Below are 40,626 nucleotides of genomic sequence, written 5' to 3' on the forward strand. Positions count from 1 at the left end.
ACCGAATTCGGCAACCCGTCCAGTTCCCATTGGTACGGTATCCGCCCCAAAAGAGCGGTGGAAAAAGCCCGACAACAGGTGGCTGGTTTGCTCAATTGTCAAGCAGAGGAAGTGTTCTTTACCTCCGGCGGTACCGAATCCAACAACCATGCCATCAAAGGAATGGCCAGGGCCCTGAAGGGAAAAGGCCGCCATATCATCACAAGTACGGTGGAGCATCCGGCGGTTCTGGAGGTCTGCGAATACCTGAAAAACGAAGGGTTCCAGACCACCTGCGTGGATGTGGATGATACGGGCATGGTGAGGATGGAAACTGTTGCTGCCGCCATTCGTCCGGACACGATATTGATCACCATCATGCATGCCAACAACGAAGTGGGCACGATTCAGCCGATTAGCGAAATCGTCGCTTTGGCAAAGGAAAAAGAGATCTGCATCCACACCGATGCGGCCCAGAGCGTGGGCAAGATCCCCACGGATGTTCAAGCGATGGACGTGGATCTGCTCTCAATGGCCGGGCATAAAGTTTACGCCCCCAAGGGCATTGGTGTGCTGTATGTGAAGAAGGGGCTGCTGCCGGAAAAACTCTGCCACGGGGCGGGGCAGGAGACGGGATGGCGGGCAGGCACAGAAAACGTGCTGGCGATTGTGGGGTTGGGCAAGGCCTGCGAGATGGCTGAGCGCAGTATCGACTATGCCGGACAGCACCTGAAGGCCATGCGGGATCGGCTGCACAAGGGCTTGGAGGAGCAAATGAAGGATATCCGCCTCAACGGCCATCCTGAAAACCGTCTGCCCAACACCCTGAGCCTTTCTTTCAAGGGGCTGGTGGCCAACCGTATTTTAGAAGAGATCGGACTGGAAGTGGCCGCGTCGGCCGGTGCCGCATGCCATTCGGACACCATGATCCTGTCCCACGTCTTGGAAGCCATGCGGGTGCCCGTTGAGTGGGCCAAAGGAACGGTTCGCTTTTCGACAGGCCGCATGACCACGAGCGAACAGATCGATCGTGCCGTCTCTGTGGTGGACATAGCGGTGAAGCGGTTACGGATGGAAGGACAATGAATACCGTTGTAAAGGAGGACTTTGTGAGAACCGGGAAAAAAGCGCTTGACCCGAAGATATTGAGCCTCATCAAGGCGTTTTGCGACGCGCATTTGAACGATGAATATCATTCCTATGCGATGGGACTGATGGCTCGGATTACCTGCCAGCCTGATTTGAATTTGTCGCGGGGGCGACCAGAAATTTGGGCTGCAGCCATCGTTACCATTATTGCCCGCCTAAATTTCCTGTTCGACAAAGCCGATCCCGATGCAATTACCATGGGGGACATCAGCTCCTTTTTTGGTACAGTCAAGAGTACCACCGGCAACAAGGCTACTGCCCTCGAAAAGGCTTGCAATATAGGTATGTGCGAGCCGGGATTGTGTCGTGATGAAATAGCAGAGGCATTAACATTTTATGAAACCTCAAAAGGCTTCATCGTCCCAGTGGGCATGCTTAACGGCAGGCGTGAGGTTGTTAAGTCTACTGATGTAAGGGAACAAACACCAAAAAACAGCCCAACCAAGAACAAAAATAGGCAACCCGCCAAAAATAAAAAGGATGCCGGCGGAGATGATCGTCAACTAAGCTTGTTTGGCGATTTTTAGCTTTTAGAAGAACAGATACTGCCTGCCTGGGGACGGGGCTGCTTTCCCCATCTGTCGGGCGAGGTCCAGCGGGTGGTGATGATTCGGATGGTTGGTCTGGTCAGCTGGATAAATTGGAGGTGATTTACTTCATGCAGTTCTTGCAGATGCCATCCACGCGGACTTCCACCTTGTCGATGCGGCCGGGAAAGGTTTTCCACAATTCGTCGCTATCCACATTCAGGCTGTCCGGGGTCAAACAGTCCATCTGGCCGCAACGCTTGCAGTAAAAATGGGGATGGGGATGGTGGTTGGCATTGGGGGCCATGCCATAGTAAAAAGCCCGGCCGCCGGTGCTGATTCGATCCACCAGTTCATGTTCCACCAGCAGGTCCAGGATGCGGTAGACGGTAACCCGGTTGATGCTGCCGTTGCGTTCCAGGGTGTTGTAAATATCGGCGGCGGACAGGGGGAAGCTGTTGTTGCCGATGACTTCGAGCACACGAATCCGATTGTCGGTTGTATCCAGACGAGCGGCGTTCAGCAGGTCCTCATAATTACATTGATTGCACATGCTAGCTCCTCTGCGGATCCACTGCGCTGTTTTCTTCCGGGATCGGGGATGTCATTAACTTTCTTGGCTTGGGGACCAGCCGCTCAACCAGCAGGTTCAGGAAAAAAAATAGGCCGGCCACCATGATGATGGAAGCCCCCGAGGTGAGGTCAAAAGCGTAGGAAATCCACAGCCCGGCAACAGTAAACACCACGCCCAATACGCTGGATCCGATCATCATCTGCAACAGCGACCGGGCATGCTTTTCCATAATAAAGGGAGGAATGGTCAGCAGCGCAATCACAAGGATCAGTCCCACCACCTGGATCACCATCACCACGGTCACTGCCAGCATGCCGATGAGCAGAAAGTACAAGGCGGTTACCGGCACCCCGCGAATGCGGGCGAACTCTTCGTCGTAGGAGAGCGCCAGCAGGTCCTTGTAGTAGACCGCTACCAGGGCAACGATGCAAAAACCCATGACCATCATGATCCACAGGTCGGTGTCCGGTACGGTCAGGATGCTGCCGAACAGGTAGCTCATCAGATCCACGTTGTAGCCGGGGCTAAGGTCGACCAGGATGATGCCGCAAGCCATGCCCAGGGCCCAGATGACCCCGATGACGGTGTCGGCCCGGTGGCGGGCCTTCAGGGTCACGGCAGCCATGATCATGGCTGCTCCCAGTGAAAATCCCAGGGTCCCCGCCAGGTATGGCCAGCCGAAGTAAAATGCCAGGCCGATGCCACCATAGGCGGCGTGGGCGATGCCACCGGAAAGGAAAACGATACGGTTGACCACCACCAGGGTGCCCATGATGCCGCAGATGATGCTTGCAAGCAGACCGGCGGCCAGTGCATTGCGCATGAATTCGAACTGCAGGGCCTCGATCATCGATCACTCCTTGTGGTGCTGCAGCACCCGGTGGGGCAGGTGACCGTGGGTCACCAGTTCCACGGGGCAGACCTCTTCGACGGTGCACGGGTACATGGTCTCGAGCATGTCACCGGTGATTTCGGCCTGCCGGTGGTAGTGCAACCGGCCGTTCACACAGGCCACAGACTTCACGTAGGTGGAGATTACCAGCAGGTCGTGACTGACCACAATAATCGTGATGTCCCTGTTCAGCCGTTTGAGTAATCGGAAAAAGTCCGTCTGCCCCTTGGAATCGATGCTCGCCGTGGGTTCGTCCAGCAACAGCAGCCGGGGCCGGGTGACCAGGGCCCGGGCGATGAACACCCGCTGACGCTGGCCACCGGACAGTTCGCCGATGCGGCGATCGGCCAGGTCGGCCATGTCGATACGTCCCAGTGCCTCCAAGGCATCCCGGCGGTCCTGCTGCGCGTTGGTTGACCATCTTTTCCCGGGGGCCAGCTTGCCCATGAGCACCACGTCCAGGGCAGTAATGGGAAAACTGCGGTTGATGTGAACATCCTGGGGCACATAACCGATGTGATGGGAGACCCGTGGTGCCGGTTTTCCCATGACTCGGATCCGGCCCCGCTCCGGCTTGAGCAGTCCCAGCATGAGCCTGAGCAAGGTGGTTTTTCCGCCGCCATTGGGACCGATCATGGCGATGAAATCTCCCTCCCAGACCTCCAGATTGACGTTCTGGAGCACGCGCTGCCCGTTGTAGGCAAAGTCGAGATCCGAGATCTGGATGATGGGATCGCTGTTTGAGTGATTATTCGAAGGCATTTTTAAATTCCTCGGCCACCTGGCGCAAATTGTTTGCCCAGTCCTGGGCCAGCGGGTCGACCACGGCTACCCGCCCGCCGATCGCTTTTGATATCTGTTGAGCGCTTTTTGACGAGAACTGGGGCTGCGCGAAAACAACCTTGATCCGGTTCGACCGCGCCCGTTCGATCAGATCCTTGAGTTGCGCCGGTTTAGGGCTTTTGCCTTCGATTTCGATGGGTACCTGTTTCAGCCCGTAGGTGTGGGCAAATGTTCCCCAGGAGGGGTGAAACACCATGAACGGGGATCCCTTCAACCCGTCAAAGGTCGCTCTCAATTGATCATCCAGATCGACGATTTCCAGGATGAACGCCCGGTAATTGGCTTCGTAGGCCGACCGATGGGCCGGGTCAACGGCTTGAAGTGCCGTGAGGATCGACCGGGCCTGCAACATCACCAGGGGCGGCGAGAGCCAGATATGCGGATCGAGACCGCCCTGGTGATGATCGTCGCTATGCTCATTTTTCGTGTCGTGGTCATCATGGGGCGCCATGGGCAGCTTCATGATATCATGATCGGTGTGAACCACCTGCATGCGAGGATTCACGGCGGATATTTTGGCCAATTTTGCGGTCTCAAACTCGATGCCGATGGCAAAATAGAGCACCGTCTTGGACAGAGCAACCATCTGCTGAGGTTTGGGTTCATAGGTGTGCGGATCGGCGCCGGGTTCCACCAGCACATGCACATCGACAAGGTCCTTGCCAATTTGTTGCACGAAGTACCCTTGGGGGGCAATGCTGACGAACACGGGAACTCGTTCCGCCGCCCATCCGCTGGCTACAAGACCGCATATAAGAGCAGAAAAGATTAATATCGACCCTTTAATGTATTTCATTGCTCACCCTGCATGACGGGTTACGTTTATTTGTCTGCGGAACCACATTCAATGCAAATGTATTGCATTGAATGGGCCTTGGCAAGGTCTGATGGGAAAAATGCCTGATCATAGGGTTGGGCATAGGGATGCCCACTGTTTTCATTTTCAACGACATGTGGGAGGCAATCAGATTATTCCGGCTTCAGACCTTTTCACCCAGCCGATCTTATCCTCGGTGTAGCGGATGAGCAGGCGGGTGTCGGTTTCACGCTCGACGCGGACTCTGGTGCCGGCGTGCAGGACGAAAAGCTGGGTGGCGGTGTCTGTGAAACCGGAACGAACGGCTGCCTGTTCGGTTAGAATGACTGCGTAGCGCTCCTGGATGGCTTCGACATAGTTGAAGGCGGCAGTGGCGCAAAAAATCACCGTGGCGGCGGCAGTCAGAACGACGGAGGGGTGCAGGAGGCGTTTTTTCCGGACGACCAAAATCGACAGGGCAATCCATAGGGCCGCGTTGAGGAGAATGGCTATCCAGCCGACAGTTGAAGGACTTAACTGGTATTTCCAGAAAAAAAGGATACGCGACAGGGGCGAGTCCTTTTCGCCCCGTTCGTCTTTAGTCAGTGTCAGGGCGTATTCGTAGTTGAAGCGCAGATCCGGGTCATCCGGAATATGTTTCAGGGCCCGTTCGTACCACATCAGGGCTCGGCCCAGGTCATCGTTTTTCAAATAGGCATTGCCCAGGTTGTAGAAGAGCTTGCCACTGTTCACCCCACTCTCGGCAAGTCTTTCAAAAGCGGCGATGGCGGCCGGCCAGTCCCCGTTGCGGTAGGCTTCGGTGCCGTCCATGAAGGTTCGGGCGCTTTGCGTCGCCGGGGCAGTGGCGGCAACCGCCAGGAGCAGCGCGAGAATCCCGGCTGTCAGTAAAAAGCGCTTCATCGGGCCAGTCTCCGCACAGCCTGCCGGGTTCGACCCATCAGGTCCGTCCGCTTTTCTTCCTTGAGCCTGTCCCCGGAGTAGTTGAACGATTCGATCTCCTCCAGGAGCCGCGCAGCGGCGGTGGCATCATCCGCATTCCACCCAATTTTCAGCAGTTGATCGCTGGCCTCCGACCAGGTGAGGGAGGTGCCCATGACGCCCTGCCGGCCGAGGATGGCCGATACCAGCGCCCGGTAAAGGGCAGAGAGAAATTCGCCATCCGTGCTGTCGGCAGGGGCGGCGGATTTAAGCGCCTGTGTGGCCCGATCGGCCATGATTCGGCCCGGCGAGTCGTCTTTTTGGGCCATCTGCATTACGGTTCGGGCAGCCAGAAATACCAGCATTGGGATCGCCATAAAAAGGCCAAACCACAAGGGCGGCAGTGATCGTTGGGGTTTCAGGGCTTCCAGTCCCTCCTTCAGCGGGAGGATGTCCCTGCCGGTAAACTCGACCCGTTTTTTGAGCGAAGGGGTTTGCAAGGGGGTGCCCCGGAACACCTCGATGTCGGCCGACGCCGTCTCGGAAGGCGAGACGGTGACATCGAAAGCCGATGTCGATATGTCACGGTAACCACCAGTGTTTAAGTCGAAATAGGTCAATCCGACGGGGTCGATGCGATATCGGCCCGGCTGCACGGGGACCAGGGCCGTGCGGAAGATCTTGTTGCCTGAATAGCCTTGGGGGCCCGGTTTGATCTGCGTTTCGGGGTTGTCGGCATAGGCCTTGAATTCAGCCGGCGCGGGAATGGCCGGTTCAGGGGTATCCATGATGTTGCCGGTACCGCTGACGGTGACGGTCAATGTGGTTGAATCGCCCACCCGCAAGGCCGTCTTGTCCAGGCTGGCAGCCATCTCAAACCGGCCCACCAGACCGGAAAAGGAGGTTCCCGGCGGTCTTGGCGGCAAGTCTTTGACATGGACCGCAATGGGGTCGGTTTCCAGGATGCGGGTGGTCATTTGGCTGCGCCCGAAAAAAGCGTCCATTCCCGAGAAGGGCCGCGGCTGACGGTTGCGCTGCAGCATCCCCACCTGAAGCACCGCCGGTTCAATTTCCAATGTGCCCGTTTTAATCGGCACCAGGATGAACACCACGTCCGTTACGATGAACTCCCGTCCGTTGACCACCGTTCGATGGGATTGGCGGTCCTCCCGTTCCTCGGCGGTGAACCCATTGAATTCCGGGGCCTGGAACTTGGCGTCGGCCACCTGGACGGCGTTGAAAAGCCGGAAGGTATAGACCATCTGCTGACCGACCCACGGCGACGGATCCGACACCTCGGCGGTCACGTAGACATCGAGCTGGCCGCTGTCGGCCGGGGGGTCTCTGGCAATCGTGACGCCGATGGGGGTCGTATAATGAATCCTGCCGTCGATCGTCACCGGGATGGCCGGGATATTCAGATTGCCGGCTTTCAGGGGAATCAGAGCATAATTGTGGATCAGCTGGCGGGAGGTGCGGCCGTTTATCATCTGGAAGCTGCTGCTGGTTCCGTGGGAGACGGTCTTGAAATCGACGAGCCCGGAAAGGTCCACTTCACCCTCGCCGCCGTCGATGGCCACCTGCAGAGCGATGGACTCCCCCACGGTGGCCTGGTTGCGATCCACCACGGCACGCACGGCGGCGGCATCGGCGAATGCCGCGGCCGCCAGCAAGATCATTACAGTGATGGTAAGCGTTTTTCCCACTGATATTCTTATAAAAATTTGGTTGTCAGACGGTGTTGTAAAAAGTTCAAAATCAAGGCTTGCGGGCCGCTATAAAGCGAGCTTGAGCGAGCGAACAGCAAATCGATCTTCATCCTTACGGCGAACATTCATGTTCCATCCCGAAGAATGAGGCGTACATCATGTACACCGCAGTGACGAGGGATGAAGCGTAACGCCGATATTGAGCTTTTTTCGACGCCGTCACCAATCTTTCTCCACCGTCCGTCTGCCGGTGGCGGGCATGAGGGCCCGTCCCGGCTGATCTTCAAGGCGGTTCAGCATCCGTTCGGCCTGCTCAGGGTCGCCGGCCGCCTCACCTGGCTGGGCCGATTGAGGCTGGGCTGGTTGTTGCCCATTATTTTGGGGTTTATCGGCCCGGGCCTGCTTTTGTTTTTGTTGCTCGTCCATTTCATCGCCGAACTCGGGACGTTGCTGCTGCTGTTCACCATCCGGTCGGTTTTCCCGGGCGCCATCCTGTTCCTGATCCTCGGTTGATTGCGCATCCCCATCTTCTTTGGGTTGGGTTTCATTCTCCTGGCCCTGATCCTTCTTGTCCTGATTCTTCCGGTCGTCTCCCGATTGCTGCTGTTGCTGCTCCATGATCTTTTTTACGAAGGCCAGGTTCTCTTGGGTCTGTCGGTCGTCGGGATCGATGGCCAGCGCCGCTTTATAGTGGCCGATGGCCTCCTTGGCCCTGCCCCGTCGAAATTCGGCGTTGCCCAGGTTGTAAAGGGCCCTGCGTTTCAACTGCGTATCGTCGGTTTCCAGCGCCTGTTTGTAGTGTTCGGCCGCCGCATCGAAATTGCCGGTTTTATAGTAGCCATCGGCCACATTGTAAAGCGTTTCAGGCTTGTCCGGGGCATTGAGCTGGGCATCGGTGAAGTGCTTGAGGGCCTGTTCGAAGTCCCCTTTCTCATAGGCGGCAATGCCGTCTCGGGTGTCGCTGGCCTCGGCCGGCTGCTGCAATCCGAGTATCAGCATCGCCAATAGCGAGACAAGTAGGGTTTTGCGGGCAACGGGCAGCATCAGTTCGATCGCGAGGCAGAGCAGTGCCAGTGCCAGGGGCCACTGGAATCGATCCTCCCAGACCTGCTTGCGTCCCGAGGAGACCGTTTTCGCTTCCATCGTCCGACGGATTTCATCGGTGTAAATGGCGTCGAGGTCCATGTCCCCGGCTACGGAACGCACGTAGGTGCCGCCGGTGACCACGGCCATTTTCTTGAGCGTGTTTTCATCCAGACGAGAGAGCACAATTTGTCCGGAGCGATCTTTTTTGAATCCGCCGTCAGGTTCGGGAATCGGCACCCCGTCGCTGCTGCCTACACCGATGCAAAACAGTTTGATTTTATTTTCTTTCAAGGTCTCGGCCGCCTTCAACGGTTGGCCGCCGCCCGTGTTTTCACCGTCGGTGATCAGGATCACCGCTTTATCAGAAGCACTTTTCGGATCGAAGCTGTCCAGGGCCGTGGCCAGTGCCCTGGTAATGTCGGTGCCGCCCACCGGGAGATAATCGGGTGACAGCGAATTCAAAAACAGATTGAAGGCATCGTAATCTAAGGTTAGCGGACACTGCAGGAAGGCCGTGCCGGCAAAGGCCACCAACCCCACGCGGTCACCTTTCAGCATGGCCAGCAGGTCAAACACTTCACGTTTGGCGCGCTCCAGGCGGTTCGGTTGGATGTCGGCGGCGATCATAGAGCGCGAGCAGTCTAAAGCGATGATGATGTCCACCCCCTGCTGGCGGATCTCCTGCCAGCGATAGCCATATCTGGGCCCGGCCAGGGCCACGGCGGTGAAGAGTACCGTGCCCATGAGCAGGGATGCCTTGACCCACCGCCGGCTGCCGACGGTGTCCGGGGCGATCACGTCGAGGCCGTGGGCGGAGGAAAAACGGTGCATGATTTCACGCCGCCGTCGCGTCCCGTAAACGATCACCAGAAACAACACCGGCACGGCCCAGATGAAAAACAGCATTTCGGTTCTGAAAAAAGTCATGGCTTAAAAAACATCATGGAATGATTAGGTACCTCGTGTTGCGCAAGATCACGTAAAGGGTCAGCATCGCCAGTGCCGGAATCAACAGCCAGGGGTAGATTTCGTTGTATTCGGCAAAGATGTCCACCTTGACCGCGGTGGTTTCCATGGCGTCGATGGTGTCATAGATCTGTTGCAGGCCTTCCAGGTTCTCGGCCCGGAAATAGAGCCCCCCGGTCTTGTCGGCAATGGTGCGCAGGGTGTCTTCGTCGATATTTACCTGCTGGTACACGTAGCGTTCGCCGAACAGGGGGTCCTTGAACAGATAGGGTGCTTTTCCCCGGGTGCCCACACCGATGGTGTAGATCTTGACCCCTTTTTGCGCGGCGATTTCGCCGGCAGTATCCGGTGAGAGCTCGCCGGCATTGCTCTGCCCGTCGGTGAGCAGGATGATGATATTGGACCGGCTCTCGATGTCGGCCAGCCGTTTCAAAGAGATACCGATGGCATCGCCGATGGCCGTGCTTTTGCCGGCGGCACCGATCTCCAGGCGGTCCAGAATGCTGACCAAGGTGTTATAGTCCCGGGTCAGGGGCAGCTGCGTGTACGCATGGGTGCCGAAGACCACCATGCCGATGCGGTCACCGCTGCGCTTGGAGACGAATTCCTGCACCACCCCTTTGACCGCCTCCAGCCGGTTGACGACGCGTCCCTTTTTCTTGAAATCGAGGGCGGCCATGCTTTCGGACAGGTCAAGCGCCAGCACGATGTTGACGCCTTTGGTGAGCACTTCGGTGCGTTCGGTACCCCACTGGGGCCGGGCCAGGGCCACCACCATCAGGCAAAGGACCGCGTATTTGATGGCCGGCACCAGGCGGCGCAGCCGCAGGGCCGGAGATGCCGGGATGCCCGCTGCGGGGAACAGGGCGCTGCTGGCCATGGTGGGCGTCCGGTGCCGCAGGTAACGATACCAGATCATCGCCGGTAAAAGCGGCATGAGCAAGAGAAAATAGGGTGATGCGAAGCGTAACATAAGTATCTTAAATCACAATAATCAAAATACAAATAACAAATAAATCACAACTGCCCAAAACTCAAATTCCAAACCACATGATCTTGCAATGATCTCGGTTGCCAATTGAAAATTGAAGTTTGGGATTTATTTGAGATTTGGGATTTGTTTTTTGGAATTTTCATAATTTGATGAGAGCAAGGTGTTTTCTTCCATACCATCCTCTTTATCATTCCCATTGACCGTAAACGTGGTTTTACGCACAAATTCCCGGGCAAACAACAGATCCGTTTCCATCTGTTTTTCCATTGCCGTTTCGCTGCCGAACTTGACCGGATCCATGGCCCGGCAAAGGACTCTCAGTCGTTGGGCCAGACCTTTGTCCATGTTCAACCGATCGATGCGGGGTATGAACTCTTCGGTGGTCATCTCCGGCGCGCCCACCGCGAAGCGTCCGAAAACATATTGCCGCAGAATTGCTGAAAGTCGAAAGTAAAAGGTTTTGCCGTCCAGCCGTCGTACATCGGCAATGTGATCAAGGGCTTGCATGGCCGTCAGCTCCGGTGGCAGTTCGGGCACGATGGTTTCGACGGCCCGGTTCTTATTGCGTTTTTTCCAGAACCACCAGCCTGCTGCCAGAATTAACGCTGCGGCCAGGGCCAGCAGTGAAGGGACCAGCCAGGGTGCATCGATGCCCACCGATACCGGTGGCTGGATGTCGTGGATGTCGGTCATCGATGCCGGGGTCTTTGGGGGGGGCGATTCAGTTGCCGCCAGCGGGCCGGCAGGGGCTACTGTTTCCTCGCCCGTAACCTGAGCCACTTGAAGGAAAGTAAACAGAAAGAAAACAATCCCGGCTATATAGAGTTTAAGATAGTGTTTTTGGCAAGGCCAGAGGGAGAACGCTGTATTAGAAATACCGCGACGACTGATAACGCAGTCCAAAAACAGTATCTCAAATGCTAACATCATCGCCGCCGCCGCTCCCGGTATCTGAAATAGCGCACCAGGGCATCTGCCGTATCGCCGTCAGTGGGCATTTCGATACAGTCCATGTCCATGGTCTTATGGGTTTGTAAAATCCGTTCGTGTACCGCCTGTCGGCTGGCCTGGAAACGCTCACGGGTGGTCCGGTCCGAGGCGTCCAGGTAGCGCACGACTCCGGTTTCAAGGTCCTGAAAGGCGACAATGCCCCCGTCGGGCAGCTGAAATTCCCCGGGATCGGTGACCAGGACGCTGATCAGTTCGTGTTTCCTGGCGGCCGAACGTATCCGCAGGGTGGTGTTTCGGCCGAAATCCTCGGTCAGAAAATCGGAAACCAGGAAGGCCACGGTGCGTTTGCGGCAGACCCGGGCCAGAAAATCCACCGCTTCGACGATATCGGTTCCGGCGTGCTCAGGCTGGAAAGTGAAAATTTCACGGATGAGCCGCCAGACGTGGGCCGACCCTTTTTTGGGAGGGATGTAGCGCTCCACCTGATCGGTGAACAGAATGGCCCCGGCCTTATCGTTGTTACGGATGGCGTTGAAGGCCAGGATGGCGGCGATTTCCGCGGCGGTCTCCCGCTTGATGCTCTGCGTGGTGCCGAAGCGGCCGGAGCCGCTCATGTCTACCAGAAGCATGACCACCTGCTCTCGCTCCTCCCGATAGCGTTTGATGAAAGGCTTTCCCATGCGGGCCGACACCTTCCAGTCAATGCTTTTCACCTCGTCTCCGGGCGTGTACTCACGCACCTCTTCAAACTCGATGCCAGCCCCACGAAACACCGAACGGTACTGTCCGGCCATCATCGTGTTGACCATGCGGCCGGTTTTGATGTGGACTTTCTTGATTTTCTTGATGAGATCGGAGGAAAGCATGATTGTCGCTGGCGCTCGAAAATGCAAATTGAAGGATTAAATTCGTTTATATTCAAAAACAGACCGGTTACTTGTTTTGAACCCTGAACCCTGAACCCTGAACCCTGAACCCTGACCTTACGGTACCTCCACCGAATCAAAGATGCGGCCGATGATTTGATCCGTGCCGATATCCTCTGCTTCGGCCTCATAAGTCAACAGGATCCGGTGGCGCAGCACGGCCGGGGCAATGGTCTTCACATCCTGGGGCGTCACGTAGGCCCGGCCCTGCAAAAAGGCGTAGGCCCGGGCGGCCAGGCTCAGGAAGATGGTGGCCCGGGGCGAAGCCCCGAACTGGATGTAATGGGAGACATCGACATGGTAGGCTGCCGGGTTGCGCGTGGCAAAAACCAGGTCCACGATGTAGTCTTTGAGCTTTTCGTCCATGTACACGCCGTTGATCAAACCACCGATAGCGATGATCTCCACCGGGTCCAGCACCGGCTGAACGGCTTTCGGGGCGTCGAAGCCGACCCGATTCATGATCTCCTTCTCCTCGACCTTGTCCGGGTAATCGATCAGAATCTTGAGCATGAAGCGGTCCACCTGAGCCTCGGGCAGCGGGTAGGTGCCCTCCTGTTCGATGGGGTTCTGGGTGGCCATGACCAGAAAGGGGTCGGCCAGCGGGAAGGTGGTGTCGCCGATGGTGACCTGGCGTTCCTGCATGGCTTCCAAGAGCGCCGATTGAACCTTGGAAGGGGCCCGGTTTATTTCGTCGGCCAGGATGATGTTGTTAAACAGTGGGCCTTTTTTTATGCTGAAGTCACCGGTTTTGGGGCGGTAGATCTCCGTTCCCACCAGGTCGGCCGGCAGCAGGTCGGGGGTGAACTGGATGCGTTTGAAGTCGGCGTGAACCGTGTCGGCCAGGGCCTTGACCGCACTGGTTTTGGCCAGGCCCGGTACGCCCTCGATCAGAATGTGCCCCCGGGTGAACAGCCCCATGAGCAGGCCGTCGATGAGATCCCGCTGGCCCACCAGAACTTTGCCGATCTCTTCCCGGATCCGGTTGACCACGAGATGCTTTTCTTCAATCTGAGCTTTCAGTTCTTCCAGTGGCACGACATTCTCCTTTAGCCCAATGGTCGGGTATTTGTGCAAGTGGATTCCCGGCAGAGGCCCGTCGGGATTTAAATCAAGGGGAAAATAGATGAGGAACCCGGTATTGTCAAGGTGCTTGAAACCGATGGTAGTGGACCTGCGGATCATGACGCGCTATTTGAACGGGGTAGCAAAAAAGCGGTAAGCGGTTTCGGAAAAGATGTCTCAAGGACCGGTTGGCGGATGTGCCGGATTCTTTTTGCCGAAGCCAATCCTCGGTCTATGCAGGCCTGTGATGTCGCATCGCCAGCAGCGTCATCTTGCATGCCTGTGGTCGCTAATTTGTCTGATCGAATGAAGGTCAACTTCGTTCTTTGACATGCGAACAACGAACAAGTGCGCGTGGTGCACGTGAACTATATTTTGCTTGCTGACCCGCGTTGTGATATGTAGAAACATCTGTATTCCCCGATGATTCGGCAGTCAACGCCCAAAATAATTTGCATCATGAAAGTCACCAGTATCCAGTTGGGAAGGCGGGAGGTATCAAAAGCGGAAGCGACGGCGCATGCCCTGGCGTTGGTGGATCAGGCATCGTCGAGTGAGCTGATCCTTCTGCCGGAAATGTGGCCTTCCGGTTTTTTCCGTTTTGACCGCTACCCGGTCGATGCCGAACCCATTGACGGGCCTGTCGTCCAGGCGTTCAGGGAAAAGGCCGCGGCGATAGGACGCCACATTTTGATGGGCAGTTTTGTCGAACGGAGAACGGAAGGGCTGTACAATACCAGTTTGCTGATTGACTCCCAAGGGAACGTGACCGCCGCTTACCGCAAAATTCACTTGTTCGGCTACCAGTCCAGCGAGCGCGACCTGCTCACCCGCGGCACAGAAGTAGTCGTGACCGACACGCCGTGGGGGAGAGTCGGATTGGCCACCTGCTACGATCTGCGGTTTCCGGAACAGTTTCGCAAAATGGTCGATCTCGGTGCGGTTTTTTTTCTGGTGGTTTCTGCTTGGCCGGCGGTTCGCCTGGAACCCTGGGTCCTTTTCAATCGTGTACGGGCCATGGAGAATCAGGCTTTTCTAATATCGTGCAACTGCGCCGGTATGGATGCCGGATCAGCCTACGCGGGTAACAGCATGATGGTCGACCCGTTGGGAAACGTCCTGGCCCAGGGGAAAGATAAAGAATGTCTGATTACGGTGGAAGTCGACATTGATCAAGTGGCGTCTGTGCGCAAAGAGTTCAGTGCGCTGCATGACCGGGTCGATCTGGGATAGATTTTGCCCAACTTAACCAATTTTGAAAGGAGTCCTCTCATGTCAAAAAAACTGTGGGTAGCCTTTGGTCTGGTCTTGTGCGTTGTGTTGATCGGAAATCCTGCGGCGGCCGTCGTGGAACTGAACATCGCTACCACTTACAGCGGCGCCAATATGCACGCCGAAACCTGCCGCGAATTTGCCAAGCGGATCAACGAGGCACTGACTGGAGAAGTCCTCATCACGGTGCACGAAGGCGGGGCCCTGGGGCTCAAGGACGAAGACCGCTTCACGGCCGTAGCCGACAGCATTGTGCCGATTCAGAGCGTGCTGATGGGTGCCGCCGTGGGAACGTCGCCGATTTTCGGTCTCAGCACCTCGCCTTTTCTGATCAAGGGTTTCAAGGAGGCCAAACTCCTCCTGGAAATCGTTCGGCCGCATTACGATGCGGAGGCCAAAAAATTCAACCAGATGATTCTGTATACGGCGCCCTGGCCACCCAGCTCAATTCATGCCAACCGGCCGATCAAAAAATACGAGGATCTGCAAGGGCTGCGTATCCGGACCTATGACAAGAACGGCACTGAGGTCCTTAAAAAGGGCGGGGCAAACGCCGTCGTCATGTCATGGGGGGACGTTTATCCCGCTCTGGCGACCAAAACCATCGACTCGGTTCTGACGTCGTCCCAGAGCGCGGTTGCCGGCAAATTCTGGGAAGTACTTTCGGACACCACCCGCGTCAACTTCGCCATTCCGCTGAACATGATCAATATCAACCTGGACAGCTTCAATGCTCTGACCCCCAAACAGCAGGCGGTCTTTGTGAAGATCGGCAAGGAGATGGAACTCCGCCAGTGGCAGATTGCCGAAGAGGCTATGGTCAACGATGAGAAAACCTGTGCCGATAACGGCATGACCATTACCACCGAGGTGCCCGACGAACTGGCCGCCAAACTTAAGGCCAGCGGTCAGGATGTCATTAACGACTGGCTGAAAAAGACGGGCAAGGTCGGTAAGGAAGTTCTGGCAACGTTTGACAAAGAAAGCAAAAAACTCAAATAGGAACGATCGATTTCTCCACGGGGGCCGTGATTTTCGGCCCCTGACAACCTGTGTGTTTTCAGTCCCCCCGGCTAACGGCCGCAAATGCCCGACGCCGGCATCAGCGAGGTGGGCTTGCAGGCACCAACCCATGGATATTGCCATGAACGCGCCACCCGAGGAGAAAAAACATCCGCTTTTTGCGGTTCTGGTGAACCCGATCAACCGGCTTTCCGATGTCGGCGCTACCCTGTCGGCCCTGATTTTTTGCGGGATGGTCCTGCTGATCCTGTCCGAGGTCATTCTCAGAAACTTCCTGGGATCCTCCACTGAGGTTTCCGGTGAGTATTCGGGGTACGCTCTGGCGGCCATGATTTATCTCGGTATGGGATTCTCTTTCAGGGAGGACGCCCATATACGAATCACCTTTTTACGGGAAAGACTGGGGGCCATGAGCGCCTTTGTGCTGGAGATCGGCTGCCTGGTGTTCGTGATGATTTTGTCCGGTCTGTCATGTGTTTTCATCTGGGAACTGGTCCTGACTTCCAAAGCCCGAAATCTCACGGCCTACACGCCGGCCGAGACACCCCTGTATATCCCGCAGGCCATCATCCTTGTGGGGATGGCCCTGCTGACCCTCCAGATCTTCGCCCGTCTCACCGCCCTGATCGTTGGAGGATTCCAACAATACAAAGTCGCCCACGACGCCGGGAAAAATTGATGAACGTCACGCTTGTTACCGTAATGTTACTGCTTTTCGGGCTGCTGGGGTCCGGGGTTTGGATCGCCATGTCGCTGATTGCCACCGCCGGCATATCGATGCAGCTCCTGACCAACATGCCGGTGGCCAAGATCTGGGCGCAGGCCATGTGGAACAGCTTGAACAGCTGGTCCCTGGCAGCCTTGCCGATGTTCATTTTTCTCGGAGAGATGATTCTGCGAACGAGGATGTCCGACCTGCTTTTCGAGGGTTTGCGACCTTTTGTTCAAATCATTCCCGGCCGCCTGCTGCACATCAACATTCTCGGTTCGGCGATTTTTGCGGCCGTTTCGGGATCGTCGCCGGCCACGGCGGCCACGATCGGTAAAATCACCCTGCGCCAGTTGAAAGAAGATGGTTACGACACGCAGCTCAGCCACGGTTCCCTGGCCGGGGCCGGGACCCTGGGGCTGCTTATCCCCCCCAGCATCGTGCTGATCATCTACGGGGTGCTGGCCGAAGAGTCCATCGGCCAGCTGTTTATGGCCGGTGTAATTCCGGGGTTGATGGTCGCCGGACTTTGCATGAGCTACGTCATCGTCCGGGTCTTGCTCAACCCGAGCCTGGCCCCGGTTAAAAGGCAAAGATTCGATCTCAAGGCCAAACTCCTGGCGGTGGTCAAGCTGTTGCCGGTGTCGACATTGATTCTGTTCATCCTGGGCTCAATCTATTCCGGCCTGGCCACACCATCCGAGGCCGCGGCTGTCGGTGCCGTGGGGTCTGTGATCGCGGCGGCGCTGCTGGGAGACCTGAAGTGGTCGAACCTGGTCGAAGCCATCAAGGGAACGATCAAGACATCTGCCATGATCTGTTTCATCATTGCCGGAGCGAGTTTTCTGGCGGTGGCCATGGGCTACCTCAAGCTGCCGGCCCAGGTCGCGGCCTTTATCGGGTCCCTGGGATTGAGCCCCTACATGCTGATCGCCATTTTGACCTTGTTCTACATGTTTCTGGGTTTCTTTCTCGACGGCATCTCGATGATCGTCATGACCCTGCCGATTACCCTTCCCCTGGTGGTTCAGGCGGGGTTCAACCCGGTCTGGTATGGAATTTTCCTGACGCTCGTCATCGAGGTCGGCCAAATTACCCCGCCGGTGGGATTCAATTTGTTCGTTATTCAGGGGTTAACCGGAGACCGGCTGGAAAACATCGCCATGGCCGCGATTCCCTTTTTTCTGTTGATTTTTTTAACGGTGATTTTGATCACCCTGTTCCCGATGATTGTCATGATCCTGCCGATGCAGATGGCAGGGTAATAACTGTGAGGAAGGATGCCCTGTTATGCGAGTCGAGCTTGAGTTGACCGTCAACCGGTTGAACCGAGAGCCGGAAAAGATTGTGTTCAGCGCCAAACGGATGTTCAACGCGGGCTGGGTCGGCAGCGACCGCAAGGCCCTGCAGCACCACATTGATGAACTGGCAGAGGTCGGCGTCGCCGCACCGAAGCACATTCCCACCCTGCTGGCCTTGGGCAACCATTTGCTGACCCATAGCCGCCAAATTCAGGTGCACGGACCGCAGACATCGGGAGAAGTGGAATGGGTGCTGTTGTGGCACCACGGAGAGATATTGGTGACTGTCGGATCGGATCACACTGACCGAAAACTGGAGTCGGTGTCGGTGGCCAAATCCAAGAACATGTGCCTCAACGTCATCGCCCGGGAACTGTGGTCCTATGAAGAGGTCAAGGACCATTTCGATCAGCTCCAACTGCACTGCACGGTCACACGCAGCGGGAAGGTATCGCTTTACCAGGAGGATTGCTGCGGGGCGATCTTGCCCCCTGCATACTGGATCGAAGATCTTGAAAAGCGTCTGGGCGGGATCAAGGACGGACTAGTGCTTTTTTCGGGAACGATCGGCACGGTGGAAGGCCTTGTCGCCGGTGACAGGTATGACTTTAAACTGTACGATCCGGTTTTAAACCGCACCGTTGACCATGGTTATGACTGCAAGGTGATGGCCGGCGCAATAGAGACCTATTAGGGAGGTAACATGACCGCCAACAGCATAGATCTCAACTGTGACATGGGCGAGAGCTTCGGCGCTTACCAGATCGGGATGGACGAGTCCGTGATTGCGTATATTTCTTCGGCCAATATCGCCTGTGGGTGGCACGCGGGCGACCCCATGGTAATGGATCGCACGATCCGAATGGCCAAGGAAAATGGCGTCAGTCCCGGTGCGCATCCCGGATATCCCGACCTGATGGGGTTTGGGCGTCGGGATATGAACCTAAGCCGCGATGAAATTCGAAACTACATGATCTATCAAATCGGTGCGCTGCAAGGTTTTTGCGCGGCCCACGACCTTAAACTCAACCACGTCAAGCCTCACGGCAGCCTCTATCTGTCCGCCGTTGCTAACGAAGACGTTGCCCGCGGGATTGCCGAGGCCATTACCGCCGTCGACCCGGACCTGTACTACATGGCCCTGGCCGGCCAGAAGGGGGAACTCGTCGCCGGCATCGGCAAAGAGATGGGCCTGAAGGTCATTCGAGAGGCGTTTCCGGATCGTGCCTACACGCCCGAAGGCACCCTCGTGCCCCGCAGCCGGCCGGGCGCGGTGATCAGGGACCCCGCGGACGTCTCCGCCCGGGCGCTCTTGATGGCCCGGGATGGTGTTGTCGTGGCGGTCGACGGAAGACGGATCCCGTTGGAAGCCCAGACGCTTTGCGTCCACGGCGATACGCCGGGGGCCGTCGACCTGGTCCGGCAGATCCGCCAGACATTGGAAAACGAGAATATCAGGGTCGCCCCCTTTGCCGGCGGCCAGTAACGGACGCAGTGGCCGTGGACAGTCTACGCTTCGACCGACCGAAATTTCGCCTGGCCGGCGACAGGGGCCTGCTGGTGGAGTTCGGCGATGCCATCACCCCAGAAATCAATCAATCCGTGCGGGCGATGACCTTTGCGCTGGAGACGGCGGCAGTTCCCGGTGTCCGCGAGGTGATCCCCACCTACCGTTCGGTGGTTGTTGTTTACGATCCTCTGACAACCAACCCTTCACTGCTATCGCCCCTGATTCTATCCCTTCACGAGGGGTTGGCCCGGATTGATACGCCTGCCCCGAAAGAAAGCGTCATTCCGGTTTGCTACGGCGGGGAATACGGGCCGGACATCGCCTTTGTTGCCGAGCATAACCACATCGGGACCGATGACGTCATCCGCCTCCATTCGGAACCCAGTTACCCCATTTACATGCTGGGATTTTCCCCGGGATTCCCTTTCCTGGGAGGGCTATCGGAGAAACTGCACACCCCCCGTCTGACTTCCCCGCGAATGCGGGTTCTGGCCGGCTCCGTCGGCATTGCCAACAACCAAACCGGGATCTATCCGATCGCCAGTCCGGGCGGCTGGCAGCTCATCGGCCGGTCGCCCGTGCGGCTCTTTGACCCAGAAAGGCCGGACCCCTTTCTCTTGCGTGCAGGCGATACCCTCCGGTTCGAGCCGATCACGCCGGACGAGTACCAACGACGTGCCGTCGGAGACGAACATGACTGACATCTTCAACGTGCTGTCGCCGGGTGCCTACACGACCGTTCAGGATCTGGGGCGATTCGGTTGGCAACCGTTTGGCGTCCCGCCCAGCGGCATGCTGGATGATTTCGCCGGGCGCATCGCCAACATGCTGGTGGGAAACCCCGACTCGGCGGCGTTGCTGGAGCTGACCTTTTCCGGCCCTACCCTGAAGATCCTCGCTCCGGCGAGCATCGCATTGACGGGCGCGGACATGCCGTTTTCGATCAACGGCGCCCCGGCCGCAGGCTGGTGCGCGGTGCCCGTTCAGCCCGGGGATACGGTGACCGTCGGCATGGCCAGAAGCGGCTGCCGCGGGTATTTGGCGGTCTCGCAAGGCATCGATGTGCCCCTAGTCATGGGAAGCCGTTCCTGCTATGTCGGTGCGGCGATCGGCGGCTTCAACGGGCGGCCCCTTCAGGCAGGCGATTGCCTGAGGCGCGGTCCCGGCGAGGCCGATTACCTGGCGCGCCGGGTGCCGGCGGAGCTGGTCCCGGCGTATCCGTCCGAGATCACCTTGCGGGCGATCCCCGGCCCTCAGGACGATTTCTTCGATCATGGCCTGGATGTTTTTTTCAACACATCGTTTACCGTGTCGCCCCAGGCCGACCGCATGGGCTGCCGGCTCCAGGGGTCGGTCATCTCCCAGATCGAGGCCATGCCCCAGAGCATCATTTCAGAACCGAGTCTGCCGGGAGGGGTGCAGATACCCCAGGACGGGCAGCCGATCATCCTGCTGAGCGAACAGACGGTCGGGGGATACACCAAGATTGCGACCGTGATTTCCAGCGATATTCCGCGTGTCGCCCAGGCCCTTCCGGGAGACCGCATCCGATTTGAACGCATCGACATAGACGCCGCTCATGCGGTTTATCACCGCCAGACATCGCTTTTGGAGCGGATTCGTAACGAAATGAAGCTGTCGGCAGCCGAGCAGCGGATCAGACGCGATAGGCCCGATCCTGTGGCCGTTGACTGGAACTCACAGGTGGTTGTCGATAAACTCATTCATTGCTTGTACCAGACGTAATGGCCCTTAGGTCGGGCAAGGCGCACTGTCGTCGACATGGGTGGGACAGGCTGAAACATTGCGCCATTTCCCATCAGGAGAGGCGCACCGCTTTCGGTTCCAGACCGGGGCCTGGGAAAAAGTTCAGCGTGACCTCGGCGGCCGCGGTGAGATAGGCGGGTGTGCCGTCTGCCTGCAGGCGAAACGGCCGGTCGTGACCTGGTACGATTTCGGTGGCGTTGGCCATTACCCAGTCATAGTTGCTGAGGGCGGCGGATTGGGAAAAGAAAGCCGGCGGCGCCATTCGGTTGGCAAATTCCCAGGCATTTTTAACCCCGTCGCCGGCCATCAGAATTTTTTCCCGGGATAGAAAGAGGCCGGCCTGGCCGGGTGTGTGGCCCGGCAGGGCGACCACCCTCACGTCAGGGAAAAGCTCGCTGCCGTCAAGGACCGTTTGGAACCGGTCTTTCAGACTCAGGATCGTCGCCGCGGGTACGTAAGGATCCCGGTGTTCCCTGTATTCCCCATCCAGGACGTAGCGGAGCTCACGTTCGCTCACAAAGAGTGGGATGTCTGCGAACAGATCGATGTTCTGGCAGTGATCGTAGTGCAGGTGGGAGATAAAAACAGCGTCCAGTGCCTGCGGGTCCAGCGACAGCGCCTGCAGCCGCTCAATCAACAGGCTGCGATCGCCATAGGAGCCGGTATCAAAAAGAATCCGAAGCCCCCCTGTCTCGATCAGGGCAACCGTTGACCAGCCCAATGCACCGCGGGTGGAAGAAACCGGGATGCCCGGAAGGAGAATGGTGTAGCGCTGGCGGGACCTGTCCGCCGCGCCCACGGGGTCGATCGGTGTCGCCTGTTTCTGCATGTGAGGATTCCTTTCGTCAGTGGAATTGCCGGGTCAGGTACGGGCAATTGCTGTATATACATGCACGGTTTTCGCATATTTAATACGATCAATGCGCATGGGGTTTTCCCGCCAATCTACCAAAAAAAACCTGGGTTGTCATGGAAATCGCCAGCGATTTGGTTGCTGCCCGGCGAATCTCGAAAAAAGAAAGGATCTTGAGCTACCGTCCATGGCCATTGCACTGATTGCCAACCCCAGCGCCGGAGGAAAAAAGGGGTCACACATTATTCCCCGGGTGGAGGCCCTGCTTCGCCGGCACCGCATTGACTTCCGGATTTTCATCACCCAGCACCATACCCATGCCATCGATATCGCTCGCAACCTCACACCCGCATACTTTGATGGCGTCGTGTCTTTAGGCGGCGACGGCACCAATTTCCATGTTCTCAATGGCCTTATGAAGTATCACGACCCTGCCAGCCTGCCTCCGCTGGGCATTATCCCGGTGGGCAGCGGCAACTCCTTTGCCCGGGACCTTGGCATCTGCACCACGGCAGACGGTATCCGGGCACTGATCAGAGGAGAGACGCGACCGGTGGACGTGTGCAGTTTTACCCAGGATGGGCAGCCCTGGTATTTCGTCAATCTTACTGGATTCGGCTTCGTTACCGATGTGGCCCAGACGGCCCACCGATTGAAACGGTTCGGCGATTTCAGCTATGTACTGGGAGTCTTCCACCGGATGCTGGGGCTGCGGTTCCACCGGATGAAACTGGAACTCGACGGCAGGCGAATCAAAGGGGAAAACTGCTTCGTAGAGTTCTGTAATTCCCGGTATACCGGGGGCAAAATGCTCATGGCGCCGGATGCGACGATCGACGATGGCTGGTTCGACGTGGTGGTCGTGGGGCCAATGAGCCGCCATTCACTGATGGCCACCTTTCCAAAAATCTTCAAGGGCACACACGGGCAGAATCCGGCGGTGCAATTTTACCGGGCCAAGACGGCTTGGGTGGAAACCGACCCACCCAAGACCCTGTTGCCGGATGGTGAGCTGTTCGGATCAACGCCGACGCAGATTGCCATTCATCCCCGACGGGTCAGGTACTTCGCATGAAAGTGTTGCGATCGGCAACGTTGTGGGCCATGGGGGCGGCTTTTTTTGTGTTGACCTTCGTCATTCTTTCCACCGGCCTGTTTCTGTTATCCCGGGAACGGGTTTTTACCCTGGTCCACTTTCTTTTTTCCGTGCAGACCAAAATAATGGGCATTCGGCTCAAGGTGACGGGACTGGCTGGTCTGGATCGGACGCGGACTTATTTAATCATGGGTAATCACCAGAGTCTGTTCGACCTGTTCGTGATTCCTGCCGCCATCCCTTTGACCTATGTGGCCGTGGAGGCGGCCTACCATTTTTCGATTCCCTTGTGGGGCAGTTTAGTCACCCGATGGGGATGCATCCCCATCTATCGGAACAACCTGGAAAAAGCCAAGCAGAGTCTGGAGATTGCCAGGCAGCGGCTGCGCGAGGGATCATCCATCATCATCCTGCCCGAAGGTCACCGGACGCTCACCGGAGAGATGGGTGAGTTCAAAAAAGGCCCTTTTCACCTGGCCTGCCGGGCGGGGGCGGATATCCTGCCATTTGCCATCAGCGGCCTTTTTGAATACCATCCAAAGGGAACGTTTCATCTATATCCCAGACCGGTGCGCGTATCCATCGGGCCGGTGATTCCCTATGCGGTGTGCACTCGCATGACGCCGGAACAACTGCGGACGCATGTTCGCGGTGTCATCGCCGATCTGGCCTTGTAGTACCGGTTTCGTAAACCGTCCGGTATCTTCGTTAGGCTTCATCGCTCGTCACTGCGGTCTTGACCTGAACCAAAGGCGACTGGATGCACACCACAGGGTGGCTGGCTGCATTTCGCATGGATGCCGTGTGCACGTACGTCAGGGCAGGGTTTCGATTTTTTGCATCAGCCGGCGGGCGTTGTCGATGTTCTCACGGGCTTTGTCGTGATTCGGATCGCATGCCAGGGCGATCTCCCATTCGGCAATGGCTGATTTCAGATCTTCGTTGATGAAGTGTTTCACGCCGTTGCGGTAATGAATCTGAGCCCGGTTCGCCAACTGCGTGCGGACGGTTTGATTCAGGGCCATGCTGGCTCCATAGCCTTCATCGGTTTTTTCCAACACCTCCCGGGCCTCGAAGAGACGCTTGTGGTCATAGTGGTCCAGGGCCATCCGGTAGCGCGCTTCGTTGGCCAGATCGCGGGCGTCTAAACGATCCGGTGCCTTCTTGAGCAGCCTTTCGGTCAACTCAAGGCTCTGCTGATACTCCCCCTGATCAAAATGCGCCCGGGCTTTTTCGAGGACAAGTGCGGCCTGTTGCTCCTGCAAGGCGGCCTGCAATGCTTCCACGGCGGCATCCTTTCCTGCGAACCCGTCCGGAACCATGGCAAGAGACGGCCGGGCGGCGTCCAGCAGTCCCGATGCAATCTGGGCAGTGGCTTGTTTCAGATGGATGCTGTGGACCAGGGTCTGGACGTCGGAATCATCTGGATCCGCCTGTCCGGCCAGGGCCAGTGCGCCGTCAAGGTCATTTTCCGCCAGCAGCGCTCTGGCTTCGGCCAGTTGACTGGGCGGCTTTTTTTTGCGGGCTTTTTTTTGCGGTGTCTTTTCCAGTTTGGGCAGGATCAGCAGGGTGCCGGGCGTCAGCGCCTGGTCCACCGGCAGATCGTTGAACCAGGCTACGAGAAAAGCCTTTTTTTCATCGCCAAAGACTTGTTTAGCGACGGTGGCGGGTCGGTCACCGGGCGCCGACAGGTGCACGGCCAGCGGAAAAGGTGAAAAGCGGGCATTGAGCTGTATCAAGGCCGGCTGATAAGCGGGATCCAAACGAAGGGCAGCCAGAAAGTGGTTGCGGGCCGCCACCTGATTTTTTTTTCTCAGTTCCGCCATACCGTTTCGATAGTGGGCATTTACCGATTCGGATATTTTGGTATTCAGGCGTGATATTTCGCTGCTGGCCGCTGTTGGGTCCATGGTTATCTGTTCAACCAGCCGCCAGTGATCCAAGGCCATGGTGAGTTCACCGCGTGCCTCCAGTACACGGGCTCGTTCGCTGACCGTGCCGGTCTGCGCCGCCGTCCACCAGGGACCGGCCCCTAAAAACTCCGATACCAAATCCATCGTGCCAGCACAGCCGCAAAGGATGATGGTGGCAATGAGGGCGATAACTGGCTGCAAACGTCTCATCAGTTGAGGTCTGCCGGGATTATGGTGGTGAGCAATTTTGCGAACTGCTCCGAGTCATTCCGGTTGTCTATGGGGGTTCGACGGATGCTGAATCGGTCGGCGAAAAAGGGATTTTCCCCCGGTCGCCGGATGAAGGCGGCTGAGAACCCGAGCTTGGCCGCCATGGCAGACACCAGGCTGTTGGTGTCTCCGTGTGGATAGGCCAGAAACAGGCAGGGTTCATCGAGATGCGTCTCGATTGTTTTGCGAGCCAGCCGCAGCTCCGTTTCCACCGAGCTGAAATAGGCTTCGAAAGTCTGTGTTTGGGTCCGACGGGTCAATGAACGCCCGCTTCGTCCCCGGCATCCGATGGAAAAGCCATCTTTGTATAGCTGCTTGATCTGGTCCCAGGTCATGGAATCCTTAACGCCCACACCGTTGGTGGCCACGAAGATCGTTGCCGTCAACCCCAGTTCTTTCAATAGGGGAATGCCGGTCTTAAGGAGGCGATGGGATGCTGTATCGAAGGAGATCAAAACCGGTCGGCGGGGGAGCTGGCCGGAAAATCCCATGAACTCGGTCAGCTGACTGGGGGTGATGGCGACGAAGCCTTCGGTTTTCAACCAGCGCATCTGGTAGTCGAATGCCGACCGCGACACCTGTCCCGATGAATCACCAATGTCCGAATAGGCCAACACGGGAACGGTCTGATATCCGTCAGGGGTGAGGCCGCCGCGTTGAAACGGTGCCGTGGGGACCATGACCGGTTCACCCCTGGAAAACGTTGTACGGTCGTTGTATTCACCGATCATCCACCCCTTGGATGAATCATTTAAAATACGCTGGGCGATGGAGGCCGGCGTGTCGGTTTGGTTGGCTCTCACCAGAAGAGGCAGCGGAGGGGGTGGATCGGCCTTCATCTCCTCACCATAGATGCCTTGGGGAATCAGGACCGCGCCAATCAGCAAGGCGGTGCAGATGAGAATCGGGTATGATCGATGTCTAATTAACTGATTTGACATAGGCCCTCTGTTTGATGGATGTGACACGCCAGGTTTCCACGGGGGCGATTTTGCCCTTGATGGTTCGTGTGCCGGCGGGTTCCACACTGACGAGTGCGCGCAGACAACCATAAACCGCATCCGTCACCAGCACTTCACCGGGGGTGGCCAGCTCGCTGAGCCGAGACGCCAGGTTAACCGTGTCGCCGATGACGGTATACTCCATTTTTACCTGGGATCCAATGTTCCCTGAAACGATGGGGCCGGTGTGGATACCAATACCCACAGAAGACAACAGAGGATTACCACGGATGCTGTGCCGGTGCAACTGATCCATAAGATCCAGGGCGGCCCGCACGGCCCGTTCCACATGATCCTTTCTGAACACCGGTACACCGAAAACCCCCAGGACGCCGTCGCCGATGAATTTATCTACGTATCCGCCGTAATCCATGATGGCGCGAGTGGCGATCTCGAAATAGGTGTTGAGCATGTCGACCACCTCCTCCGGTTCACGGTCTTCAGCATAGGCGGTAAAACCACGGATATCGGCAAAAAGAATCGTGGCGTCGTTCTTGTGGCCTTTGAGCCACATTTTTTCCGGGTCGGCCAGAATCATTTCCAGCACATCCTCGCCCACATATTTGCCGAAGGACTGGCGGGTCAGTGTATGCCGGAAAAGCTCTTCGCCCATCTGGTTGAAGGCGGTGGCCAGGTTGCCCAGCTCGTCCTGGCGATTGAGTTCCACGCGATAACGGTAGTCTCCTTTACCGATGGCCTCGGTGGCGGCTACCAATTCCAAGATGGGTTTTGAAAATCGTAATCCCAGATAAACCGCAATGGCTAGGCCAACGGTCATCATTACAACGGTTACATATATAATGGACCCTTTTTCCTTGTCGACCAGTTGCTCGATAAAATCCAACGAGACGCCCACATGGACCGCCCCCACGATCTTGTCCTGAAAGACCACTTCCCGGGTCAGGTTCAGCATCTGCTCACCGGAGGCGGCGACGAAAGAAAAGTAGGAAATGTCCCCACGGGTTTCCGGCGGTGCCATGGGGGTGGGGGTCGCCAATTCCAGGCCGATCCGATCCACATCGGTGTGAGCCCGGATCAGACCCCGGACGTCGGTCACGACAGCATAGCGAAGCCCTTCGGTGGCGGTGGCTTCTTTGATCAGGGTGTTGAGGCTGAGAATATCGTCGTCGATGAGCAGAATGCGTGCGTTGTTGACAAAATAATTGAGACTCACCGTCCCCACTGTCACAGTCTGGTCGAAAAATTGGGCCTTTTGCTTGTTGATGATAAAATAACTGAAAGAAACGATGGTGACGGTGACGATGATCAGTGCACCAATGCAGAGCTTGAGCCAGATAGGGATGGCCGGGGCGGGCAATCGCTCGGCCAGGGTGCCGCGCTGATGGAGAATGAGTTCTCGGATGTTGTCCGACAGGGAGGTGACGGAGATACTGAAGTTCTCATTGATTGCCTCCACGACAGCAGTTTCTGTGGCTATCCCCAGTTCGGTAATGATGTGACCCAGGCGAACGGCCTGGCCAGTTTCGATCAGCCGTTGACGCTGGGCGGCGAGGGCGGTTTCCAGCTGTTTGTCGGTGATGATGCGCCGCTCGATCAGTACTTGGCCCAGCTGCAAATCGCCCGGTGATCGTCGCCGGAAGAGGTGCTGAATATGGGAAAACAGGGATCTGGGGGTTTGTTGCATAGCTCCACCGCATCTGTGGAAGGTCAGGGGGCGTCGAGTGACAATGACCGTCACCAGACTGAGCAGAACTATAATGGGCTGTATCGGTTGGTGTCAACAAGCAGCTTGGGAATCGTTGACAGAGCGGGGACGGAAGACTATTTTAATTGGTAAGGCAAATGCCGCAAACAGCCACCCAATGATTATTTTTCAGAATCCTCTCAGGCAACCGGCTATCAGAGGCTGCAGCGGTTTCAGGCAACCCTCATAAAAAAGGCGGCGAAAGATGAAGACAGCCAACGACATGATCCAGGAAAAGGGCGGCGATATCCTCTGTGTTCCGGAGGGAACCACCGTTTTGGAAGCGCTGAAGCAAATGAACGCGCGCAAGGTTGGGGCGATTATGGTGACCCGTGACGGCAAGCCGGTGGGCATCTGGACAGAGCGGGACCTCATGCGAAACACCCTCGATGCGGCATTCGATCCCAAGACCGTCCGCATCGATGACTACATGACCAGAGACCTGATATTTGCGCCTCACACGGACACGGTCTACAATCTCATGGACAAATTCCTGGGACTGCGGGTGCGTCACCTGCTCATCGAAAAAGACGGTAAAACCATCGGCATGGTGTCCAGCGGTGACGTCATGAAGGCCTCCATCCAGGAAAAGGATGGGGAACTCAAACAACTGAACTCAATGGTGGGCTGGGATTACTACGAAAACTGGCGATGGAAGCCCGAATCCAAATGAAGTATGACGGATTCGTAAAAAGCTTTTTCAGGCCATGCATGGCCAACTATCCGAAAGGAAACAGGATGACGTAGGAGCGGCTTCCAGCCGCGATAATGCCATGTGATCACGGCTGGAAGCCGCTCCTACGAAAATCGGGCCGTCTATTGGGACACGCTTCCTTAGAAGCCCGAGATCTGCGTTACGCTTCGTCCATCGTCATTGCGGAGTAAGACACCTACACCTCATTCCTCGGGATGGAACATGAATGTTCGCCGTAAGGATGAAGATCGATTTGCTGTTTGCTCGCTCAAGCTCGCTTTATAGCGACCCGCAAGCCTTGATCTCCGGCTTTTTACAAATCCGTCGGAAATGGAACTGTTTACGACTTCATCAACGTATGAGCGGCTAACCTTCGATCGCCGGCGACAGTCAGGGTTTTTTCGGCGGCCGTGGAGGGCTCACCAGTGCCTCACCGTCCAAGACCCGGGTGCCTTCCTGAGTGACGCAGGTGGTTCTCAGACGGACCCGTTTTTTATCTTCCATTTTTTCGATCACCTCCACCGTCGCGGTGACGGTATCCCCGATGCGTACCGGTGCCAGAAAATCAAGTGTCTGTCGCATGTACACCGTTCCCGGGCCCGGCAGGCGAGTACCGATCACTGCGGATATAAAACCCGCCGAGAGCATGCCATGGGCGATGCGCGTCTTGAAGAACGTGCCCTGCGCGTAAGCCTCATCAATGTGCGCCGGATTAAAGTCGCCGGTAACGCCGGCAAACAGGTAGATGTCCGTATCGGTCACGGTTTTAGAGAATCGATCCGAATCCCCGATGGTAAGCTGGTCGAAGGTTTTCCCGATCATGTTGCATCCCCTTTGCATAAACGTTCTTGATTGGTTTCCAACTACTTGCCTATAGGAAGCCTTCCACCTTCTTAAACGCCTCATCCACGGTTTTCTTGTACTCTTCGCGGCCTTTTTTAAAGGTGTCCACCCATTCCTGTACTGCCTTTTTTCCCTCTTCGGGCATCCAGGTGGCCTGGCTCAGCATGGTGTTGGCCAGGGTTTCGTTCTGGTCCTGAACCATGGCCATGGCGTTAAAGGCATTGTTGAATGCTCCCTTGTTGAAATCCACCATCTGTTTGAAAATTTGTTTCTGATCCATGGTTGAGCTCCTTTTATTCTGCAATAGGTTTAGGGTAAAAGTCCGGGGTTGAATCAAAATCTTCCGATCACCCTCCCCGGGCCGACTGATTCTTCCTCTGCCATCAGATCCGTGGGTGGGGTGTCCACATGGATTCAATATATGTCCCCTGTGGCCGATGTCAATGGTATATGTTGCATCGCACAATAATGTCAGTTTGCCATTGCTAATTTGACAGGTACTGTATATATTTCGATATATGCTGATAAGGTATAATGACAACCGATTCCGGATAAGCTTTTGTTGCAGTGTGTCAAGATGAGAAGGGAATGATTGATCCATGCCTGATCCCCTAGTGTTGAAAAAATACAGCAATCGGCGACTCTACGATACCCGAAACAGCTGCTATGTCACGCTTGAAGATGTATCAACAATGATCCGCTCCGGTGAGCAGGTGCTAATTCACGACGCCACCACCGGCGAGGATGTGACCGCATTCATCCTTACCCAGATTGTCCTGGAGGCGGCCAAACGCAGAAACAGCCTGCTGCCGGATTCGGTGCTGCACCTGATCATCCGCTACGGAGACAATGTTTTGGGTGAGTTCTTCGAAAAATATTTTCAGAAAACCCTCCAAAACTATTTAGAAACCAAAAAGGCTTTTGATCAACAATTCGGAAAGTGGCTGGATATGGGCATGGAGTTGCCCAGGCGCATGCCAGAGATGATGTCCGGTACATCCTCCATCGAAGGTATGATAAAAATGTTCGGTCTTCCAAAGCCATCCGCATCAAAGAAATCGGAGTCGAAACACCCGGACTCATCAGACAACCCCGACAGCGACCAGAAACCAAAAGCATAAACAACGCCCACTGCGTCGGTTACCCCGTTTTGCAATGCACCCGCATGGCAACAGCGGTCCCGACAGCTGGAGATACCCATGTCTACAACACCAACGACCCGTTTAACCCCCACTGATTCCCCTTTGCACTGGCTAACCGATGCCTTGGAGTATACCGGAGATTATTTTCAGCGAACGGTTTTATTTGCTGATATTATGAGACGCCGGGGAAACCAGTACCTCGATCATCTTCGGCAGGGACAGCCGCCGGTGCTGACCTTTTCCTACGACATCCTGCTGGACGGCCGGGAGATGGACCCGCCCACCAATTTTTATCTGGCAAGGATCCGGGACCGCCGAACGCCATCCCAACCCCGGCGCTCGGATTTGAAAGAGAAACGGCGACTCCTGATTGCCACATCCACCCGCAAGGCATCCACGCGTCCGATTATCATCATCGATCCCCGGGCGGGACACGGCCCGGGGATCGGCGGCGCAAAACGGGATTCGGAAATTGGAATGGCCCTGGACCAGGGATATCCGGTGTATGTAATTTTATTCACTACCCGGCCGTTAGCGGGTCAGACACTGGACCATGTTCAACTGGCCATGGCCAGGTTTGTGGAAACGGTCCGGGACCGCCATCCGCAAGCTGGAAATCCGGCTATTATCGGAAACTGCCAGGCCGGGTGGGCCGCCGCACTCTTAGGGGCCGTCAGGCCCGACATCACCGGGCCCATCGTGATGAACGGCGCGCCTTTGTCATATTGGGCCGGCGTAAAGGGCAAGCATCCCATGCGCTACAAGGGCGGTTTGACAGGCGGCGTGTGGCAGGCATCTTTATGGGGAGATCTGGGTAACGGAATGTTCGACGGTGCCCACCTGGTGGCTGGCTTCGAGGACCTTAACCCAGCCAACACGCTGTGGGACAAGCATTATCATCTGTGGGCCAATGTGGACACGGAAGCTGACCGTTACCTTGAATTCGAACGCTGGTGGAACGGGTACTATCTGCTCACTGCCGAAGAGATTCATTTCATCGTGGACCAGCTGTTTGTGGGCAACCGTGCCCAGCGGGGGCAACTGGTCATGAACGACCAACGCGTGGATCTGAAAGCCATGAAGGGGCCCATCGTGGTCTTTGCGTCCCATGGGGACAACATCACCCCCCCCCAGCAGGCCCTCAACTGGATACCGGCCGAGTGGGGTAGTGTGGACGAAATCCGCCGTAGGCAGCAGACCATCGTTTACATGGTTCACGGCACCATCGGTCATCTGGGTATTTTCGTTTCTGCGGGTGTTTCCCGGAAAGAGCATCGTGAGATTATCGCCAGTATCGACCTGATGGAGTTTCTCTCCCCCGGTCTTTACGAAATGGTGATTTCGGATGACGACGACGGCATTCGGCAGGTCCGATTCGAGGCCCGGGAGATGGCGGATATTCTGGCCATGGATGACGGTGACGATGACCAGGTTGCATTTGGGCCGGCGGAGGCCATTTCCAGCTATAACGACCGGGTTTATCGACGACTGGTGCGACCCTGGGTGAAGGCAGCGGTGAACGAAGCCACGGCCGAAACAATCCGACAGCTGCATCCCCTGCGGACCTCCCGCTATGGTTTCTCCGACCTGAACCCGTGGATGGCACCGGTGAACCGTCTTGCCGATGAGGTGAAAAAGCAACGTCGACCGGTTTTGCCGAACAACCCCTTTTTGGCCATGGAAAAGTTTTTTTCCGATACGGTATCAAAAAGCCTGGATCTCTTTCGGGATTGTCGTGACCGGGCAACTGAATCCTGGTTCTATGCGATTTTCGACAACCCGTGGATGCGGATGATATCGACCGGTGAAGCGACCGATGGCGCCGCCGAAACATCCGGGTGTCGGGCAGGCCGGCTGGCGGCGATCGACACCGGCGGCTTTGCCGATGCGGTGGTGAGGATCATGGTCGCTCTGGCCCATGCGGGTGCCGGTACGCGCAGGCGCAGCCTTGCGGCCTATGACGGCTTGGCCGGCCGGGATGTCCGCCTGGCGGATATTCATGGACGCACCTTAAGCGAAATGATCAAAAAGCAGTCCGGCATCATGAAATCCGCGCCGGAAGCAGCCCTGTCCGCACTGCCCTGCCTGCTTCCCTGCCGGGCGGACCGTCAAAAAGCCCTGGCCGTCGCTTCAGCGCTGATGGTGAATGAGCCCGATGCAGACTCCCAGGTGATTCGCATGCGCGACGCCATTGCCGCTGTTCTGGGGAATTGACTGGTTCTCACATGTCAGGTTTCTGTGATCCAATTCCCAAAAGACAGGATAGCTCCACGAAAGGCCCGCCACATATGATTTGCCTCCAGTGCCACGGTGCGGTCGATGAACAAGCGGCGGCATGCAGCCGTTGCGGGGCTGCTCTTTCGTTTGCGATTCAATGCGGCCGTTGCCGGGCCGTGAACCGGGCGGCCCTGGATGACCTTCCCCGATGAGTGCGTCTAACTTGCCGGTTAAACCCGATCCTGAAACCGTCATTGCCGCCGGAGAGGTCCGGATTCCGGTGGTGGCCTGCGGATCACGATGGCTGGTGGTGGAAAAACCCTGCGGCATGAGTATTCACAACGACCCCGGCGGTGACCTGTGTTCCCTGGTTCTGGCCGCCGTGCGTGCGGGCCGTCTACCGGCCGTGGGCCGCGATCTTCCCGCCATTCATGCCGCCCATCGCATCGACCGGGACACCAGCGGCATCGTGATGCTGGCCGGCGACCCGGGAACACTGGCCTTTTTTGGCGGACAGTTCGCTGCAAAGGCTGTTCACAAGCAATATCTGGCAGTGGTCCATGGCCGCCTTGAAGAATCGAGCGCAGACCCGAAGGGAGTCGACTGGAACTGGCCGCTGACCGCCGCGGCAGCCGGGCGAAACGATCCCATGGGAAAGGGAAAACGAATCCCCTGCACCACCCGATGGCGGACACTGGCCCACAGCCTGCATTATTCCCTGGTTGAATGCGAACCGCTTAGCGGTCGAAAGCACCAGATCCGACGGCATGCCAAACTGGCGGGCCACCCGATCGTGGGGGACCGGCGCTATGGGTCGGTCCGATCTTTGGCCTATCTGCGGCGGCACAATGGCTTTTATCGGCTGGGTCTGCATGCCCATTCCCTGACGCTCCGCCTTCCCGGTGATGCTAAAACCACCACCGTTCAATCCGGTGGGTTGCCCGAGGCGATACGGCAACTGCTGGAATCGGATCGATAGTCGTCGTTGTCCGATGAACGGCATTGGTAATTCGAGAAAGCCTGGGCTGGTTCGAAAGGACGAGTGTGCAGATGGTGAAGACAATCCCCAAGGATCCATTCGACCAGCACTAGTTCTTCAGGAAGTAACGACAAGTGGCTGCCCTGTCAGGGCAGAAGTTGTATCGGTGAATAGGACAATAGGGGCGTGGTGGCGGTTTTTTGATGAAACCTGCATCCGGTCGGGTGTCCTACCCGGATGCAGGAAATTGTATTCGGATAGCAGCCCCAGACTGCCAAAACGTCGGGGCTGCGGGCTAGCTTGAAACGCTTATTCCGTTAACGGCTCCATGGCAAGGACGGAAATTACTTTCACGCCATCTTTTTCGGCAACGGTTCCCGTTACGTTCACTTTCTGGCCTACCATGTCGGCGGTCAGATTGCTGCCTTCGAGAATGAAGACGCCGTCTGCAGAATCAAGAACCATCACGTTACCCTTTTCTGCAATGGTGCCAGTGATGCTGTCTTCTGCGATCGCCAGGCCGGTACCGGCCACAACCAGGAGCATTGCGGCAACAACTGCCAATACGGTGTTTTTCTGAATGTTTTTCATACTCATTACCTCCATATTCAATAGTGGAACCATTTTTTGTCTACGAGGCGAAACTGCCTCTTATTCAACACACCCGCTGCTGAAGATACAGCATTTCGGAACCGACCGACGGTGCATTGTGCTCGATGAATACGCAATGCGTATGCCAATATAGTAACATTTTGATATTATATAACATATCAAATTTATTCATTGGACATTCTTCCTCGTGGGCGTTTCACTAATTGCGCATAGATGCCCAAATTTGCGCGCTTTAAGGATAGCGGGTTGTCTTGGTAGGCTATGGTTTACCACCGGTATTAATTCGTCGTGATCGATGGCGCTGCAGGGCGTAAGCACACGACTAAGGGCTGTTTGGGCGATCCTGCTGTTTCACGACCTGATCTTCACCCATATGCTGGCCAGGCTCATCTTTCCCTGATCCGTTGATGCCGGAACCGCCACCTGTCTGTCCGATGGATTGCCCGAGGCAAGGCGGCAACTGCTGGAAAATGGATCGATAGGCGGCGTTGTTCAAAGGATCCGCTGGTCCAGCGGATGCCGGGGCAAGACGGGTTCGGGCGGGTGTGGGTGATCCTTATCCCCAATGACCCGTTCAATCCGCAATTCTCTGAAGGAAGTCGTGGCGGACGCGGGCTTGATCACCGCCGTCGCTTCAATAGGTCAGCAGGGGACTGGTTTGCGGCGGCTTTTTCGAAAGGTTTTCGAGAGGCGGTGGATCGGCCTCGGCGTGGGCCGGTTGATGCCGGGCCTTCTCCCGGGCCTCCCTTGAAATGGTGACTCGGTCGATAACGCCGAAGGTCTGCTCTTCACGCCTCGGGCGGGCAGCGGTTGCCGGATCCGGTCGGTGCGACCGTTCGATGGGGGCGATTTTCCGGTTGTCTACAATAATATAGGGTGTATCGTCTATCATCGGCGTTTCGATTTGCTGTTATCCAATCGTATTTTTTACAATCCCCACCAGTTTTTCCGGGTCGAAGGGCTTTTTGACAAAAGCGATGGCGTCCTTGATGGCGTGGTCGCCGTCGATGCCGCTGATCACGATGACCGGGGTGTCGCGCAAGTCCTTGTCCTTGCGAAGTTTGCGGTAAAAGCGGGGGCCCCATTCGCCGGGCATCTGCAGGTCCAGGGTAATCAGGTCGGGCTTTTCATTTTTGACCACGTCCAAGCCTTCCATGGTACTGGAGGCGGTGCAGGTTTCATAGCCGTTGTCGCTGAAAACGGCTTCCAGGTATTTGACCACAATAGGGTCATCGTCGATGATGAGAATTTTCTTGGGCATGGATATCTTCCCTGTTTGATATAGGTACGTGGGCCTGAGTAGAACTTCCAGTTAATGTAGAATATTAAAAGCGGCTAAATTAAACTTGTTGAATACGCCTTACTCAGAAGTGGTAGGTTATGGTTCAGGCCAAGGCCGCAGCGATGTTGAAATCGGAGGCGTAGCAGCGCTACGTCGAGGATTTCAAGGGAGCGAGAACGCCGGCCTGAGCCATAAGATGCCGCTTCTGTCCAAGCACTATTTGATGTGACACTCCCCGCACATAATCGGGCCCTTCTTCTGCGCCTGGTGGCAGCCTTTGCAATTGAGATGAAAGGCCTTGATCAACGACGGTTGATCGGCGGATCCCTTCAGGTCGTGGCATTCCGAGCAGCTCTGGTCCTCCGAGGATTCGTCTTCCAGCCGCTTGCCGTCCTCGTAGACGTGATGGCACTCTGCGCAGTCTTCGATGCCGGCGGCCTCGTTGTGAGCATCGTGGACGAAGATCGACGGTATGCGCTGGGGATTGTCGAAGGACGCGTTGTCAACGATGGTCATGTCGTCCTGGGACCATGCCGGAGTGATCGCCAGAACGATCCCGATCATTAGCGACAGTGTGATCAGCGTGACGGTTTTCATATTTCCTCCTGCTCCTGCGCGGGTTCTCATGCCGGTTTTTCCATGACTTCGTAGATGATGTCCCCGAAGAACTTGATGTCCAGACCAATTTCATAGTGGTGCACGATGTCGTGCAGACCACTGTGGCAGTTGTGGCAGGGGGCCACGAGCACCTCGGCGCCCTTGGTCTTGGCCCCGAAGAGTTGCTCGGCCTTGACCCGGTTACCCGTGATGCGTGCCATCTTGAAGGGCGGTCCGGTGTTGATCACCCCGCCACCTGCACTGCAACAATAGTTGTGCTCCCTGTTGGGGTGCATCTCGATCACGGTTTCGCACAGGGCGTGAGCCACGTAGCGCGCCTTTTCATGCAGCCCACCGCCGCGCACCACGTTGCACGGGTCGTGCAGGGTGATGGGGGGTTTGTACTTTTTGGCGATCTTGATGCGGCCCTCCTTGATGAGATCGTGGTAGAACTCGATGGCATGCACGATGGTAAAGGGCGGCATGGCCCAGCCTAGCCAGCGGTTGCCCATGTCGTACACCGAGCGGAAGGCATGGCCGCACTCGCCCATGACGATCTTTTTCACTTTGAGCCGGGCGGCGGTCTCGAAGTGGGTTCGCTTGAGGCGGCCCATGATCTCATTATCCCCGGTGAACATGGCCATGTCGCTGTTGTCCCACCCCACTGAGGCTGGCATGGTCCAATCAACTCCGGCTACGTGCATGATCACCGCCGCCTGGTATATCAATTGGGCCTGGAATTTTGGCTCCGGGGCGATCACGCTGTACATGATGTCCGCTCCTTCTTTTTCCAGGGGAATGCGCAGGTCGGGGATTTCGGCCTGCGCCTCCTCCTCCTGCCACTGGAGGGTGTCGGGCCATTCATCCCCTTTGACCCACATCTGGTTCATGGTCACCGAATGGCTGTGGGCCGTGTCCTGGATATAGAGCGGGGTGACACCCAGACGGTGGATGATTCGCCGCACCACGCTGATCAGATAGGCGATGTCGATGCCGAAGGGGCAATACTGGGCGCATCGCTTGCACAGGTTGCATTCGCTGTGGGCGATGATGGCCGCCTGGCGGATGAATTCCGGGCTGACCCGCCCTTTTTTCTTGACCATCTCCCAGATGGTCTGCTTAACTTTGCCCACCGGCGAGTAGCGGGGATCGTTGTCGTGGGAGAGGTAGTAGTGGCAGGCTTCCGAGCACAGGCCGCAATGGATGCAGGTTTCCACGTAGGCCTTCAGCCGGGCGCCGGTTTCCGAATCAATGACGCTGTTAATCACCGACTCAATTTTCGCTTCGGTAAGCCGGGAGATGCCGACGTCGATGCCTTCGTCCACGATTCTGGTTTCTTCTTTTTTTGACGGTTCCGCCATGTTGAGAACTCCTTTTCAACTCACGCCAGCATGTAAGTAAACTTTGGCTGCTGGTTGATTCACCCTAACCCGGATAAACTGGAAATAACAAATCGCAAGCACCAAATCTCAAGATTAAGATACTATCCTTTCGCCTACCAGTCCCGGGCGTGCCGCACCTTGCCGAATTCGGAGCCCATGTAAGCCCGGGTAAACGGTGAAAAGAGCATGTGGCTCAACCGGGTGAAGGGAATGGCTGCAAGCATGATGTCTCCGGCCAGCACGTGCAGGCACATCATCAGTGGATAGGACACCCACTGGTGGTAGGCCAAAAAACCGGTGATAAACGGTGCCGCCACAATGGCCAGAATCACAAAGTCCGAGGCTGACGTGACGAACTTGACTTCCGGCTGGGTGACTCTTCTCACCAGAAAATAAACGGCCCCCAGGATGACGATAATCGTCATGACATCGGCGGCGGCATCGGGCAGGGACCACCAGCTGATGCTGAATGCCTCGTCCCAGAGCACCACGTGGGAGAGCAGGAAGATGGGCGTGGCCAGCAGGCAGAGGTGAAAGGAGAACGTCACCACGGTGAGTACGGGCTGGCGCCGCCAGTTCACCGTGGCAAAGGGGATGATCCAGTGAAAGATGGATCTCAGGCTGTAGCGCCAGCTCATATAGGAAAAGATGAACCGCTCTTTTTCGGCCACCAGCTTTAGCATGCTGGCAATCCGATAAATGCTGCCTCCGAAAAAGAGAATAAAGGCGACCCATGCCAGCGGCCCACTGACAAGGTTGTAGAAGGTATGCATGTATTTCTCCTTGCTAACCGGTGATGATAGAAACAGGCACGACGCGTCGGACATAATTGCCCGCTTCGATGGTACGCAGCATCAGTTGTGTACCGTCCGGACTGAAAACCGGCTCCCAGGCGGCATCGCAGGATCCGGACCAGACCCGGTTGTTTACGGTGTAGGTGTACTGTCCCTTTTTTTCAACCTTGGCGGCCACGTCCTTGCCATCCGGGCTGAAGACGGGCTTCCAGGCCATGTCCCAGGCATCCGACCAGGGGCTGCCGTCCACCACTACGCGGAAGGTTTCATCATCCTTGGCCAGGGCGGCGATGCGTTGGCCGTCCGGGCTGAAGGTTGCGTCGGTGACCAGTTGGGTGAAGGTGGACGGCCATGGCTCGCCGTCTACGGCCACGGTCCAGCGGCCGTATTTGGGTGCCACGATGGCGGCCAGCCGGCTTCCGTCGGGACTGAACATCTGGTGCCAGATCTGGACAAAGCGGCGATCCCAGAGCGTTTTTCCATCTTCGGTCAGCCGCCACATCCCCTTTTCCCGGACCGGTGCCACTACGGTTCCGGTAACTGGGTTGAACACAGGCTCCCAGACGGTGGCGTAGCGGGATTCCCATGGCACACCATCTACGGCGATGGTATAATCATACAGGTTGAGCCGAACCTCAGCGGCCAGGTGCGCACCGTCCGGGCTGAGGGCCAGGTTCCAAACGTTGACGAAGCGCATGTCCCACGGTTGACCGTCCAAGGCGGCGGTGAAGCTGCCCTTCTGGAATTTATGGATTTCGCCCGAATCCACGTCTTCCACCTGAACGGCGCCGGCGGTGTGACGGCCGTCCGGGCTCATGGCAAAATAGGTCATGTTGGCGTAGGTCTGCTCCCAGGGTTCCCCGTTCAAAACCATGGCATAGCGCATGTCCTGCTGCACCGGGGCGGCGATTGCGGTACCGTCGATGCTGAAGCGCGGCTCCCAGATGTAGCCGAATTTGTTCTCCCAGGCCGCACCGTCCACGGCCATGGTCCACTCACCCATTTCGGACACCAGGGCCGTGAGCCTGCCGTCCGGTGAGAAACGCAGGTGCCAGATTTTATCGAACACGGTTTCGCCCCAGACGTCGCCGTTGACGCAGACGGTGAATTCGCCTTCGTCTACGTTGACGATGGCGGCGACCGTTTCGCCGTCGGGGCTGGCATAGGGTTCTTCGACCCATTGGTATTTCTTTTTCCAGGAGTCCAGAGAAACTCGTTTTTCACCGGTCTCCCAGTCCCAGTTTCGGGAATCAACCATAGTGCCTCCTCGTTGAAACATTGGCGGTTAGATTCTCAGGTGGTGTTGGATGGTGGATCGGGATGACCTTCCCCGTTGAAAAATAATGGACCGAACGATAACCATAGCCAGGGGAAAGGTTCCCCGGCGAACTGTCGCTGTCCGTGGACCGCTGCATATTTGTTACCCTTGCGTGGCTGTGTCGATTTCATTGAATAACCGAGACGCTTAACGTTTGTATACTGATTCGGGTTCGAATCCGCAAGTTTGTTTTTGGTCCCATGCACAAAAAGAGATGCCACCATCGCTTTGTTTTTTCACATGGCCGGTAATCACGATCACCCCGTCTCCGGAGCGTCTTCTTGATTTGCCTGAGTACTTCGAATCCGTCCATGCCGGGTATCTTCAGGTCGGTGAATACGATGCCTGGGTGATGTTCCCGAACCAGCCGAAGGCCGGTTTCGCCGTTTTCAGCGGTCAGCACCGAATAACGGTAGGCATTCAGAAACAGACGGAACATGGTCAAGGTGGCGGCTTCATCGTCGATGACCAGGACCGTTTTCGTGGCATTCATCGTAACGGTCATTCCTTGAGGGGGCGATTGGATAAAAAGGGTGTGTTGTTTCTGCTTGACGGCACTATGATACCTGAAACAGGGATATTTGCAATGATTTCCTTGCGAAAAGAGCGGCCACCGATCGAGGAAATTGTTGCGTCAGCGCTCGATTATCCTGCCGATTCACGGCATTTGCACAGGGACCGCCATCTATTGTATATGAGGGTTGTTAACCGCAATAGCGAGGGCATTCCCTGCGGCTTGCGGTGGGAAGGGTTCACCGTATTAAGGATACCCCAAATAAACTGCTGCTCCCGACGCTCGACCCTCGCGCCGGAGAGCAGCGACATAATCGGTCTTCCTAAATGATTTATCTACTGCCAGGGATGGGTGCCAATTCAAAAATGTATCAAGGCGCCTGGTTGGAATTTAATCACGCAACCTACATTGACTGGCCTCCGCATAAAGGAGAAGC

General features: G+C 56.7%; 41 protein-coding genes. 16 read left to right on the top strand and 25 right to left on the bottom strand.

The window, feature by feature from the left end; genetic code table 11:
- Positions 1–1,065 (top strand): cysteine desulfurase family protein (locus QNK41_RS08830; protein ID WP_319255846.1); only part of this gene is annotated, 1,065 nt, incomplete at its 5' end.
- Positions 1,062–1,655 carry a DUF6398 domain-containing protein gene (locus QNK41_RS08835; RefSeq protein ID WP_319255848.1) on the top strand — a complete coding sequence of 198 codons (594 nt, stop codon included), beginning with the start codon at positions 1,062–1,064 and terminating at the stop codon, positions 1,653–1,655. The genes QNK41_RS08830 and QNK41_RS08835, both read left to right, overlap by 4 nt.
- A gap of 124 nt (positions 1,656–1,779) precedes the next feature.
- Here the strand turns inward: QNK41_RS08835 and QNK41_RS08840 are convergent, their stop codons facing one another.
- The 11 genes from QNK41_RS08840 to QNK41_RS08890 form a co-directional block, all read right to left on the bottom strand.
- Complete coding sequence (locus tag QNK41_RS08840; protein WP_319255850.1) at positions 1,780–2,208, bottom strand: Fur family transcriptional regulator; 429 nt, start codon at positions 2,206–2,208, stop codon at positions 1,780–1,782.
- A gap of 1 nt (position 2,209) precedes the next feature.
- A complete protein-coding gene (locus QNK41_RS08845; RefSeq protein WP_319255852.1) occupies positions 2,210–3,079 on the bottom strand; it encodes a metal ABC transporter permease in 870 nt (289 codons plus the stop codon).
- A gap of 3 nt (positions 3,080–3,082) precedes the next feature.
- Positions 3,083–3,883 (bottom strand): ABC transporter ATP-binding protein, encoded by an 801-nt coding sequence (locus QNK41_RS08850; RefSeq protein WP_319255854.1) that lies wholly within the window; start codon positions 3,881–3,883, stop codon positions 3,083–3,085.
- Entirely contained in the window at positions 3,870–4,673 is an 804-nt protein-coding gene (locus QNK41_RS08855; protein WP_319255856.1) for a metal ABC transporter solute-binding protein, Zn/Mn family, read from the bottom strand. The genes QNK41_RS08850 and QNK41_RS08855 overlap by 14 nt, the downstream gene beginning before the upstream one ends.
- A 255-nt stretch (positions 4,674–4,928) precedes the next feature.
- Positions 4,929–5,681, bottom strand: coding sequence for a tetratricopeptide repeat protein (locus tag QNK41_RS08860; RefSeq protein WP_319255858.1), 753 nt, complete (start codon positions 5,679–5,681; stop codon positions 4,929–4,931).
- Positions 5,678–7,405, bottom strand: coding sequence for a BatD family protein (locus QNK41_RS08865; RefSeq protein WP_319255861.1), 1,728 nt, complete (start codon positions 7,403–7,405; stop codon positions 5,678–5,680). The genes QNK41_RS08860 and QNK41_RS08865 overlap by 4 nt, the downstream gene beginning before the upstream one ends.
- A gap of 222 nt (positions 7,406–7,627) precedes the next feature.
- A complete protein-coding gene (locus tag QNK41_RS08870; RefSeq protein WP_319255863.1) occupies positions 7,628–9,421 on the bottom strand; it encodes a VWA domain-containing protein in 1,794 nt (597 codons plus the stop codon).
- Between the two features lie 13 nt (positions 9,422–9,434).
- Complete coding sequence (locus QNK41_RS08875) at positions 9,435–10,433, bottom strand: VWA domain-containing protein (protein ID WP_319255865.1); 999 nt, start codon at positions 10,431–10,433, stop codon at positions 9,435–9,437.
- Positions 10,434–10,559: 126 nt separating this feature from the next.
- Positions 10,560–11,147, bottom strand: a complete 588-nt coding sequence (locus tag QNK41_RS08880; RefSeq protein WP_319255867.1) for a DUF4381 family protein — start codon at positions 11,145–11,147, stop codon at positions 10,560–10,562.
- Positions 11,148–11,380: 233 nt separating this feature from the next.
- Entirely contained in the window at positions 11,381–12,271 is an 891-nt protein-coding gene (locus tag QNK41_RS08885) for a DUF58 domain-containing protein (RefSeq protein WP_319255869.1), read from the bottom strand.
- A 117-nt stretch (positions 12,272–12,388) separates the two neighbouring features.
- Complete coding sequence (locus QNK41_RS08890; RefSeq protein ID WP_413815132.1) at positions 12,389–13,342, bottom strand: AAA family ATPase; 954 nt, start codon at positions 13,340–13,342, stop codon at positions 12,389–12,391.
- Between the two features lie 513 nt (positions 13,343–13,855).
- On the opposite strand from QNK41_RS08890, the gene QNK41_RS08895 reads away from it, so the two are divergent.
- The 8 genes from QNK41_RS08895 (at position 13,856) to QNK41_RS08930 (ending at position 20,957) form a co-directional block, all read left to right on the top strand.
- Positions 13,856–14,629, top strand: coding sequence for a nitrilase-related carbon-nitrogen hydrolase (locus QNK41_RS08895; protein ID WP_319255873.1), 774 nt, complete (start codon positions 13,856–13,858; stop codon positions 14,627–14,629).
- A gap of 39 nt (positions 14,630–14,668) precedes the next feature.
- Positions 14,669–15,670 carry a TRAP transporter substrate-binding protein gene (locus QNK41_RS08900; RefSeq protein WP_319255875.1) on the top strand — a complete coding sequence of 334 codons (1,002 nt, stop codon included), beginning with the start codon at positions 14,669–14,671 and terminating at the stop codon, positions 15,668–15,670.
- A gap of 142 nt (positions 15,671–15,812) precedes the next feature.
- Entirely contained in the window at positions 15,813–16,370 is a 558-nt protein-coding gene (locus QNK41_RS08905; protein WP_319255877.1) for a TRAP transporter small permease, read from the top strand.
- Positions 16,370–17,665 (top strand): TRAP transporter large permease subunit, encoded by a 1,296-nt coding sequence (locus QNK41_RS08910; RefSeq protein WP_319255880.1) that lies wholly within the window; start codon positions 16,370–16,372, stop codon positions 17,663–17,665. The genes QNK41_RS08905 and QNK41_RS08910 overlap by 1 nt, the downstream gene beginning before the upstream one ends.
- A 25-nt stretch (positions 17,666–17,690) precedes the next feature.
- Positions 17,691–18,395, top strand: a complete 705-nt coding sequence (locus QNK41_RS08915; protein ID WP_319255882.1) for a DUF2848 domain-containing protein — start codon at positions 17,691–17,693, stop codon at positions 18,393–18,395.
- Between the two features lie 9 nt (positions 18,396–18,404).
- Positions 18,405–19,187, top strand: a complete 783-nt coding sequence (locus QNK41_RS08920; RefSeq protein ID WP_319255884.1) for a 5-oxoprolinase subunit PxpA — start codon at positions 18,405–18,407, stop codon at positions 19,185–19,187.
- A 14-nt stretch (positions 19,188–19,201) separates the two neighbouring features.
- A complete protein-coding gene (pxpB, locus tag QNK41_RS08925) occupies positions 19,202–19,912 on the top strand; it encodes a 5-oxoprolinase subunit PxpB (RefSeq protein WP_319255886.1) in 711 nt (236 codons plus the stop codon).
- Positions 19,905–20,957, top strand: a complete 1,053-nt coding sequence (locus QNK41_RS08930; RefSeq protein WP_319255888.1) for a biotin-dependent carboxyltransferase family protein — start codon at positions 19,905–19,907, stop codon at positions 20,955–20,957. The genes pxpB and QNK41_RS08930 overlap by 8 nt, the downstream gene beginning before the upstream one ends.
- A gap of 73 nt (positions 20,958–21,030) precedes the next feature.
- Here QNK41_RS08930 and QNK41_RS08935 read toward each other — a convergent pair whose 3' ends face one another.
- Positions 21,031–21,807 carry an MBL fold metallo-hydrolase gene (locus QNK41_RS08935; RefSeq protein WP_319255890.1) on the bottom strand — a complete coding sequence of 259 codons (777 nt, stop codon included), beginning with the start codon at positions 21,805–21,807 and terminating at the stop codon, positions 21,031–21,033.
- Positions 21,808–22,018: 211 nt separating this feature from the next.
- On the opposite strand from QNK41_RS08935, the gene QNK41_RS08940 reads away from it, so the two are divergent.
- Entirely contained in the window at positions 22,019–22,906 is an 888-nt protein-coding gene (locus QNK41_RS08940) for a diacylglycerol kinase family lipid kinase (RefSeq protein ID WP_319255892.1), read from the top strand.
- On the top strand, positions 22,903–23,604 hold the full coding sequence (locus QNK41_RS08945; protein WP_319255894.1) for a lysophospholipid acyltransferase family protein: 702 nt from the start codon (positions 22,903–22,905) through the stop codon (positions 23,602–23,604). Before QNK41_RS08940 ends, QNK41_RS08945 begins: the two co-directional genes overlap by 4 nt.
- A gap of 138 nt (positions 23,605–23,742) precedes the next feature.
- Here QNK41_RS08945 and QNK41_RS08950 read toward each other — a convergent pair whose 3' ends face one another.
- Genes QNK41_RS08950 through QNK41_RS08960 form a run of 3 tightly spaced genes read right to left on the bottom strand, consistent with a single transcriptional unit; the run spans position 23,743 to position 27,756 of the window.
- Entirely contained in the window at positions 23,743–25,050 is a 1,308-nt protein-coding gene (locus QNK41_RS08950; protein WP_319255896.1) for a hypothetical protein, read from the bottom strand.
- Positions 25,050–26,051 (bottom strand): polysaccharide deacetylase family protein, encoded by a 1,002-nt coding sequence (locus tag QNK41_RS08955; protein ID WP_319255898.1) that lies wholly within the window; start codon positions 26,049–26,051, stop codon positions 25,050–25,052. Before QNK41_RS08955 ends, QNK41_RS08950 begins: the two co-directional genes overlap by 1 nt.
- Entirely contained in the window at positions 26,032–27,756 is a 1,725-nt protein-coding gene (locus tag QNK41_RS08960) for an adenylate/guanylate cyclase domain-containing protein (RefSeq protein ID WP_319255900.1), read from the bottom strand. The genes QNK41_RS08955 and QNK41_RS08960 overlap by 20 nt, the downstream gene beginning before the upstream one ends.
- Positions 27,757–28,021: 265 nt before the next feature.
- On the opposite strand from QNK41_RS08960, the gene QNK41_RS08965 reads away from it, so the two are divergent.
- Entirely contained in the window at positions 28,022–28,489 is a 468-nt protein-coding gene (locus QNK41_RS08965) for a cyclic nucleotide-binding/CBS domain-containing protein (RefSeq protein ID WP_319255902.1), read from the top strand.
- Between the two features lie 411 nt (positions 28,490–28,900).
- Here the strand turns inward: QNK41_RS08965 and QNK41_RS08970 are convergent, their stop codons facing one another.
- Positions 28,901–29,332, bottom strand: a complete 432-nt coding sequence (locus QNK41_RS08970; RefSeq protein ID WP_319255904.1) for a MaoC family dehydratase — start codon at positions 29,330–29,332, stop codon at positions 28,901–28,903.
- 49 nt (positions 29,333–29,381) lie between these two features.
- A complete protein-coding gene (locus tag QNK41_RS08975) occupies positions 29,382–29,633 on the bottom strand; it encodes a hypothetical protein (RefSeq protein ID WP_319255906.1) in 252 nt (83 codons plus the stop codon).
- Positions 29,634–29,952: 319 nt separating this feature from the next.
- Here QNK41_RS08975 and QNK41_RS08980 point away from each other — a divergent pair, with 319 nt between their 5' ends.
- The 3 genes from QNK41_RS08980 to QNK41_RS08990 all read left to right on the top strand — a co-directional run bounded on the left by QNK41_RS08980 (position 29,953) and on the right by QNK41_RS08990 (position 33,691).
- Positions 29,953–30,474, top strand: coding sequence for a polyhydroxyalkanoate synthesis regulator DNA-binding domain-containing protein (locus QNK41_RS08980; RefSeq protein WP_319255909.1), 522 nt, complete (start codon positions 29,953–29,955; stop codon positions 30,472–30,474).
- Positions 30,475–30,552: 78 nt separating this feature from the next.
- On the top strand, positions 30,553–32,709 hold the full coding sequence (locus tag QNK41_RS08985) for a DUF3141 domain-containing protein (protein WP_319255911.1): 2,157 nt from the start codon (positions 30,553–30,555) through the stop codon (positions 32,707–32,709).
- Positions 32,710–32,920: 211 nt separating this feature from the next.
- Positions 32,921–33,691 carry an RNA pseudouridine synthase gene (locus tag QNK41_RS08990; RefSeq protein ID WP_319255913.1) on the top strand — a complete coding sequence of 257 codons (771 nt, stop codon included), beginning with the start codon at positions 32,921–32,923 and terminating at the stop codon, positions 33,689–33,691.
- Positions 33,692–34,000: 309 nt separating this feature from the next.
- Here QNK41_RS08990 and QNK41_RS08995 read toward each other — a convergent pair whose 3' ends face one another.
- From QNK41_RS08995 to QNK41_RS09030, 8 genes are all read right to left on the bottom strand, one after another.
- Entirely contained in the window at positions 34,001–34,282 is a 282-nt protein-coding gene (locus QNK41_RS08995) for a DUF5818 domain-containing protein (RefSeq protein ID WP_319255915.1), read from the bottom strand.
- Positions 34,283–34,937: 655 nt separating this feature from the next.
- Positions 34,938–35,195 carry a hypothetical protein gene (locus QNK41_RS09000; protein WP_319255917.1) on the bottom strand — a complete coding sequence of 86 codons (258 nt, stop codon included), beginning with the start codon at positions 35,193–35,195 and terminating at the stop codon, positions 34,938–34,940.
- 18 nt (positions 35,196–35,213) lie between these two features.
- Positions 35,214–35,564, bottom strand: coding sequence for a DVU0259 family response regulator domain-containing protein (gene divK, locus QNK41_RS09005; protein WP_319255919.1), 351 nt, complete (start codon positions 35,562–35,564; stop codon positions 35,214–35,216).
- 237 nt (positions 35,565–35,801) lie between these two features.
- On the bottom strand, positions 35,802–36,182 hold the full coding sequence (gene tmcA, locus QNK41_RS09010) for an acidic tetraheme cytochrome c3 TmcA (protein WP_319255921.1): 381 nt from the start codon (positions 36,180–36,182) through the stop codon (positions 35,802–35,804).
- 26 nt (positions 36,183–36,208) lie between these two features.
- Positions 36,209–37,543 (bottom strand): electron transfer complex ferredoxin TmcB, encoded by a 1,335-nt coding sequence (gene tmcB / locus QNK41_RS09015; RefSeq protein WP_319255923.1) that lies wholly within the window; start codon positions 37,541–37,543, stop codon positions 36,209–36,211.
- A 134-nt stretch (positions 37,544–37,677) separates the two neighbouring features.
- Positions 37,678–38,337 carry a TmcC family electron transfer complex membrane anchor subunit gene (gene tmcC, locus QNK41_RS09020; protein ID WP_319255925.1) on the bottom strand — a complete coding sequence of 220 codons (660 nt, stop codon included), beginning with the start codon at positions 38,335–38,337 and terminating at the stop codon, positions 37,678–37,680.
- Between the two features lie 13 nt (positions 38,338–38,350).
- On the bottom strand, positions 38,351–39,616 hold the full coding sequence (tmcD, locus tag QNK41_RS09025; protein ID WP_319255927.1) for an electron transfer complex subunit TmcD: 1,266 nt from the start codon (positions 39,614–39,616) through the stop codon (positions 38,351–38,353).
- Between the two features lie 187 nt (positions 39,617–39,803).
- Complete coding sequence (locus QNK41_RS09030; RefSeq protein ID WP_319255929.1) at positions 39,804–40,169, bottom strand: response regulator; 366 nt, start codon at positions 40,167–40,169, stop codon at positions 39,804–39,806.
- Positions 40,170–40,626 lie beyond the last annotated feature (457 nt).

The organism is Desulfosarcina sp. (assembly GCF_033791525.1).
GTDB lineage: Bacteria > Desulfobacterota > Desulfobacteria > Desulfobacterales > Desulfosarcinaceae > Desulfosarcina.

What these genes read in the sequence shown, in the direction of transcription:
- QNK41_RS08835 (WP_319255848.1), top strand. Translation starts at nt 1,062, where the DNA reads ATGAATACCGTTGTAAAGGAGGACTTTGTGAGAACCGGGAAAAAAGCG.
- QNK41_RS08840 (WP_319255850.1), bottom strand. Translation starts at nt 2,208, where the DNA reads ATGTGCAATCAATGTAATTATGAGGACCTGCTGAACGCCGCTCGTCTG.
- QNK41_RS08845 (WP_319255852.1), bottom strand. Translation starts at nt 3,079, where the DNA reads ATGATCGAGGCCCTGCAGTTCGAATTCATGCGCAATGCACTGGCCGCC.
- QNK41_RS08850 (WP_319255854.1), bottom strand. Translation starts at nt 3,883, where the DNA reads ATGCCTTCGAATAATCACTCAAACAGCGATCCCATCATCCAGATCTCG.
- QNK41_RS08860 (WP_319255858.1), bottom strand. Translation starts at nt 5,681, where the DNA reads ATGAAGCGCTTTTTACTGACAGCCGGGATTCTCGCGCTGCTCCTGGCG.
- QNK41_RS08870 (WP_319255863.1), bottom strand. Translation starts at nt 9,421, where the DNA reads ATGACTTTTTTCAGAACCGAAATGCTGTTTTTCATCTGGGCCGTGCCG.
- QNK41_RS08875 (WP_319255865.1), bottom strand. Translation starts at nt 10,433, where the DNA reads ATGTTACGCTTCGCATCACCCTATTTTCTCTTGCTCATGCCGCTTTTA.
- QNK41_RS08880 (WP_319255867.1), bottom strand. Translation starts at nt 11,147, where the DNA reads ATGACCGACATCCACGACATCCAGCCACCGGTATCGGTGGGCATCGAT.
- QNK41_RS08885 (WP_319255869.1), bottom strand. Translation starts at nt 12,271, where the DNA reads ATGCTTTCCTCCGATCTCATCAAGAAAATCAAGAAAGTCCACATCAAA.
- QNK41_RS08895 (WP_319255873.1), top strand. Translation starts at nt 13,856, where the DNA reads ATGAAAGTCACCAGTATCCAGTTGGGAAGGCGGGAGGTATCAAAAGCG.
- QNK41_RS08900 (WP_319255875.1), top strand. Translation starts at nt 14,669, where the DNA reads ATGTCAAAAAAACTGTGGGTAGCCTTTGGTCTGGTCTTGTGCGTTGTG.
- QNK41_RS08905 (WP_319255877.1), top strand. Translation starts at nt 15,813, where the DNA reads ATGAACGCGCCACCCGAGGAGAAAAAACATCCGCTTTTTGCGGTTCTG.
- QNK41_RS08910 (WP_319255880.1), top strand. Translation starts at nt 16,370, where the DNA reads ATGAACGTCACGCTTGTTACCGTAATGTTACTGCTTTTCGGGCTGCTG.
- QNK41_RS08915 (WP_319255882.1), top strand. Translation starts at nt 17,691, where the DNA reads ATGCGAGTCGAGCTTGAGTTGACCGTCAACCGGTTGAACCGAGAGCCG.
- QNK41_RS08920 (WP_319255884.1), top strand. Translation starts at nt 18,405, where the DNA reads ATGACCGCCAACAGCATAGATCTCAACTGTGACATGGGCGAGAGCTTC.
- QNK41_RS08930 (WP_319255888.1), top strand. Translation starts at nt 19,905, where the DNA reads ATGACTGACATCTTCAACGTGCTGTCGCCGGGTGCCTACACGACCGTT.
- QNK41_RS08935 (WP_319255890.1), bottom strand. Translation starts at nt 21,807, where the DNA reads ATGCAGAAACAGGCGACACCGATCGACCCCGTGGGCGCGGCGGACAGG.
- QNK41_RS08940 (WP_319255892.1), top strand. Translation starts at nt 22,019, where the DNA reads ATGGCCATTGCACTGATTGCCAACCCCAGCGCCGGAGGAAAAAAGGGG.
- QNK41_RS08945 (WP_319255894.1), top strand. Translation starts at nt 22,903, where the DNA reads ATGAAAGTGTTGCGATCGGCAACGTTGTGGGCCATGGGGGCGGCTTTT.
- QNK41_RS08950 (WP_319255896.1), bottom strand. Translation starts at nt 25,050, where the DNA reads ATGAGACGTTTGCAGCCAGTTATCGCCCTCATTGCCACCATCATCCTT.
- QNK41_RS08955 (WP_319255898.1), bottom strand. Translation starts at nt 26,051, where the DNA reads ATGTCAAATCAGTTAATTAGACATCGATCATACCCGATTCTCATCTGC.
- QNK41_RS08960 (WP_319255900.1), bottom strand. Translation starts at nt 27,756, where the DNA reads ATGCAACAAACCCCCAGATCCCTGTTTTCCCATATTCAGCACCTCTTC.
- QNK41_RS08965 (WP_319255902.1), top strand. Translation starts at nt 28,022, where the DNA reads ATGAAGACAGCCAACGACATGATCCAGGAAAAGGGCGGCGATATCCTC.
- QNK41_RS08970 (WP_319255904.1), bottom strand. Translation starts at nt 29,332, where the DNA reads ATGATCGGGAAAACCTTCGACCAGCTTACCATCGGGGATTCGGATCGA.
- QNK41_RS08975 (WP_319255906.1), bottom strand. Translation starts at nt 29,633, where the DNA reads ATGGATCAGAAACAAATTTTCAAACAGATGGTGGATTTCAACAAGGGA.
- QNK41_RS08980 (WP_319255909.1), top strand. Translation starts at nt 29,953, where the DNA reads ATGCCTGATCCCCTAGTGTTGAAAAAATACAGCAATCGGCGACTCTAC.
- QNK41_RS08985 (WP_319255911.1), top strand. Translation starts at nt 30,553, where the DNA reads ATGTCTACAACACCAACGACCCGTTTAACCCCCACTGATTCCCCTTTG.
- QNK41_RS08990 (WP_319255913.1), top strand. Translation starts at nt 32,921, where the DNA reads ATGAGTGCGTCTAACTTGCCGGTTAAACCCGATCCTGAAACCGTCATT.
- QNK41_RS08995 (WP_319255915.1), bottom strand. Translation starts at nt 34,282, where the DNA reads ATGAAAAACATTCAGAAAAACACCGTATTGGCAGTTGTTGCCGCAATG.
- QNK41_RS09000 (WP_319255917.1), bottom strand. Translation starts at nt 35,195, where the DNA reads ATGATAGACGATACACCCTATATTATTGTAGACAACCGGAAAATCGCC.
- divK (WP_319255919.1), bottom strand. Translation starts at nt 35,564, where the DNA reads ATGCCCAAGAAAATTCTCATCATCGACGATGACCCTATTGTGGTCAAA.
- tmcA (WP_319255921.1), bottom strand. Translation starts at nt 36,182, where the DNA reads ATGAAAACCGTCACGCTGATCACACTGTCGCTAATGATCGGGATCGTT.
- tmcB (WP_319255923.1), bottom strand. Translation starts at nt 37,543, where the DNA reads ATGGCGGAACCGTCAAAAAAAGAAGAAACCAGAATCGTGGACGAAGGC.
- tmcC (WP_319255925.1), bottom strand. Translation starts at nt 38,337, where the DNA reads ATGCATACCTTCTACAACCTTGTCAGTGGGCCGCTGGCATGGGTCGCC.
- tmcD (WP_319255927.1), bottom strand. Translation starts at nt 39,616, where the DNA reads ATGGTTGATTCCCGAAACTGGGACTGGGAGACCGGTGAAAAACGAGTT.
- QNK41_RS09030 (WP_319255929.1), bottom strand. Translation starts at nt 40,169, where the DNA reads ATGAATGCCACGAAAACGGTCCTGGTCATCGACGATGAAGCCGCCACC.